Origin of the sequence: Brucella daejeonensis, from assembly GCF_014199265.1 — a bacterium.
GTDB lineage: Bacteria > Pseudomonadota > Alphaproteobacteria > Rhizobiales > Rhizobiaceae > Brucella > Brucella daejeonensis.
In genome coordinates, this window is the sequence record NZ_JACIJG010000006.1 from 1 (window position 1) to 57,671 (window position 57,671).

Consider the following 57,671-nt stretch of genomic DNA (forward strand, 5'->3'; position numbering starts at 1 on the left):
TTCACGTTCGAAAGCTCAACTCCCGAACCGTCCCCCTTAACACGGATCTTGACGTTGTAATCAACAACACGTTTCACTGCGACAAGGACTTTCATAGGTATTTCCTCAGTATTCATTCAAAGTTCGACAGCAGCCAGTTCAGGCAACGCATGAACAGGTTCAACGACCACCGTGTTGCGCAGCGGCTGGCCGAAACCTTCGGCGACGATTTCAAAAACATCACCAGGCTGGGTCCGAACTCCATCGGCAAACGACAGCGTGGCCGTGCCGAACATATGGACATGCACATCACCCGGCTGGCGGAAAAGACCGTATTTGAAATGGTGATATTCGAGATTGGCGATCGTATGGGACATATTTGCCTCGCCGGACAGGAACGGCTTTTCCCAGATAACCTTGCCATCGCGGAGGATTCGGCTGGTGCCACGAATATCCTGCGGGGCAGCACCGATGCGGATTTCCGGCCCTATAGACGCCGGACGCAGCTTGGAATGGGCGAGCCAGAGATAGTTGCCCCGCTCCGTGACGTGATCGGAAAATTCATTGGCAACAGCAAAGCCTATGCGCAGCGGACGGCCATCATCGGCGATGACATAGATGCCGGCGATTTCCGGCTCTTCGCCAAAATCCTGCGCGAAAGCCGGTGAAACGAGCGCCGCCCCCGGCGTCGCCAGCCCGTGACCGTTGCCTTTATAAAACCATTCCGGCTGCACTCCTGCTTCGCCTGCGGCGGGCTTGCCGCCTTCAAGACCCATGCGGAACATCTTCATGGAATCCGTCAGTTCAGCTTCGGCGGCCATGGCCTTGGCGTGCATGCTGTCGCGGGTTGCAGCCGAGCCCAGATGAGTCAGGCCGGTGCCGGTCAGATGCAGATGGGTCGGATCCATATGGGTGATCGGCGATAGATAACACCCTTCGGCGGCAAGCTGTTCCGCGTCATATTGCGCGCCGAAACCCTGTTCCTTGATATAATCGATAAGGGGTTTACCGCTCTTGATCGCCGCCAGCGCCAGTTCACGCACACCGGTTGCTCCGAGCACTTCGCGCGCCGGTTCTCCCTCGGCGCGTGCAAGCACACGGATTGCACCGTCTTCTCCCCTGATTTGCGATATCAGCATTTTCAAACTACCTCTGTTCGAGCGTTACATGCTCAGAATGATTTTGCCAAAATTGTCGGCGGTTTCCAGCATTCGATGCGCTTCTTCCGCCTTCCCGAAAGGCAGAACAGCATGAATGGCAGGCTCTATTTCCCCGGAGGCAAGAACCGGCAGCCAGCGCTGGCGGAAGCGTTCGACAACCGCGGCCTTTTCGTCCGCCGAATGCGGACGCAGCGTGAAGCCGCGCAATTGCAGCATCTTGGTCAGGATCGCAGGCACGTCGGCTTCCGCCTTGCCATCACTGAGCAATCCCACAAAAGTCATGCGTCCCCGCCAGCGTAAGAGCGAAATATGGCGGGCAAGATAAGCGGGACCGACGAAGTCCTCGATCACATCGATGCCATCAGGGTAAATCTCGCGAATGGCATCGGCAAAATCGACCTCGCGATAATTCAGGACGTGGTTTACGCCCCAGTCGCGCAGGCGGCGGGCCTTGTCCTCGCGCCCGACCGTTGTGATGATTTCAGCCTTTACATGCTGCGCCATGCGGATCGCCGTACTGCCGACCGCGCTGCCGCCCGCATGGATCAGCACGCGTTCACCGGCCTTGAGGCGCGACAGCTCGAACAGCGTTTCGGAAGCCGTGCAGAAAGTCTCGATGACCGCCGCTGCACGTACATCGTCCCAGTCGGAGGGAACGACAACCACATGCCGCCAGTCGGCGACGGCATATTCCGCATAACCGCCGCCGGACAAAAGGGCCGCGACCCGCTTGCCGCGCAGATGATCCGGCACGCCGCTGCCCGTTTCGATAACCTCGCCACTGCATTCGACACCCAGCACCGGATTAGCGCCCGCAGGCACAGGATAGACCCCTGCCCGCTGCATCGCATCAAGCCGGTTCACGCCCACCGCGCCAACGCGGATCAGCACCTCGCCCACAGCCGGTGTCGGGCGTTCCACCTGCATGTAACGCAGTGCTTCCGGTCCACCCGGCTCAGGCGCATGGCAAATTTGCATCATAGGCATGGATCGTTCTCCTCAATTCTGGTCGGCATGGAACCATTGTTCCTGAATAAAGCGGTATTCTCCCTGATGCCCGCGCCGGATACGCGCAAAGCCGGGAAAGTGAATATGCATACCCCCGACCAGATGATTTTCCTCGACGCACCGCTTCAGGATCTTGCGGCGCGACAGGGCGGCGGCGGGCGTATCGGTGTCGAAGATCATGCCCACATCGGGATCGGCAAGCTGCACTTCGGGCACATGGACAGTATCGCCCCAGATGATCATCGCCGCCCCACCCGAGCGCAGGATATAGCAGCTATGTCCCGGCGTATGCCCAACCGACGGCACGGCGGTGATCCCCGGCAGCACCTCGCATTCGGCGTCAAACATGCGCACGCTATCGGCAAGATAGGGTGTGATCTGGATGCGGCCCGCATCGAAATAGACACGCTTCTGGCGCTCTGTCGCACGCGCCTTGGCTTCGTCGTCGAACCAGTGCAGGATTTCCGCCTGGTGGACATGAACCGTCGCTTTCGGAAAAAGCCTTGCGCCGGTTGCCGGATCGGTAAGGCCGTTGGAATGATCCGGGTGGATATGGGTCAGAAGCACATCGGTGATATCTTCCGGCGCAAGCCCTATATGCGCCAGCAGCTCCGGCAAACGTCCGCAGGTCGGCCCCATGATATCGCCCGAACCGCAATCCACGAGGATATTGCGTACATCGTCACGGACGAGAAAAGCATTAATCGAGACAACCGGTGGCGCAATCCTGGTTTCTGCGACAAGAAACTGCTTTAGTCGCGCCGGATCGCCATTGCGAAAAATATCGAACGTATCGTAAGCGACATAACCGTCGCAGAGCGCGGTCACCAGCATATCGCCCAATGGGCGATGATAAACCGCGGGTATCTGCTTGAAATCGCTCATGTCGCACCGCCTTTTTCGACAAGCGCCAGCTGCGGCGTTTCCACAAGCTCATAGCGCTCCATGAGCTGACGTCGCAATTCGGCGCGCGACAGTTTGCCAATGGCATTGCGCGGCAATTCATCAACAGCGGCGAAAAGCCTTGGCCGCTTGTAAGAGGTCATGGCGGCCAATGCAGGCGCCAGCCGCTCCCGCCAGCCCGATGGCGGACGCGCCGCGACGAGCGTAATCACCTCGCCCCAATATTCTGACGGAAAACCGAGCACGAGCATTTCCGTGTCGGGAAAGGCTGAGGCAAGCGCTCGTTCCACCTCGTCGGGGGCAACCTTGTAGCCACCGGTTTTCATCATGTCGGACTGGCGCGCGACCAGAAAAAGACGTCCCTGCCCGTCCAGCCGCCCCAGATCGCCGGTATCGTGGAACTCGCCGGAGCCAAGCATTTTCAGGCCATTGACCGTCATATAGCCCCGGAACATATGCGGGCTGTACAGGAAAATGCGTCCCGCTTCGCCATCCCGCAGCACGTGATCGTCATCGTCGCGGATTTCGATCCGCACACCCGTCGCCGCCCAGCCGACGCACAGCCCCTCATCGGCGCTGGCGTTTCCGGCATAGGCTACAGCCGTCTCGGGAGGAGAAAGCACGGTGATCGGATTGAATATCTCGCTTTTGCCATAGGTGACGCGAACGATCTCGCCGAACCACTCCACAACCTTGCGGTAGAGCGTCGGCGAAAGCGGCGCGGTGCCGGTCAATATCGTGCGCAATCGCGGCTTAATGTTGCCCGCCTGCGCCAGCGCATCTGTCAGCTTGGCCAGAACGGTCGGCGGTGCAAACATCTCGGTGAGCGTGCCGGAGGCCAGAAGCGGCAACACGACGGACGTGTCCACGCCCTGCATCAGATGCACGCTGGCGCCTTCAGCCAGATAGGCGAAGGTCAGGAGCGAACTGCCATGCGAGAAAGGTGTCATCAGCAGGATGCGATTGTACCCGCCTTGCTTAATCGGAAGCACCGAGCGCAGCAGCAATCCCGCCGTCCAGCGTCCCAGATGCGTATGGATTGCGCCCTTGGCAGGGCCGGTGGTGCCACTGGTGAAAACGATACGGCTCGGCGCTTCCGGCTCCACATCCGGCCACTCATGCGCTGTGAAGAGACGCGGCGCGCATAAGCGCACATCTTCAGTCGGAACCGACGGTACCAGCGCCGTTTTCGCCGCGCCGTCGAGAAGCACGACCCGCGTTCCGGTGCAGGACAACGCGTGATCGAATTCTTTCTGGCTGAGAACGGGATTGACCGGAACCTCGGTCGCTCCGGTCAATGCCACGGCATAGCTTGCCGCAGCCGCCAGCATCGAGTTCTGGAAGACCGTCGCGACGAAATCGCCGGGGCCAAGACCAAGTGTCCGCAGCCGGTCCGCAATGCCTGCCGCCCGGTCTACGATTTCAGCGATTATATGACTGCCTTCAGCATCGACGATACCGATACGGTCGCCATAGCGGCCGCGCATGACCGCCAGTTCATCTCCCCAACGCATCTTGACCTGTCGCTCCCATCACATTTCTTCGGGAAAACATTCCGGCCCGAGCGGATCTTCGCCGTTTGCGGCCAGCGCGCGCGACCATTTTTCCAGCCACCAGCCATAAGGCTCCGGCCAGCTGGAAAAATCGCGTTCCACGCCCATTTCCCAAGCGACATGATGCGCCCAGAACGGATTGAACAGGATCTGGCGACCGATGCAGATCAGATCGGCCTTGCCGTCCTGAAGAATGGATTCGGCATATTGACCGGTGCGGATCATGCCAACTGCGGCGGTCGGAATCTGCGCCTCATGACGCAGACGATCGGAGAGCGCCACCTGATAGCCCGGCCCGCGCGACAGGTTCGAGTTGGTCGCGCCCGCCCGCATGTTGCCACCGGACGAACAGTCGATCAGATCGACGCCCGCCGCCTTCAGTTCACGGGCAAACACGACGCTGTCGTCTTCCGTCCAGCCGCCCTCGATCCAGTCCGTCACCGAAAGCCGCGCAAAGAGCGGCATCGATTCCGGCATGAGGGAGCGCAGCCGCGCCACCACCATCAAAGGCAGGCGCATCCGGTTTTCAAGACTGCCGCCAAAACGGTCGGTACGCTGGTTGGCCAGAGGCGACAGAAAACTCTGAAGCAGATAACCGTGCGCCAGATGCAGTTCGAGAAGATCGAAACCGGCAAGGATCGCGCGGCGCGCACCGGCCGCATAGGCGTCGATGATGCCTTCGATCTGTTCCTCGGTCATCTCAACCGGCGTCAGCCAGCTATCCGATAGCGGAATGGGCGAAGCCCCCATCGGATAAAGCTGAATGTCACCGGCCGCGAGATTACGCTGCGAAATCGGCCCGTTACCCTCATGGGCGCGCTGCTGCCCGCCCTTGCGTCCGCCATGGCTGATCTGGATCGCCGTCTTCGCGCCATAGCGCTTCATCTCGGTGACCAGACGCGCCATGGGTTCGATATGGCTGTCGGACCAGAGGCCCGGATCGCCATTGCTGACGCGGCCGTTGCGGGTCACGAAGGTCTGTTCCATGATGACAAGACCGGCGCCCCCCATCGCCATGCGCTCATAATGCGCAAACTGGAAGGGTGTCAGGCACCCGTCCTCTGCGGAATAAGTGCCCATGGGCGAAACCACGATACGGTTTTTCAGCGTCACGCCGCGTACCGTATAGGGCTGGAAGAGAAGCGGTCGGTTTGTCATCTGGAACTCCGATCCTGTCTTTTACCGGGCAAGCGCGAGCGTGTCGCGCACCACATCGGCAATCGGAAGCTTCGCGCCGCTGTCGAGAGACGCGAAGAGTTTTTCGGCATGGTCGCGTGCAACACCGGCCTTCGCGCCCAACTGGGTCAGCCGGCGCTCGAAGACCTCCAGCGAACGCTCCGGCGTCTGATAGATCAGGCTGCGCGGCATTTCCTGCGAATGCGCGGCGCGCTCGGTGCCGTCCTTCATGGTGATGGTCAGTTGCGAATCCCATGCGCCATTGACGGCGTCGGGAATAACGGTCGTCTTGACCACCAGATCGAGGACCACCGGATCGTTGCGCAGCGTGTTGCCCATGTCATAGGTGATGTCGCCCTGCGACAGCATGGTGGCAACCGCAAAGGCTGTGCTTGCCTGCGTCTGCACCATACGTTCGTATGGACCCTTATAATTGGTGCCCGGATAAGCCGTAAATGGCTCCCAGAGCGTCACCTTGATATCCGCGATCTCACGCGGATCAATTCCGTCGAGATAGACTTTCTGCGCCGCCATGGCTGCGGCCATATTGTCGCCCAGTGTCGCATAGGGCTTGGCCTGAATGGTGCTCATCATCGCCGGGTCCGGCGGCAAGGCCCAGACTTCCGGCGTGGCGTCCATACCGGCCACCGTCGAAAGAAAGCCCTTCGGCCCGTCCAGCGCCTGCGGCGCGCCGGTGACACCGGCTTCGGCCAGACAGGCCGCAATCAGCCCACCCTGCGCGGCACGGCCGTTTTGCACGCGCCATTCGTCGGCACCGGCGCGCACCGGTTCCAGCGTGCCGGCGGTGGTGGAAGCGGCAATCGAAACAGCCGAACCGGCTGCAACGGCATTCAGTCCGAGAAGGGCAGCACTACCGGCGGCGGCGGCAATAGTGCCCAAAGTCGGGCTGGTGCGGAAACCGCGCGCAATCAGCTTGCGCGCAACGACTTCGTCACGCCCCAGCCAGTTGATGACGCTATAGCCGGCGACCAGTGCGCGCAGCACGTCTTCCAGCGTCGCGCCCTTGCGTTCGCCGAGCGCAACGATAGCGGGCGGCACCAGTGAACCCGGATGCGTCCAGGATTCGTGATCCGTATCGTCCTGAAAATGCGCATGCACGGCGACACCATTGGCGAAAGCCGCCTCGGTTGCCGAAAGGCGCGTGCCGGAAACCCACGCGGTTGCCGAATTGGCTGCGCCCGTTTCCAGCGCATGCGACAAACCAAGCGCTGCGCGGGCGGTGGGTTCGGTACGCGCCGAAAGCGCCAGCCCCAATGCATCGATGAGGCAGATCAGTGCCTTTTCGCGAACGGAGCGTTCGAGCGTCAAAGTGGAATAGCTGGCAAGATAATCGCCAAGAATCTGGCTTGCAGTCTTCATGATATCCTTCTCCCGAAAGGAAAATAATGTCGTTATATCAGGCACACAGCGCCCGAATTCATCCCCGGCTGTAAAGCCATGCGCGACTGGTGCCGATACCGGCCCGGCGCAACTGCACGAGGCTCGATGCATGGCTCCAGGCGGCAGCGAAAACATCGAGCACGGTGGCCTTGTCGATCTGTTTCAGCCCTTCGCGCGCGAAAATTTCCGCCATCACGCCCTCGGCAGGCACGATGACCTCGGCACCGCGCGCAATCAGTTCGCGAGCCGTCTTCGTGAACGCCTCGATCAGTCTGGACGGCTCGTCGCGCGCCGCGATCAATTCATATTCGTCCATGCCGGGCGATACCGCCGTCACATCGAGCACGCGCGCTTCGAGATGATGCTTCGCCACCGAAAGCTTGGTCATGTAGGCGACGTTCGCCATGTTCGAGATCATGCCAATCTGACCGCCCAGCGAACAGCCGACCAGAAGGGCTGCTTCCGTCAGCGAGACGACCGGAATATCAACCGCCGTGCGCATTTCGCGCAGATAAGGTTCACTGAACGATCCCATGATAAAGGCGTCATAGCCCTGCTTCTCCGCCTCCACCGCCTGTTCGACAATGGGCGCCAGCACGCGATGATAAAGATAGGCGTTGCCCAGCGCATCGCTGGGGCTTTGATCGCCATAGGTGCCTTCCGGCAAGCCCTGAACATGCACATCGACCGCATCGCCCATGAGATTGCGGGCATGGGCCTCGATACCGCGTTTGTAGGCATCGATCCGGCTCAATTCATTGACCGACTGGTGCCAGAATTTCATAGCCATTTCATTCCTCCCTGTACTTCGGCGTTCAGGCAGACGCCTGAAAAACTTCCGGCCCCATCGGCTTTTCACCGTTGGATGAAAGCGCGCGTCCCCATTTTTCCAGCCACCAGCCATATTGCGGCGGCCAGCCGGAGAAATCGCGATTGACGCCCAGCGCCTCGGCGGCATGATGCGCCCAGAACGGATCGAACAGCGCCTGACGGCCAAGGCAGATCAGATCGGCCCTGTCTTCCTGAAGGATTTTTTCGGCAAATTCCGGCGTGCGGATCATGCCAACAGCGGCGGTTGGAATGCCGGTTTCCTTGCGAATCTGTTCGGCAAAAGGCACCTGATAGCCCGGCCCGCGACCGAGGCTGGCATTGGTCGCGCCGATGCGCAAATTGCCGCCCGAGGAACAGTCAACCAGATCGACGCCTGCATCCGACAAGGCGCGGGCAAGAACGATGCTGTCCTCCATCGTCCAGCCGCCCTCGATCCAGTCGGTGGCGGAAATGCGTGCGAGAAGCGGCATCGAATCCGGGATAACCTGCCTTATTCCGCGTACGACCTCCAGCGGAAAACGCATGCGGTTTTCGAGGCTGCCGCCATAATCGTCGGTGCGATGATTGGCGAGTGGCGACAGGAAATTTTGCAGCAGATAGCCGTGCGCCATATGCACTTCTATCAGATCGAAACCGGCCAGCATGGCGCGCTTTGCCGCCGCGACAAAAGCCTGTCGCAGGCCGTCGAGATGGCCGAGCGAAATCGGTTCCGGCGTCAGCCAGCCCTCGCCCAGTGGCAGCGCCGATGGCGCCAACGGCGTCCATTGTTCCTCGCCCATGGCCAGATCGCGATCCGTCAGCGGTCCGTTGCCGCGGATGGCGCGCTGCATGCTGCCCTTGCGTCCGCCATGGTTCAACTGGACACCGGTTTTCGCACCATAGGATTTCATATGGCTGACAAGCGACCGCATCCCGGCGATCTGACTGTCATCCCACAGGCCCGGATCGCCATTGGTCACGCGACCGCGCCGGGTGATGGAGGTCTGTTCCACCATGACCAGCCCCGCGCCGCCCATGGCGAAATTCGCGTAATGCGTATGATGAAATGGCTGAAGCTGCCCGTTTTCCGCCGTATAGGTGCCCATGGGCGAGATGACGACACGATTTTTCAGCGTCACGCCGCGCAGCTTGAATTCGGAAAACAGTCGGACGTCCGTAGGCATTGTTTACTCCTCCGCAAATTCGCGGTCCGTGCCTGTCGAAAGGCAAAGACCCTCCGTTCCGCGTCCTTGCGAACGCGGCTGCATCATCTCCAACTTGCAATTAGCCGGCTATTTCGGCGTCAGTTCCACCACCGGCGGCGACGTACAGGACGCCTGCGCGTTGAACGTGGTTGGAATGATGACGCGACGCGGCTCTTCCCTTTTTCCGTTCGCAATCAGGTCAAGCAACAAAGCCGCAGCCGTCGCCCCCACTTCGTTCTGATCCCAACTGACGACGGCAATCGGCGGCTGGTGCAGATCTGCCAGTTCGCTCTGCCCTGACCCCACCACCGAAATATCCTGCGGTATGCGCAAGCCTCTCGTGCGAACCGCTTTCAGAACGCCTGCCAGCATATCGATACCGCCCGCGATGATGGCTGTTGGCGGTTGCGACAAGCCGAGCAGCGATGACGTCACCCGATAGGCCTGATCGCGCAGGAAGCTTTCGGCAATCATCAGTTCCGGCGCAGGCTCCAGACCGCGCTCCTTGTAAGCCCGCAGAAAACCGCGCACGCGCGCGCCGCCCGGATGAAGTCTGGTCGGGCCGGTCAGGAGCGCAATGCGGCGGTGGCCCAGATCGAGCAGATGCCCGGTGGCCTGCGCAACGCCAGCCTCGTGATCGGCGTAAACGGCATTGCACCATGACGGCTGATCGCGGTCGATCATCACCAGCGGCACCGGCAATGTGCGCAACAATTCCTCGAACTCGCCTTCAATCGGCGTATAAGGCCCCATCAGGACACCATCCACCTGACCGCTCGAAAAGCTGCGCAGCAATTCGACCTCGCGCTGGCGGCGACCTTCGGAATTGGCGATCAACAGCGCATAACCGGACTCGTTGAGCATGTTATGCGCCGTGGACACAAAGCCACCGAGCTGCGCGATATTGATTTCGCGCAGGATGCAGCCGACCGTCTTCGTCCGCCCCATGCGCATCGACTTGGCGGCGGCATTGGGCACGTAACCCAGTTCCGCTATGGCGCTCTCGACCGCCTTGCGGATTTGTGGGCGCACATCGGCGGCATCGTTGACCACGCGCGAAACCGTGCCGATCGATACGTTGGCGAGCAAAGCGACGTCGCGTATGGTGGGGGTTTTGGCCATGGTCGATCCGCAGCAAAGCCTTTCAGAGTTCAAAGTTCCATTGTTCGGTGGCGACCCTGTAGCCGGTCCCCTCCCGCACGAGCCAGCCGAATCCCGGGAAATGGATATGCATGCCCGCGACAAGCATATCCTGTTCGAAAATCCGGGCCAGAAGGTTTGTACGATTACGAGCCGCCATGTCGGGGTCGTGATCGAAGCTCATTGAAACCTCCGGACGGGCCACCTGAATTTCGGGCACATGCGCCAGATCGCCCCAGACGATCATCTGCTTGCCCTCGGAATTCAGGAGCCATGTGCTATGGCCCGGTGTATGCCCGGCGCATTCCACAAGCGTGATGCCCGGCAGGACTTCTTCGCCATCCTCGGCAAGCCGCAAATGGCCCTCCCGATACGGGTCGATCTGTTCGCGCGCCCAGCCAAAATAACGCAGCCGCTTGCGCTCGTCCGCCGCTTCCATCTCGGCGTCCGAATACCAGTGTTCTATTTCCTTGCGGTTGGCGATCACCGTGGCGTTGGGGAACAGACGCTCACCCGTTGCCGGATCGGTCAGACCGCAGGAATGATCGGGGTGGCAATGCGTCAGGAGAATGGTGTCGATCTCCTCCCGGCGCACGCCCGCCGCTTCAAGATTGCCAAACAGCTTGCCCGCCGTGGGGCCGAATTTCTCGCCGGAACCGCAATCGATCAGCACGGTCCCGGCAGGACCCCGCAGGAGGAAACAGTTGATCGAGATTCTGGGCGGCGAAACCCGGTGATCCCGCGCCAGCATCATATCGACTTCGTGCGGCTCGAATTCACGGAAGATATTATACCCCATCTCGACATAGCCGTCGGAAAGGGCCGTCACGAGAAAGGAGCCGAAACGGCGGTGGTAGACACCGGGAATCTGGCGGGCGGGCAAGCTGTTCATCATCTATCGTTCCAGATCATATGAAGCTGCATTTCAAGTCAGGGCCTAGAGCGGTTCCGATTAAAACGGAGTCATTGAAACCGCTCTATCTGTTTATTTTTTCGCCTATCCCGAAAATCGCTTCGCACTTTTCGGGATAGGCTCAAGTTCATTACACCAGATCGAGTTCGCGGAGATCTTTCATCTCCTCGATCCGGTATAATTTTTCAAACAACGGTCCAACCTTTTCCTCCGGCAGGAGAATTCCGGCGCAGCCTTCGAACTTCTCCTGCAAGGCGTCACGGTCGAGCTGCATTTGCCAGCTTCCGCGCGCATGTTCCACCGGAGCATGGCGTAGCACTGTCCCGTCGCGCAAGGTGATCCAGACCAGATCGAAAGGCGCGACCGGCAGATCGGCATCGGTGGCCTTTTCCTCGTTGACCGTCACATCGACGCGTTCTAGCATCTCCTGCACATCCTTGCGGCCGACAAAATCGTCCGTCAGTTCCTGCAAGCCCACGCGACGCGCCACGGCGGCGCTTGCCATGGCGAATTCCATGGAAAACTTGGCGGCCAGCCCCGTCTGCGGGCGATGATTGCGCAACATCAGACGTTGCGTGATCCCGGTATGGACATGCACCGTCGCAATATCTTGCGGCGCCAGATCATGTTCGCTGACCAGATCGAGCATCGCATCGATGGCGCGATGAGTGGCGTAGCAGGTCGGGTAGCGCTTGATATTCACGCCAAAACGCGCCGCCATGGATTCCTCGCCGATCCTGAATGCATCGGCGGATACATCCGGCGACCCGGACGGCGAGAAAGCGCGCAGGAAGCCCGTGCGATGTTCCAACGCATCCAGACTGCCGGTATAGCCTGCCGCCGCGAGCCGAACCGCCTGAATGCCCGATTGGGCCGTGCGCCCGGCATGAAGCGACTTGGTCATGGAGCCGAAATTCGCAACCAGACCGGCGGCAAGCGAGGCCGCAATAGCAAGTGCATGGGCGGTTTGTTCCGACGACAGGCGATGCAACCGGGCAGCGGCCGCAGCACAAGCCAGAGTGCCCATTACCGCCGTCGGATGGAAACCCCGGTCGTGCAGATGGCCGGGTTCCAGTTCCGCCAGATGCGCCCATAATTCGTAACCCGCAAGATAAGCCGCAATGGCATCCTCGCCGGATGATTGCAGGATATGACCTTCCGCCAGAATGAGCGGCACCAGAACCGTGCTCGGATGACCGGCGAGCGCCACGTCATCGAAATCCAGTACATGCGCGGCAACGCCGTTGACAAGTGCCGCATCCGGCGCGCCATAGCGCTGACCATTCACGGCCACCGGCGCATCGTTGCTGCCGGTCGCGGGCGTGGCAATCGTCGCCACCAGTCCGACCGCCGGCTCGCGCGCGCCGGCAAGCATGGTGCCGACGCAATCCACGATGCCGATGCGCGCGGCATGAACCGCCTCGGTCGGAACCTTGGAAAGGTCGAAATTCGCGACGAATTCCGCCGCTTTGCGGGTGATGCTATCCATGATCGACCTCAATAGGAACGCGGCAGGCCCAGCATGTGCTGACCGACATAGGCCAGGATCATGTTGGTCGAAATCGGCGCGGTCTGATAAATGCGGCATTCGCGCCATTTGCGTTCGATGCCGTATTCCACGGCGTAACCGAAGCCGCCAAAAGTCTGGAGCGCGGTATCGGCGGCTTTCCATGTGGCCTCGGATGCGAGCAGCTTGGCGATATTGGCCTCGCCGCCGCAAGGCTGGTGCGCGTCGAACAGGGCTGCTGCCTTGCGCGCCATGAGATCGGCGGCTTCGAGCTCGGCATGGGCGCGGGCAATCGGGAACTGCACGCCCTGATTGGCACCGATCTCGCGATTGAACACGCGGCGTTCCTTGGCATATTCCACGGCGCGGCGCACCATGTAGCGCCCGTCGCCGACGCATTCCGACGCAACGAGAATGCGCTCGGCATTCATACCGTCGAGAATATAGCGGAAGCCCTTGCCTTCCTCGCCGATCAGCGCGGAAGCCGGAACACGCAGGTTTTCGATGAAAACTTCCGTCGTGTTGTGGTTGATCAGCGCATTGATCGGACGAATATCGACGCCATTTCCGCGTGCTTCGCGCAGGTCGATCAGGAACACAGAAATGCCGTCCGTCTTCTTGGCGACCTGATCCAGCGGCGTGGTGCGGGCGAGGAGTAGCATAAGATCGGAATAAAGCGCACGCGACGTCCAGACCTTCTGGCCGTTGATGACATAATGATCGCCATCGCGCACGGCGCGGGTCTTGAGCTGCGTCGTATCGGAACCGGTGGTCGGCTCCGTCACGCCGAAGGCCTGAAGGCGCAGGCGTCCGGCAGCGATTTCCGGCAAATAAGTGCGCTTCTGCTCTTCCGAGCCGTGGCGCAGAAGCGTGCCCATGATATACATCTGCGCATGGGCCGGGCTTGCCTGACAGCCGCAGGAATTGATTTCTTCCAGGATCACGGCTGCGGCGCGCAACGGTAGGCCTGCCCCGCCGTATTCTTCGGGGATGAGCGCGGCCAGAAAGCCGCCATCCGTCAATTCCTGCACGAATTCGGACGGATAACCGGATTTTTCATCCAGCTTGGCCCAGTACTCGAGCGGATATTGTTCGCAGATACGGCGGATCGATTCACGCAGTTCGGGGAAGTCTTCGCCCAGTTCCATGGTAGCGACAGTATGGGTCATAGCGCAGTCTCACTTTGCAACTGAAAATGTCTTGGGAAGTCCGGCGCGTGCAATCGCGCCGCTATAGCGTTCTTCATCGCCCAGCCACGCCTCGACGTCGCGGCGGATTTCCAACAGGGCCTGAATGTCAGCACCGGTGGAAAAGCCCATGCTTTCAAGCATATAGGCCGTATCCTCGGTATTGATGTTGCCCGTTGCTCCCGGCGCGAAAGGACAGCCGCCAAGGCCCGCCAGCGAACTGTCGAACACACGCACGCCCGCTTCCAGTGCCGCGGCGACATTGGCGAGGCCAAGGCCACGCGTATCGTGGAAATGGCAAATGATGCGGCGTCCATCGGCAATCTCGACAATCGGCGGCAGGATTTCATGCACCTGTGCCGGATTGCCGTAGCCGACCGTATCGGCGACGATCAGCTCGTCCGCGCCCATCGCCGTCACACGGCGCGCAATCTCGAAAACGCGCTCAGGATCGACATAGCCTTGCAGCGTGCAACCGAATGTGGTTGCCAGTCCGCAGGCCAGCACCATGTCGCGACCGGCTTCGGTCTGCTTCAGCGCCACGATGCGCTCGAATTCCGCGACCGCCTCTTCCGTGGAACGGCGGACATTGGCCTGACTATGGGCTTCCGAAACCGACAGCACATAGTTGATGTGGCGAAAGCCTGCGGCGAGCGCCCGCTCGGCACCCTTGAGATTGGGCACCAGCGCCGAACAGACCGCGCCCGAAAGTTTGGGCAGGCTCTTGGCCAGTTCGTCGGCATCGGCAAATTGCGGCACAATCTTCGGCGGCACGAAGGAGGTCAGTTCGATCTCGCGGACACCGGCGCCGATCAACCGCTCGGCCCATTCCCGCTTGCGTTCGGTTTCCAGAAAGCGCTTGGCCATCTGGATGCCGTCGCGCAGACCCACTTCACGTAAGATTACGTGTTCAGCCATGGCTCATACTCCCCGAAACGCTGCCGGACGCTTTTCATTGAAAGCGCGCACGCCCTCAAGACGGTCCTCGGTGGATACCATGCGGTTGTAGCATTCGATCTCAAAAGCGAGGCCATCGGCCAGCGACATCTGCAAGCCGCGATGGATGGACTGCTTGGCCTGACGCACGGAGATCGGCGCATTGCCAGCAATGCGGCGGGCAGTAGCAAGCGCTGCATCAAGCAGCTCCGCCTGCGGCAGCACGCGATTGATAAGCCCCCATTCAAAGGCATCCTGCGCGGTGAAAGGCAGGCCGGTGAGGATGACTTCCTTGGCGCGCCGTTCGCCCACGGCGCGCGGCAGGTTCTGCGTGCCGCCCGCGCCCGGCATGATGCCAAGCGTCACTTCGGTCAGTGCAAAACGCGCGGTTTCCGACGCATAGGCGAAATCGAGCGCTGCCGTGATTTCGCAACCGCCGCCATAGGCCGCGCCGTTGATCGCGCCGATCACCGGGATCGGACAGGCAATAATGGCGCGCAACATGCGCTCGAACATGGCGTGCTGGCGCAGCCATTGCGCATCGGTCATGCCGTTGCGCTCCTTGAGATCGCCGCCGGCACAAAACGCTTTTTCGCCAGAACCGGTCAGGACGAGGACACGCAGGCCCTCGGCATCGATCTGGAACCTCTCGAAGAGGTCCATCAGTTCCTCGCCCATACGGGTATTCATGGCATTGGCTGCCTGTGGCCGGTTCAGCCGGATCAGCAGCACATGATCGTCAATACGCTCCAGTTCGAGCGTTTCATAAGCGCGTTCCATCAGCTTTCCTGTCGAATTGTCTGGTTGTGGGCTCCAAGCTTGGGAGCGGATCCGCCCGAAGTCGGGCGCTCATCGTCAAGGGTGAATGGCAGTCCGACCCATTTATACCCGTCGGCTTCCGTCAGGATGCCGACAGCTTCGGTCTGCGGATGTGTCCAGACCTTGTCGATGGTCAGAAGCGGGCAATTCGGTACGCCGACCGCGTCGAGTTTCTCACTAAGATCGGCAACCGTGAGCTTCGCCACGGCGACTTCGATTTGCGGAACCAATTCATCGCGCAGCAGCACCCGGTCACGATTGAGCTTGAAGCGTTCGTCCTTGCCCAGATGCTCCAGCCCCGGCAGCGCCGCGCAAAGCTTTGCAAACAGTTTGTCATTGCCCGCAGCGATCATCACCCAGCCGTCGCTGGCCTGGAAGGCCTGATAGGGTACGATTTCGGCAAGGCCGGAGCCATAGGGCTTGCGCACCTCGCCCGCCACCGCATGAGCGGCCAGCGGAATGGTCATCCAGGCCAGTCCGGTTTCAAAAAGCGACGTGGCGACATGCGCACCTTCGCCATTTTTGCTGCGCTCGAAAAGAGCGGCCAGCAGACCGATCACGGTCCACATGCCCGATCCCATATCCACCAGCGACACGCCGACACGGACGGGAGGACGGTTCGCCTCGCCCGTCATGGACATGATGCCCGACGAAGCCTGCGCCAGCGGATCATAACCGAGCTTGCGCGACAACGGGCCGGTCTTGCCGAAAGCCCCGATATCGCACCAGATCATGCCCGGAGCCTGACGCCGCATATCATCGACATCGATCCCGAATTTGGCCAAAAGCCCCGGCCGCAAATTCTGGATCACGGCATCGGCACCGAGGATCAGTTTTTTAAGAAGAGCCAACTGTTCAGGGTCGGAAAAGTCGAGCGTGAGGCTTTCCTTGCCCCGGTTGAGTGCGTGAAACGCGGTGGCGTCTTCATTGAAGAAGGGCGGTCCCCAGCCACGCGCATAATCGCCGGTGCTGGGATTTTCGACCTTGATCACGCGTGCGCCAAGCTCGGCCAGAATGAGGCCGGCGTAGGGAGCGGCGACGCTGTGTCCCAGTTCGAGGACGGTAAGACCGTGAAGCGGTGCGGATTTACCCAAAATAAGTCTCCTGTCGAATCTCGCCTGCATGGTCCCGAAACGGCGCAAGGCGCTTCGGGCGGGATCATGCGGCTCAGATAAAGGCCGGACGGATCAGAGATATTCCTCTGCCAGAGCCGCTCCCTTGATTTCATTGGTTGTTCCCGAGCGGCGGATCAGACCGCCGCGCATGATGTGGCCGCTATGGGCAAGCTTCAGCGCGGGCCGCGCCATCTGCTCGGTCATCAGCACGGCGATACCGTCGTCCTGCATCTGACGCACGGCGGTCGAAATCTGCTGGATCCAGACCGGGGCAAGCCCCAGAAACGGTTCGTCGAGAAGCAGAAGCTTCGGCCCGCCGCACATGGCTCTGGCGATGGCCACAAGCTGTTGCTGGCCGCCCGAAAGCTGGCCGGCGGGCTGCGCCTGACGCTCGGCGAGAAAAGGAAAACTCGCCACCAGCTTGTCCCATGCTTTCGCCTGATCGCGCGAACCGAGCGAGCCTGCGCCCGACAGCACATTGTCCTTGACGCTCATGGTCGGGAAAACGCGCCGCCCCTCCGGGGAGTAGCCGATGCCAAGCCTTGCCCGCGCATCGCTGGAAAGGCCGGAAATATTGTGGCCATCGAAGGTGATCTGGCCACGCGCCGCGCGGACGAGTCCGATAACGGCATTGATCAGACTGGACTTGCCTGCTCCGTTTGCGCCAATGAGAAGGACCGTCTCACCCGGCGCGACATCGATATCGACGCCGGACAAGGCGCGCGTACCGCCATAGGTTACGTGCAGGTCACGAATGCTGAGCATCGTCGTCCTCCTCGTCGCTGCCGCCCAGATAGGCATTGATCACATCGGGATTGGCGAGCACCGTTTCCGGCTTGCCTTCGGCAATCAACCGTCCACCGTCCAGAACGATGATCGACGGGCACAGCCGCTTGATCAGTTCCATGTCGTGTTCGACCAGCAGCACGCCGCAACCAAAGGATTCCTGCGCAAAACGCACATAGGTATCGATGTTGACGCGTTCGGATTTTTCCAGACCCGCCGCCGGTTCATCGAGCAGCAATATCTTGGGCTGCGTTGCCAACGCCATGGTAAGGCCCAGCATCTTCTGAAGCCCATAGGGAAGGATTTCCGCACTGCGGGTCCAGTTTTCGGCAAGGCCAAACTGGTCAAGAAGCGGCGACAGTTGTTCGAGCACCGCACGCCCCTTCCCGGAAAAGCGAAGCGCGGAAAGAAGATTGTCCTCGACGGTATAACCGGTGAAGGTCGCCGTCTGCTGGAAGCTGCGCACCAGCCCCCGGCTGGCATTTTCATAGACCGGCTTGCCGTCGATCTGCGTATCGCCAAGGAGAACCCGGCCCGAGCTTGGCTTCAGCCGGCCCGAAATGATGTTGATCATCGTCGTCTTGCCCGCGCCGTTCGGCCCGATCACGCCGAGAAGTCCGCCGGCCGGCAAGGTGAAGCTGACATCGTTGAAGACTTTCAGACCGCCAAACGCCTTGGAGATGCGATCGGCCTTCAGGGTGCCTGTTGAATTCCCGTTCATCGGCCATTCTCCCCAGTTGCGAGATTGCCGTCATGGGCAGTCACTGTCCGGGCCTTGCCTTCATCCGTGCCGCGCAGGCGCTTGATGAGCGTGATCGCGATACCAACCAGACCGCCACGCGCAACCAGCGTCACGACAATGATCAGCAGGCCGAAGAGGCCAGGCGATATTTCGCCGGACAGTGCGAAATAATTGGTCGCATAGACCAGCACGATTGCGCCCACCAGCGAGCCCAGAATGTTCCGCTTGCCGCCGACGATCGTGTAGGTGATGTAGGTGACCGACGACATCGGCGCGAAGGACGTCGGGTGTGCGGTCAGGAGCATATTGACCAGCGCAAAGCCCGCGAAACCTGACACGCCAGCCGCAACGCAGAACGCCATGGCCTTGTATTTCCAGACCGGCAGACCGAGGCTTTCGGCCAGCACGTCATTGGTCTCGATGGATGCGAATTCATAGCGGAACCAGCGCGTGAAGGCCGCCGTGATCAGGAAGCCCGTGAAGGCAAGCGCGCAGGTGGTGAGCAGGACATGGGAATTGTCCCACAGGTCCATGCCGAACAGCGTCACCGGCGGCATGCCGACCAGTCCGTTGGCTCCGCCGGTCAGCGGTTCGGCCTCGAAAAGCACGAGCTGAACGATTTCGGTCAGCACGAAGGTGACAAGCACGAAATAGACGCCCTTGAGCCGCAGGATGAGCGAACCGAGCGGGATCGCGCACAGGACCGGCACCAGAAAGGCCGCAGCCGACAGGATGAAGATGTCGGTGATGCCCAGACGCAGGCTGAGAACCGCAACCGTATAGCCGCCGACAGCCATGAAAGCAGGCACGGCGAAGCTCATCAGGTCGAGCCGCTGCATGATATAGACGCCGAGCGCTGCCGTGGCGGCGATCAGGATCAGGTTGGTTTGCGACAGGATCTGCGGATTGGTGCTGACCAGCGGTATGATAAAGGACAGAAGCACCAGTACCAGCGCAATCCAGTCGGGAATGCTGAAGAAAGGTTGGCGTCGAACGGCGACGCCCGGAGAAACTGTGGCGCGGTTCATGAACGACGAACCTCCTTGCCGAAAAGTCCCTGTGGACGGACCACAAGCGTGATCAAGACAATTGCAAAAAGCGTGAGCGCCCCTTTGGAGCCGCCCAGATAGACGGCGGCATAGGCTTCGATCATGCCGACGACGAAAGCGGCGACGGTGGCGCCGGTGACGCTTCCCAGACCGCCCAGAATGACGGTAATGAACGAATAGGCGAGCGTTGCGTCACCGACATGCGGCGCAAGCGACAGGATGGGGGTGACAAGCGCACCTGTTACCCCGGCAAGGCCAGTGGCGAGAGCGAAAGCGAAGGGAAACAGCGCCTTGGTGCGCATGCCAAGCGCACTGGCCACGGCGCGATCCTCGGCCATTGCCCTCATGCCACGCCCGACATTCGTGCGATAAATCAACCAATAAACCAACGCTATGGCCACGAGGCAGGCAACAAGCACGATCATGTTGGCATAGGGGAAATAGATGCCGCCCAACCGCCAGACACCCGTAACCGGGAAGGAAAACTGCGGCGATTCAGCCCCAAAAATCATCAGGATTCCGGTGGCGAGGACAAGATAGAAGCCCATTGTGACCATGAGGGTTGCCTGATGGTCCTCGATCACCCTTTCAAGAATGATCGCTTCGAACAGCCAGCCAAGTGCAGCCGTGGCGGCGAATGCGATAAGCACCGCCACGGGATAAGGCAGACCGAGCATCGCGGTGCAGTAATAGGCGACGTAGCCGCCCATTACATAGAAGCCGCCATGAGCGAAATTCACCACGCCGAGGATACCGAAAATCAGCGTGAACCCGAGCGCAAGCAAAGTATATTGTGACCCGAGACTGATACCAATCAGCCCCGTCGTGATGAAGCTTTCCATGATACGACGCCTTACTTTTCGCTGACTGCGTCGGCCCGCAGCAAAGGCTGCTGCTTGCCGCCCTGGACGATGCCGATGGCGAACGGATAAGACATTTCCTGATTGATGCCGAAGAAGGCCTGACCGATCCAGTGACCCTTGCCGATATTTTCGTCCTCAACCGGCAGCTTGCGCATTTCGGCGGCAATCTTTTCGGAATCGTCAACCGTCCCGGCGGCCTGGACGGCCTTGACCATCATGCGTGCCGCAAACACCCAACGGAAGAAGTCGCTGTTTTCAGGGCGTGGTGAACCCATCAGCTTCTTATACTTGTCTTCCAGGGCACGCATGTTGTCGTCCATGTAGATCGGCTCGTACCAGAGGAAATCCTTCAGTACGTCAACGCCGCCTGCAACACGGGCGATTTCGTCAAAGCCGGGACCGCCGAGACGGAAGATCGGTCCTTCAAAACCCGCCTGACGCAATTGCTTGACGATGATGCCGGCATCGCCAGCAGGCGACGAGGCAAGGTCCAACGCGCCGGGATTGGCATTCATGATACGCGTAACGATCGGTGCGAAATTGGTGGTTCCCCGCTGATAATATTCTTCGGAGACCTTGACGCCCTTTTCCTTGAACACCTGCCCGTTCACGCTGGCGACATCCGTACCGCCCTGATCGTTCGGCGCGACAATCACCACGCTGTCGAACTTGAAGCGCTCACGCCCGGCATCGATGATCGGTCCGGCCCAACCAGAGGGTCCGGGACCGATATGGAAAATGGTCGGCCACTGCGGGCCGATGGCATTCTTGGCGAAACTATCGACCATTGCGACCATGCGGTTGCGCGTCGCGACCGGTTTCATACCCGTCACTTCCGGCGAGCCGACGCTGCCGACAATGACCTTGATGCCCTGGGCGGCAAGCTGGCTCATGGCCGACGCCGCACCTTCAGCGGTATATTTGGAATCGATCACGACAGTGGACACCGAACACGGTGTGCCGTCGATAACCAGACGCTTCTCGTCGGTTGTTTCCTTGGCGACGAAATTGACAGCGTCGCGGAGCGCTATGCCCCATTGGGCCGCAGGCCCCGACAGAACAGACGGAGAGCCGATCTTGAGCTCACAAGCCGCGGATGCTGCCCCCGTAAATGCTGTGGACGCAAGCAGGACGCCGCCCAAAAGGCGACCGTAACGCAATGACATATTTTTCTCCTCCCATTGTGCAGGCTGCGCAGCCGCTTCAACACCGTTATCCGGTGAGAAACTCCCTGCGACTGCCAGCCACGGAATGAACATAAAAGCCGAAGAGAGACCTGTCAATAAAACGTTTCATCAAAATTTTCGGAAGCCACTTCTTCTTACGAACTTCCAATCACTCCATAAATTTTCGTTATATCAATTGGTTAATAGGTTCCATTGACGTAAACTGCCGTTCGATGACATATCGTCCATCTGAAAAATTTAGATTGACCTTCATCATATGAATCGTTTTTTTAAACAAAAACCGTCGATACAAACTGCTCTCAAACAGGCTTGATCACAGGGATATTAGCCTGGCTGAGAGCACTGCCGGCAGTCTCGATGAAGAAGGTTCCGGCTCGTTCCCGGCTATGGATTTGTCGCGGATTCTGTGCCAGGCTGGTGACTGCGGCACAGGATCATGTTCACATCAGGATCCAAACCAGATTAGGTTTCGGACGCGAACGAATGTCTCAATTGAGTCTGGGCCGATCGCCATATCCCTTCGGAACGCGGCGATTGGCTCTGGACGTTAGAGAAACTTCCCCGGGAGAAGCGGGCGACGCATGAAAAGCGTCACGAGCGCGGCCAGTATGACGACTAGGCCAATCGCTGCGAACATATCACTGTAAGCCAGCACAAAAGCCTCCTGCTGAACGGTTCTGGCCAGGATGGCCGTTGCCCTGGCGGTCGCGATAGCCTGGTCACTGTTATGCGCGTCCAGCGCGGCAGCCAGACTTTCAATACGGTATTGCACATCCGCCGCACCTCGCTCCAGATGAAGGCCAAGCAGATTAGAGTGCAACTGCTCCTGCATACGGGAAAAGGTACTCACCACGGCAAGGCCGATAGCTGTGCCGACGGTGCGGACGATATGAACCAGGGAAGCGATCCACTGTATTTCTCGAATGCTGATATCTTCCGTTATCAGCACCATTAACGGCACAGCAGCAAATGGCGCGGCGATAGACTGCACGAACAGCGAGGGCAATATCTGATCCGACGTCCACAGATGCGTGAGATTGGACAGCATCAGAACGCCCGCACCGAACAGCATCAGCCCGAAAGCCGCCAGACTGCGGGGATCTATCCTGTATGCGAGCCAGGCGACCAATGGCGTCAGAACGATCTGCGGCAGAGCCGAAACCCAGAACATCGTGCCGCTCTCCAGCGCGCGATACCCCTGAATCCTGATGAGATATTGCGGCAGCAGATAAGCGGAAGTCATCAAGCCGATGCGCATGGTGAACATCAGAAAGAGGCTTAAGCCTATGTTGCGTCTGGCAATCAGGCGAAGACTGACCACGGGATCGGGGTGCATCAATGAATGAACGATGTAGACGCCCAGCAGCAACAGGGCAGATGCCGTCAGCCCGACAATCAATCCCGATCCCAGCCAGTCGAGACGATTACCCTGATCGAGCGCCGTCACCAGTGCGGCGAGCCCGAAAGACAGCGCCAGCAACCCGAACCCGTCATGCCTGCGAAACCGCAGAAACTTGATGGGATCATTCGCAAGGCCATAGGCACCCGCCAGCAGGGTAAGACTACCGGGAATGATATTGATCCAGAACAGATATTCCCATGAAAGGTGGGTGATCACCCAACCTTCGATGCCGACGGCAAGACTAGGCGTGAGCGACGAAGCCAGCGCGTAGAGGGACAGGCCGTAAAGCCGTAAGTGCTGTGGCAGATGACGCATGACGACTGCATAGGCCATGGGTATCAGGACACCTGCGCTGAGGCCGCGTATTGCCTGGATGCTGATCAACACCTGAAGATTGGAACTGAAGGGCGCTGCCATCGATGCAATCGTGAAGATGAGCGCGCCGATCATGACGCCGCGGGCAGGCGAGAGGATGGAGCGCAGCCATACGGCAGACGGTATAGCCGCCACTTCGGCAACCACATAAGCCGTTGTCAGCCAACTCGCTTCGTCCATGCCGACGCCCAGCGCCCCGCGAATATCAGCAAGCCCGATATCGGTGAGGCGAGAATTCAGTAGCGATGTTACGGTGCCAAGCAAAACGGCAACAATGCCGATCAGCGCCCGCATATCCGGTAGACTTGCGGGCTTCGGTTGAGAAGCACCTTGAACGGTGGCAGCGGTAGACATGGCTTTCCAGCTCCTGCCGCCCTCCCCGAACATGATCGCGAGGACGGGCGGCCCGATGCAGAGAGGTCCTGACGGAACCGCTCCATCTATTTGTTTTCTCGTATATTCCCGAATGAAACGCAGCTTCTCGCCTTCGCCGGAAATGCCCCGGCTACTCGATCAGGCTGGCTGTTGTCTCGATATGTCGATCGGTATGCACGGTCGCCACGACGGACATTCCCGGCCGCAGCCGACCTTCAAGTTCGCTGTTCTGCTCAAGCGCAATGCGCACGCCCACACGCTGGGCCACTTTTGTGAAGTTGCCCGTGGCGTTATCCGGCGGCAGAAGACTGAACTCCGATCCGGTTGCGGGCGACAGACGCTCCACATACCCCTGCAATTCCTTGCCTGGGAATGTGTCGACCGTAACGCTCACGACCTGCCCGGGACGGAATTTGGCCAACTGCGTTTCCTTGAAATTGGCGACCACATAAAGTTTCGATATCGGCACGACGGAAACGAGTTGCGCTCCGGCTCGTACATATTGTCCCTCGCGCGCGCCGCTCACACCTACGACGCCGTCGATCGGCGCCGTTATGTGTGTGCGATCCAGATCGATCTGCGCGAGCTTCAACGTAGCCTGCTGGCTGGACAGCTCTGCCTTTGCCTGATCCGACTGGGTGGCCAGAACGTCCAGTTTCTGACGCTGGGCTGCTATTTCGGCCTGCTGTTCGGCAATCCTGGCTTCGATGCGTTTGACATCTGCAATCGCCGCCTCAAGCTTTTGCGCCGTCGACCAGCCGTCTTTCGTCAGCGATGTCTGACGCTGGCCTTCGCTGACGATGCGCTCCCTGTCGGCGTTGAGCGCGGCCAACCCGGCTTCGGCCTGTTCGATCATGCGCTGCTGCAAGACGATATTGCTCTGCGTATTGCGGATCGCCGCCTGTGCGGCGGAGACGGCTGCCGTGGCCTGATCCACCCGTGCCTGATATTGAACCGGGTCGATCTCCATCAACAACTGTCCGGCCTTGACCTGCTGGTAGTCCTCCACGAGCAACCGCACGATACGCCCGCCAACTTCAGCGCTGACAGGTGTTGTATCGGCGCGCAGATAGGCATTGTCGGTGGTCTGGTTGGTCATACCCGCCACCCAGTTGCCCCAGCCGAGCGGGACGACAATGGCAAGGCCGATCCCGGCGACGATCACCGATGCGCGAGCGAGAGTGAGATAGGCGCGGCGGCGGGGCCTTTTGGCTACCTTGGCTGTTTCTGCCGGCTTCTCTTCAGCCGACCGCTGGAACAACACAACTGGCTTGTTCATGACACGCAGTTCCTGAATTGATTGTCTCGAAAAAATACCGGCTTCGGCGCGCCCTGACCGGACAGCAAAGATGCTCTGTCCCGTGCAACCACAGCTTCCGGCTGGCTCACAAACGGATTTTCGGACAGCGCAGCGCCTGCATTGAGAGCAATCGCAGCGACAGCAAGAACGATCTTTTTCATTTTCTGTCTCCTTGGATCTTCGTCTGCGGCTCATGGATTCCAAAGGCGTTTGATCGGCCTAATATGATGACGCACCTTCCATGATTGAAATGATTTGTTATAATTAGGACCATGAACACTATTCATAATATCGATCTGAATCTGATCCGGGTCTTCAATGCCCTCATGGAAGAACGGAACGTGACGAAGGCCGGGGAGAGACTGAACCTCACCCAGTCGGCGGTCAGTCATGCGCTTGGAAAATTGCGTTATATGCTGTCGGACGAGCTATTCGTGCGTGGCCCCAAGGGTATGCACCCAACGCCCCGCGCCGAGGAATTGTCCCAACCGCTGCGAACCGCTTTGGCGGACATATCGGCTGCGCTTTCCCCTGACCGGTTCGACCCCGCCACCGCAGATATGAGCTTCGTGGTGGCCACGTCCGATTTTTACATAGGCACCCTGTTCCCGGCCGTCCTGCAACGGCTCGAACGGGAAGCGCCCGGCATAAGAATATGGCTCCGCCTGTTTAACGATCTCAATCTGGTCGAAGAACTGGATCGCGGTACGCTCCATCTGGTTGTCGGGGCTTTCGGGCGAGTTCCCGGCCGCTTCAGACGCGAGCCGCTCGTATCGGTCGACAATGTCTGGATCATGCGCAAGGACCATCCCGCAGCGTCCAGGCCGCTGACGATCGAGACCCTGGGACTTTATCCCCATGTCGATGTCTTGCTGTCCGGGCGCGCAGCAATGGAAGCCGTTGGTATGCAGGAACATGAGGGGCTGGAACGTGCGTTCGTGACCAGCAATCCGCCTTTTCTCGAAGGATTGCTGCGGGAAGCCGGGCTATCGCGTCGCATCGGTGCGACCGTTTCCCTTATCCTTGCCGTGCCGCCCCTCGTGGCGGCGACGGACATGATTGCGCTCGTGCCGCGCAGCGTCGCCGAGACCTACAAGGATACTTATGGCCTCGTTCTTCACGAGGCGCCCTATCATCTGCCGGGCACACCGATCGATATGCTTTCACACAACACGTTTGGAGCGCATCCCGCAGTTACGTGGCTGCGCTCCATTCTGGTCGAGGCTATAAAAGCAATTTAGCCAGATCAAACGATGTGTCTGAGCAAGTGAACGGCTTCTCGACGTTCGACATTTTTCTCGCCATGGGCATGGAAATGAGCAATATGGGCCGAATGATTGTGATGCTGCTGCGCCTCTGCATCGCGCCACTGTTCGACCAGCACAAACCTCCGACTGTCATTTGCGTCGGCAAACAGTTCATATCGTATATTACCGTCCTCCTGTGCCGACTTCCGTGTGACGGTTGTCAGATCGGCCCGCAAGGCATCCTCACAGCCTTCTTTTGCGTAAAGAATAGCCACGAGATGAATTTCCTTCATGATCGTCTCCTTTGCTTACCGGAGCATCTCTCCTTCAAACAGATAAGGCAGGTGCTGTTCCGAAAGTTCGTGCAGGGCGGCAACCGAAGAGAATCCGGTTGCCGCCCTGCATTCAGACAAGCCTATTCACCCCGATCATAAGAGAACTGGATGCCTGCCGTGCCACCGGTCTCAATGAAAAGTTTCATGAAATCCGGGACAGTTTTGCTACGCGACCAATCGCGCTGAAGTTCACAGAACAGCTGCGCAACGCTGATCATTTTTCCTCCAGCCTGCTCGATGCGGCGCAGGGCGGCATCGTGCGCCGCGACCGACGTTCCCCCGACAGCATCGACGACGACATACACCTCGTAACCTTCAGCCAGCGCATCGATTGCAGGAAATGTCAGACATGCTTCTGTCCATAAGGCGGTCATGATCAGTTTCTTGCGTCCCGTCGCTTCCACAGCCTTGCGGAATTCGACATCTTCCCATGAATTGATCGTCGTGCGGTCATAAGTCGGAGGACCCGCCAGGATTTGATGAGCAATTCCGCTCTTCTATTTCAATTGGAAAATCCGCGCTTAAAAATATATATAAGTAACAATAAATAATAAATACAAAAAACTGTATATATATGCAATCATCGATATGGGAAGAATATAACTCTGTATTATTTCATATATATAGATGGCATAAATAAAAATATATTTTTTATATAATTTATATTTAGATTTGCGGTTTATCTCTTTTTATCCATATTTTTTCGTTGACCATCCAGGGTCGATTCGGTACGCCCAACACACGATACTTTAACAGGGCGAGGATATACAGAATGATATTATACGGAAAAGGTCCACTTATCGGGGCCGCCCTCACTGTTGCAGCATTTTTTTCCCAGCCGGCTCTGGCTCAGGATAACGCTTGTGGCACGGACAGGACGATCGACATCGCGGAAATGACGTGGCCTTCGGCTGCCGCGCTTGCACATATCCATGCGACGATCCTTGAAAAGGGGTTCGGCTGTACGGTCGAGATTGTCGCCGGTGACACTGTACCCACATCGTCATCGATGCTTACGCGCGGTCGCCCGGCAATTGCGCCCGAGCTTTGGACCAGCACCATTCAAGATGCATGGGAGCAAGGCATCAAGGATGGCAAAACCGTCGAACTCGGGGATGCCATCACCGACGGCACGGTGGAAGGCTGGTTCATTCCCCGTTATGTGCAGGAGGCCAATCCGGAGCTGAAGACGGCACAGGATGTCATCGCACGGCCGGACCTCTTTCCGGACCCGGAAAGCTCGGGCAAGGGCCGCCTCTATTCATGCCCTCCGGGCTGGGCCTGTGAACTTTCGACCACGGCCTTGTTCAAGGCTTTCAACATGGGTGAAAAATGGAACCTCTTTTCGGCTGGTTCCGGCGGCGCTCTCGATGCTTCCATCGCCCGGGCCTTTTTGCGTAAGGACCCCATTCTTTTCTACTATTGGGGGCCTACCGCGATCCTGGGCAAGTTCGATGCCGTGCAACTCGATCTCGGTGAAAGCAAGCCGGAAGTCTACGCTTGCAACACCAATCCCGACTGCAAGAACCCGCCCGCTGTAACCGCCTATCCGTCATCTCCCGCCGTCATCGGTGCCGCCGCCTGGATAAAAGAAGAGGCCCCGACGATTGCAGACTATTTCTCCAAAGTCGGGCTGACGAATGCCCAGATCAGCGAATTGCTGGTTTATGGGGATGAAAACAAGGCGGATGCAAAGGCCACGGCACTCAATTTCCTGAAAACCAAGCAGGATGTCTGGCGGAAGTGGGTTCCCGCAGACGTGGCGCAGAAGGTTGAGGCCGGCCTGCGCTAAACCGCAGGCCTGTCGTCTCTGTAAAGCAGGAGTAGACAATGCAATTGAAATGGAAGGCGCCGCTTATTGCGGCGCTCTTTGTCGGCGGGGTAATGCAGGCTTTTCCGGCCAGCGCGGCAGATACCGCCTGTGGCACGGACAAGAAGTTCGATATCGTTGAAATGAGCTGGCCTTCAGCGGCAGCTCTGGCACATATCCATGCAACAATTCTGCGCGATGGCTATGGCTGCAATGTCGAGATTGTCGCTGGCGAAACACTACCGAGCGTATCGTCGATGATTACGCGCGGACATCCGGCCCTTGCGCCCGAATTATGGACAGGCGCCATATTGGAGCTTTGGAACAAAGGGCTCTCGGAAGGCAAGACCGTCAAATTCGGAGATGCGATCAGTGACGGAACCCTGGAGGGCTGGTTCATACCCAAATACGTTCAGGAAGAACATCCCGAACTGGCCAAGGTAGAAGACGTCATCGCACGTCCCGACCTTTTCCCCGATCCTGAAGCGACCGACAAGGGACGTTTTTACTCCTGTCCGCCGGGATGGAGCTGTGAGCGCGCCAATGCATCGCTGTTCAAAGCCCTGGGAATGGACGAGAAATGGAACCTTTTTTCCCCGGGATCAGGCGGCGCGCTGGATGCTTCCGTCGCACGTGCTTTCATCCGTAAGGAGCCAGTCCTGTTCTATTATTGGGGTCCCTCGGCGATCCTTGGAAAATACGAAACCGTCCAACTGGATCTCGGCAAGGTCGATCCCGATGTCTATGCCTGTAACGTGGATGTGCATTGCGACAAGCAGCCGGGCAAAACGGCTTTTCCGTCTTCGCCCGCTCTCGTAGGCGGTGCTGTCTGGATCAAGGACGAAGCGCCCGTCATTGCCGATTATCTGTCGAAAGTGGGCATGACCAACAACGAGATCAGCAAGTTGCTGGTGTATGGCGACGAGAATAAAGCGGATGCGGCCGCCACCGCAATGAACTTTCTCAAGACGGAATCCGCCGTCTGGAAGAAATGGGTTCAGCCTGATGTCGCCGAACGTGTCGAAGCCGCTCTGAAGTAGGAGCGAAATCCAAGAGTATAATCCGGCCGGAGTGGAACCAGTGTCGGTAAGATTATGCTTGCAGGAATAGGGATTGGAGTGCCGATCCGGTTGAATCGGGTCGGCACTCCAGAGCATTTCCAGTAAAAGTGGAAACCGGTTTTGCGGCCGGAAATGCGTAAGAACAGACAGATAGAGCGGTTCCACGTTTCCATTTGAACAGGAACCGCTCTAACCGCCTTTCCGATCCGGCATCTGCCGGGAATAAGAAATCAGGCTGGACATATGTTTCCAAGTTTTATCGATACCAACCCATGGCGTCGCGCTGTAGACGATGGCCTCAACTGGGTTGTCAGCAATTGGGGCCAGGGTTTCGAAACGGCGGCACGACCGCTCCTTTTGTTACTTAACGCGATCGAAGGTTTGCTGATAGCCATACCGTGGTGGGCAATAATCCTGTTTCTGGTCGGCGTTTCCTGGCTTGCCACCAGACGCTGGCAACTGCCGCTCGTGGTTTTCATTGCTCTGGTTTTCCTCGGAATTATGGGGCTGTGGCAGGATGCGATGGCGACCACTGCCTTGATGCTGGCAGCAACCATCACCACGCTCATTCTTTCGATCCCGGTCGGCGTGTGGATGTCGCGTTCGTCCGTGGTACGGCAGGTCATCACGCCGATACTCGACCTGATGCAGACCCTGCCGAGTTTTGTCTATCTGATCCCGACGGTAATGATTTTCGGGCCGGGCAAGATTCCGGCCCTGATCGCCACGATCGTCTATGCAGCGCCGCCCCTTGCCCGCCTGACCAATCTGGGATTGCGCTCCGTCGATCCTGCGATCATGGAGGCCAGCCGCGCCTTTGGAACGACGCCGGTTCAGCGGCTTTTCGGCGTACAGATACCTCTTGCATTACCCACCATCCTCGCGGGCATCAACCAGACCACGATGATGGCGCTGGCCATGGTGGTTATTGCCTCGATGATCGGCGCCGGTGGCCTGGGCTATCAGGTATTGCAGGGCATTGGTCGGCTGGAAATCAGCCGGGGACTTTTTGCCGGGCTGGGCATCGTGGCCCTTGCCGTTGTCTTCGATCGCATTACCCAGGCGTTTGGCCGTCGCCTGCAAAAAAGAATTGGTGTTGGGGAGACACGTTGATGAACCAACAGGCAGAACGGGAAATTGCCATTGAAATCCGCGGAGTAACCAAGATATTCGGCGATGCGCCCGCGCGCGCGCTGGAGTTGTTGCGGGACGGTAAATCCAAAACCGAAGTACAGGCCGAAACCGGCCATGTCGTCGGGCTGGACAATGTATCGCTTGAGGTTGCCCGAGGTGAGATTTTTGTCGTCATGGGTCTATCGGGATCGGGAAAATCGACCCTGATCCGGCATGTAAATCGCCTTATCGACCCGACGGCGGGCGAGATATTCGTCAATGGCACCGATGTGCTGAAGATGAGTAACCTCGAACTGAGGGCATTGCGCCGCCAAACGGTAACCATGGTGTTCCAGAAATTCGGGCTTCTTCCCCATCGGTCGGTACTGGACAATGTGGCGTATGGTCTGGCCGTACGCGGTACAGATCGCAAAGAACGCCGCGAAGAGGCTGATCGATGGATTGAAACGGTCGGTCTGGCCGGATACCAGAATGCAAGACCGCACCAGCTTTCGGGCGGACAGCAGCAGCGGGTCGGCCTAGCCCGCGCATTGGCAATGAACACCGATATCGTGCTCATGGATGAGGCGTTTTCCGCTCTCGACCCGCTCATTCGGTCCGGGATGCAGGACGAACTGATGTCCCTTCAGAAAACGCTTAACAAGACCATCCTTTTTATCACTCATGATTTCGATGAGGCCCTTAAAATCGGAGATCGGATAGCGGTTCTGAAAGATGGCGTTGTGCAGCAGGTTGGGAAGCCGGAAGACATCGTTCTCAGACCAGCCAACGAGCATATCGAGGAATTTGTGCGTGAGGTGAACAAGGCGCGTGCCATTCACGTACGTGCAATCATGGAGAAGGGCAATTTCGAACCCTGCGACCATACAGTTCCAGCAGATGCGCGTTGCGAAGATGTACTGCCATTGTTTGCCCAGCATGATTGGGTGGGCATTACGGATGAGGCCGGAGTACAGATTGGTCGTATTACGGCCAAGCAGGTCATTCATGCGCTTGCGCGATATTCACAATCGCCAGACTGAAATTTGCCCTTCCTTGCCTCCGTTCATACCGGGGCGCTGAGATGCCAGCGCTAACCAAGCCTTGAAAAGGCTCACTGCCGCACGGGGCTTAACCAAAGCTCGGTGAGTTCCACTCATCGAGCTTTGCTATTATAGAGAACAAGACGCAACGTCATATTGCTATGCTGCCAGCGATTGGCGCGACATAACCCGGTTCTCCTTTATTATAGAAAATTCCCCAACAACCGTTAGTCTGCCGCAAACATCTGCGACTAAACGCGGGTTCCATCGATGATAAATGGTTGGAAATACTGAACTGATGTGTTACCGCCTAGATGGGTGTCAGTTGTGTGCTGCAACATGGCAGGTCTTTTAGTGTGGTCGGGCCGCCGCGCGGAAAGGGTGCTATCCATGGCTTCCTCCGCGCCACGGCGAAAGATTTACCGGGCTCAGGCTCTTACTGAACGCGCTTTCGCCTCTCTCGAACATTTCATGCATATCGAGGCTGTCAGCAGCATCGTCTTGCTTGTGGCGACTGCTATCGCCCTCGTCTGGGCCAATTCTCCACTGTCGGAAAGCTACCATCATCTCTGGGACCTATCCTTTTCCGTCGGCTTAGGTGATTTCGTCTTCGATCGCCCCTTACATTTCTGGATCAACGACGTGTTGATGACCGTATTCTTCCTCGTCGTAGGCATGGAAATCAGGCGGGAAATACACGAAGGAGCGTTAAGCGATCGACGACAGGCCCTGCTCCCCATCGCAGCCGCCATTGGCGGCGTGATAGCGCCTGCACTCATTTATGTAAGCCTGAACGTTTCTTCGCCCCGATTTCAGGGATGGGCCGTACCCACGGCAACGGATATTGTATTTGCATTGGGTGCGCTGGCACTGCTCGGCAAAGCCATTCCGGGCAATGTCCGTGTTTTTTTGTTGGCGCTTGCAATCATTGATGACGTTGTCGCCGTTCTCATCATTGCCTTTTTTTACTCCGGCGGGCTGGATTATAGTGGATTTGCCACAGCGGCGCTCGGCATTGTCATGGTGTTGGCCCTTCAACACATGGGTATCGGATCGGCTTATGCCTATATCGTGCCCGGGGCTGTGATCTGGGGCGGTTTGCTGATTACCGGCGCTCACCCGACACTTGCCGGTGTAGTGCTCGGACTGATGACACCGGTAACGCCGATATTCATGCGCGAGCATCCTCTGGAGACACTATCGCGTATTGGCTCCGAGCTTCCAGGGCTTGCGCCGTACCGGGACAAGGATCGCGTGGTAGGCAAGTTGAAAAAATTACGTCGTGCCCAACGCGAAATGCTGCCTCCCGTCATAAGGGTGGAAACAGCCCTGCATCCGTGGGTCGCCTACGGAGTAGTGCCGTTGTTCGCCCTGGCGAATGCAGGTGTCAGCCTCGGTGAGGTTGATCTTTTCAGCGAGGGGCCGCAATGGGTCATGACAGGCGTAATCGCCGCCCTTGTCTTGGGAAAACCCGTTGGCGTCATTTTGGTAAGCTGGCTGATGGTTCAACTGAAGCTTTGCCGCCTGCCGTCAGACGTAAATTGGGGTGGAATATGCCTGATTGGACTGCTGGCAGGGATAGGGTTCACCATGTCCATTTTTGTTGCGACGTTGGCATTTACGGAGGCGAGCCTTCTTGGCTCGGCCAAACTGGGAGTACTCATAGGGTCAGCGACGTCCGCAACACTTGGACTTGGCTGGGGGCTTGTCTACGCTCACAAGCTGCGCCCGAGCGTAGACGAATAACGCCCTTAGAAACCGATAGGCGGTTCCGTCAAAACAGGACCGTTCTAGCAGATCAATATACAGCGGAAATCATTGACATTCACACCGGTCGGGCCGGTTACGACCAGATCACCCACAGCATGAAATGCCGACCAGCTATCCTTGCTCGCAAGCACCTGTTTCGGATCAACGCCGACGGAAAGCATGCGCGTTACCGAGCCACCATCCACATAGGCTCCGGCATTGTTTTCCGAACCGTCGATACCATCGGTGTCCACTGCGATACATTGAACGTCCAGCCCCTGGATATTCAGTGCAAAGGAAAGCGCAAACTCCGTATTCCGCCCGCCACGGCCAGTGTGTGACGGCGGCAGCGACACGGTCGTTTCGCCTCCCGAAAGAACGACCACCGGACGCTGGAAAGGCTGGTTGTTCTGCACAACTTCTCTGGAGATTGCCGCGTGCATTGCGGCCACATCCTTTGCCTCGCCCTCTATGCTGTCGGAGAGAATAACTGCCGCAACACCGGCCTCCTTTGCCTGTTCCGCCGCTGCCAGCAGCGATCTGCGCGCCGATGCAACCAGATGGATTTCATTGCGTGCGAATGCCGGATCATCTGGCAACGGCGCATCCGCAGCCGGTGAATTCAGATGTTCCAGCGCTCTGTCGGGTAATGTCATACCATATTGCGCGACATATTTCAGGGCGTCCTGCCGGGTCGATGAATCGGCGATCGTGGGCCCGGACGCCACAAAGGCGGCTTGGTCCCCAGGGATATCCGAAGCCACGAAAGTGACCACTTTCGCTTTGGTAAGACTGGCCAGTCGTCCGCCCTTGATACCCGAGAGGTGCTTGCGAATGGTGTTCATTACCGAAATTGGGGCACCGGATTCGAGCAAGGCGCGGTTCACCGCAATCTCGTCGTCAAGATTCATCTTTCCCGGCGGATCAGGCAACAATGCGGAGCCACCGCCCGAGATGAGTGCAATGACAAGGTCGTCCGGCCCCAGATCGCGGATCGCGGCCTTAAGCCGGCGCGAGGCTTCGATGCCGGCGGCATCCGGTACCGGATGCGCCGCCTCCATGATCTCGATGCGGTTCGTACGGCAACCGAATCCATAGCGGGTTACGACCACACCGCTCAGCGGGCCCGACCAATGCTTTTCCAGTGCGCGAGCCATTTGAGCGCTGCCCTTGCCAGCGCCAATGACCACCGTCCGGCCCGAAGGCCGGGCCGGAAGGTTATTCCGGATACTCTCTTCCGGATCTGCCGCCCTGATTGCGGTCTGCATGAGGCTTTCCAGAAAGGGCCTCACATTCCCGGTATTGATTGCCATATCGCAGATCGTCGCAATCAGCCGCGAACCCAGGGCGTCCGTTCGCCCATGTCGACGATGATGGACTTGACTTCGGTATATTCCGCGACGCCTGAGAGACCTGTCTCACGACCAAGGCCCGACTGCTTGAAGCCGCCGATCGGCATTTCCGGTCCGCCCGTTATCGTGGTGTTGACCCAGATCCGGCCAGCACGAACCCGGCGCACAAGATCGAGGCTCTCGTGAAGCTTCGTTGACCAGATCGTACCCGACAAACCATATTCGGTATCGTTGGCCATCGCTACGGCTTCATCGACGGTATCGAAAGTTGAAACCGCCAGAACCGGACCGAAGACTTCCTCACGCGCTATATTCATCGTCTGGTTTACATTTGTGACCAGAGTCGGCTGCATGAAATAGCCTTTCGACGGCGCTATGGCTTCACCACCGAGCCGGATCGTTCCGCCTTCCTCACGTGCCTTATCGACGAGGCCGCAGATACGCGATAGCTGGCTGTCGGTGACAATCGGCCCGACCTGCGTTTTGGGATCAAGCGGATCGCCGACGACAACCTTTACCATCAACGCCTGAACACGTGCGGCAAGATCTTCGGAAACGGACTTATGGACAATCAGGCGGCTTGGCGAAACGCAGCATTGGCCCGCATTGAACAGGATACCGTACACAATCCCGTCTGCGGCCTTGTCGAGGTCCGCATCCGGCAGCACAATAACCGGGTTCTTGCCACCGAGTTCAAGCGCCAGTTTCTTGATGTTTCCGGCTGAAGCCATCAGGGCGGAGCGTCCCACACGGGTCGACCCCGTAAAGGAAACCATGTCGATGTCCCTGTGCTCGACAATCGCCTGCCCCACCGGATCGCCATATCCCGTTACGACATTGACCACACCGGCGGGCAATCCCGCTTCGGCGAGGATTCCGGCCATCATCAACGTCGTGCTGGATGTGTGCTCGCTTGGCTTGACCACGCATGTGCAGCCCGCAGCCAGAATGAATGGCAGACGTTCGGAGAGGATCAGGAAAGGAAAATTCCAGGGCGTGATCAGGCCAACCACGCCGACCGGTTCACGCAACACGAAACCAAGCGACCCCGATCCGAAATTATTAAAACTTTCTCCGTGCAGCGCCTGTGCCTGTCCTGCCGCATAGTGCCATAGCCCCGCGGACCCCTCGATCTCAGAACGGGCCTGCATATATGGCTTTCCGCTCTCAAGCGTTTCGCAGAGTGCGAGTTCGTCCAGACGGTCGAGGATCATATCGGCCGCCTTGCGGATAATCGCGGCACGATAGGAAGCAGGCTTGTCCGCCCAACCCCCGGCTTCAAAACGACGGCGCGCGGCGGCGGCGGCTCGTTCTACGTCCTCATGAGTCCCTTTTGGCACGATGGTCACCACCTCACCGTGCGCGGGGCTGGTGCGCTCGATCACATCCCCCTTACCGGAAACCCAGTCGCCATCGATAAAGTGTCCAAAGTGGAAAGGCTTGGACGGCATCTTGGGAAACTGAAGCGTCATGAGGTTCCTCCTTCAGGGAATTCGCCGGAAAATCAAACCGGGAGGCTTGCATCCGGCAATGTTCGTAATTAAACAGAATTGTTACTTATAATGTTCGGCCGAAGAGCGCAAGACGCTCTCGCTACGATTGCTGCGACAATCGCGCAGGGAAGGTTTCAGGGAGTTTGTAAGTGAAAAAGACGGTCATGGAGCTTGATGATCTGCCACAATATCTGTCGTCTCTCCGGGATGGCGCAGTGGTGGTGACGACGGGATCAGGCGGTGGCTTGCTCGAGCCGGATGGCGTTCTGGCCGGGCTGGAAGCCGCTTTCAAAGAGACCGGCCACCCGCGAGACCTGACCCTTGTACATGCACTGGGCATCGGCGACAAAGGCGAGCGCGGCACAAACCGTTTCGCGCATGAAGGCATGGTCAAGCGAGTAATCGGCGGTCACTGGACCTGGTCGCCGCGTATGCTGGACATGGCGCGCAACGGCGACATCGAGGCCTACTGCCTGCCGAGTGGTGTCATTATCAATCTGATGCGCGAAATCGGCGCGGGCCGTCCAGGACTGATCACCAGAGTCGGCCTCGGCACATTCGTGGATCCGCGCAATGGCGGCGGGCGCTCGAATTCCCGCACGGACGAAGAGATCGTCGAATTGATGACGATCGATGGCGAAGAATATCTGCGCTACAAGCCGTTCCCTGTCGACCTCGGCGTCATTCGCGGTACTTTTGCCGATGAGGACGGCAATATTTGCGCCATCGAAGAACCCGCCGATCTCGACATCTATAATATCGCGCTGGCAGCGCGCAATTCCGGCGGACGCGTTATCGCCCAGGTGCGGGAAATCCGACCTCGGGGCAGCTTCCTGCCACGTGAAGTTGCAGTACCGGGCAATCTTGTAGACGTCGTAGCCCTCGCCCCGGAACAGCCGCAGACCTATTTCGGCCCTTACAATCTCAGTCTTTCGGGGCAAAACAGGGAGGTGGCCGATGTCACCCCACCGAATTTCGCTGACGCGGCGCGGCGCATCATTGCACATCGGGCCGCTGCGGAACTCGTAACGGGTTCAACGATCAACTTCGGGTTTGGCATGTCCGCCGATGTGGCCGGCATTGTCGAAACATCGGGGCGAAAGTCGGATTTCTGGATAACCATCGAGCAAGGGCTGCACAACGGCACCTTGATGACGGGCGACCTGTTCGGCATCGCTTCCAACCCGTCCGCAATCGTCTCTTCTGCCGCGCAGTTCGATCTCTACTCCGGCGGCGGTCTCGACCAGACCTATCTCGGCATGGCCGAGATGGATGCCGAAGGCAATGTCAACGTTTCCCATATCGGCGGCAGGATGAGCGGCCCCGGTGGCTTCGTGGATATTTCGCAGGGAGCGGAAACCGTGGTTTTCTGCGGTACTTTTGCAGCCAAAGGGCTGGATATCGAAGCCACGGATGGAAAACTGGAAATTCGCCAGCACGGCAAAATCCACAAGCTTGTTTCCCGTGTTGCCGGTATCACTTTCAGTGGCAGCGAAGCGGCCCGCCGTGGCCAGAAAGTCGTTTATGTCACGGAGCGCGCAGTCTTTGAACTCACCTCCGAAGGTGTCGAATTGGTCGAAGTAGCCCCCGGCATCGATATACAGGCCGACATTCTCGACCATATGGAATTCTCCCCCATCATCCGTGAACCTCGATTGATGCGAACGGATCTGTTTACCCTTACGCCGCAGACAGGCGCACAATTCTGGAAGGAAAAACAGTCATGAGCGATTTTTATGTCGAAATCGGCCAGACTTTTACGTTCTCTAAAACGGTATCGGAATCGGACGTCTATCTGTTCGCGGGCATTACCGGCGACCTGTCGCCCAACCATGTCGATGAAGAGGAAATGAAAAATACGCCCTATGGCGGGCGTATCGCTCACGGCGCGCTTCTGGTCGGCTATATGTCCTCATGCTCCACCAAGGCCGGTGAAGCAACACGCGCCGACGCGCCGGAAGTTCCCGTCTCTGTTGGATATGACAAGGTTCGTTTTCTCAAGGGTGTAAGAATTGGCGATACGATCACCATTACTTACAAGATTGCCAAAATTGACCTTGCCAAAAGACGATCCTATGCTGACATTGAGGTCAGGACACAAACGGGCGATCTGGCTGCTGTAGCAACTCATATCCAGCAATGGGTGGCTCGCTAACCCGCCTCCATGCCGATCAAAAAAGGTAATCTCGTGGAACAGGCGCAGCGTCAGCCTCGCAAACTCCAGGGGCCGAACCGGCGTGATCCGGTTGCGAGCCGACAGAAGATTCTCGAAGCGGGTATGCGCCATTTCGCGCGTGCCGGCCTCGATGGGGCGCGGGTGGTAGACATTATCCGCGAAGCGGAATTCTCACACCGGATGCTCTATCATTATTTCAAGAGCAAGGAAGAACTCTACGAAGCCACCCTGGAATTTGCCTATCAACAGATACGCGATGCGGAACGCAAACTGCATCTGGAGAAGATGGAACCGGTGGAGGGCATATCGCTGCTGGTTGCCTTTACCTTCGACTATTATGTTCAGCATCCCGAATTCATGGCGCTCCTGTCCCAGGAAAACCTGAACGGCGGTCGTTACGTCCACCGTTCCGGGCATATGGGCGACATTCAGAAACCTCTGATATCATCATTGGAAGGCTTGATGAAACGCGGCGTCGAAAAGGGCGTATTCGGCCGTATGTTCGATCCCGTGCAATTCTATATCGATATTGCAGGCCTGTGCTATTTCGGTTTCGCCAACCGCCATACGCTGTCAGCGACATTCGATGCGTCAATTGGCAAGGACTCTTATCTGGCAGAACGCCGCCAGCATGTTATCGATTTCACCATTGCCGCCCTGACCGGGCCTGAGAGAAAGTAACCGGGTCGCTACTTCCCACCTCAGCACACAGAACGAAAACGTTCCACGATCCGGTCGAGCACTTCTTCCGGCGCGCGTTTCCACCAGTTCTGTGAGGAAAATATCTCGACTTCACACGGGCCGTTATATCCCGCCTTTTCGATGGACGACCGAAGGCCCCGTATGTCGGCAACACCGTCTCCCATCATGCCGCGATCAAGCAATATGTCGCGCGTATCGGCCAGCCAATCGCAGAGATGGAAACCATAGAGCCGATCCTTGCCGGCACGCTCGAGCTGTACATCGATATCCGTATCCCACCAGACATGATAGACATCGACCGCAAGGCCGAGATTGTCGGCCCCTACCGCATCACATATGTCGACGGCATCCCGCAACGTTGTCAGACAGGAACGATTGCCGGCATAGACAGGATTCAAAGGTTCCAGGGCCAGCTTGACATGACGATCCCTTGCATATGACGCCAGGTCGGCGATACGATCGGCAACGATCCTGAGGCTCTCATCAACACCCTTTGTTCCCGGATGCACTCCGCCAACAACGATCGTCAGCACATCGGCACCAAGTGCAGCAGCCATATCAATCGACGACATCGCGTCGTCCATGAGCTTCTGTCTGTCCAGAGCATCTGTGCCGACGAGAAATGGCGTTCGGCAAAGGCCGACGACCGAAAGCCCCGCCGCACGTGTACGCTCGCCGATTTCCACGGCACGAGAACCGATCTCGCGACGCCAGTAGACTATCGATCCAAAGCCTCGAGCCGCACAGGCGTCGATCACCTGTTCCGGCGACCAGCCCGCACCATAGCCTTCAAGATTATGGCCAAGAGTGGCAGTGTTCAGTGCCAGAGGCGTGTGATCTTGTGAAAAGTCCCGCATTACCTGTCTTTCTGCGTGCACCATACCGAGGCTCGATGAGTTCTGCTCATCGAGCCTCGTTTCGCTCCGGTCGGATTAGGCTCTAAAACCGTGGCACCAGCATTCCGGCATCGGCAGGGATTGTCATGCCGGTCGTATACGGTAAACGTCCAGACGCAAGTGAAGCGATCAGCCGACCGATTTCCCCCGGCTCGCCGACCCGCGGCAGCAAGGTCAGGCCAGCGGCTGCACGATCACGATAGCTGTCGATGACAGGAGCCGTCATTTCCGTGGCGATCAAGCCGGGCTGAACGTCGTAAACCGAGATTTCCTCGCGCCCCAACCGGACGGCCAGCGCCTTGGAAACCATCGATGCGGCGGCCTTGGATGCGCAATATTCCGCGCGCTGCTCGGCCACCGCCACGGCATTGGAAGACGTTATATTGACGATCGAATGAAACAAGGCTGGCCGCTCTCTCGACAAAAGCTGCCTGGCGAAAGCCTGACTGAGAAAAAACATGGCCTTGCTGTTTACGGCCATGCATCGATCCCAGCTTTCCTCGGAAACATCGAGCATATCGCCGCGCTGAAGCACACCGACACCGGCATTATTGACCAGGGTGGTCAAGGGACCGAGTTTCGCTTCGACAGCCTCCAGCGCAGCCCGGTGTGCGTCGATACGGGTCACATCGAAAGGCGCGGCGACGACTGGAACTCCATAAGCTTCGATCCGGCGCACCGCCATGCGCAATTCTTCATCGTCAACGGGGCCATTGACGGCAATGGAAAAGCCTTCAGCAGCCAGCGCTTCCGCCGCAGCCAGTCCTATTCCCCGCGCCGAGCCGGTAATGAGCACTACCGGCCTGTTATTTACCGCATCCATTTCGTTTCTCTCTCAATTAGTCTTCTGTCCGGCGCAATCAGGCATTTCCACGGATCATATCCGCCGCCTTTTCACCGATCATGATCGTTGCTGCATTGGTGTTGGAACCGATAAGGCTCGGCATTGTCGAGCTGTCGCAGATGCGAATGCCATCCAGACCGTGAACGCGCAATTGCGGGTCGACCACCGACAGATCGTCCCGTCCCATCTTGCAGGTGCAAGCCGGATGATAGGCTGTTCGGCCATATTTCCGGATATAGGCAGTCAGATCGGCATCGCTCCGCACGCCCTTTTCCGGGAACCGCATCGTCTTGATATATTTTTGCAAAGACGGCTGTGCGAAGATTTCCCGGCTGATCTTGACGCCTTCGAGCGCGATTTTCAGATCGTAGGGGTCGGACAGGAAATTCGGGTCGATCACCGGTCGCGCCGACGGATCGGCGGAGCGCAAGGTCACCGAGCCACGCGATTTTGGCCGCAAGGCATATGAGTTGAGCGTCACCCCCGACGCGCCTTTCGGCACACCGGGCACTCCCGCTTCCGCACCGGCGCCAGCCAGGAAATGAAACTGCAAATCCGGGCAGGAACTGTTCTTGTCTCCATACCAGAAGGCACCGCCTTCGACGACATTGGAGGTAACCGGACCGGAGTTAAACAGGGAATATTGGATACCGGCCCATAACATCCAGTGCAGCCGGTTATATTTGTCCAGGCTGACGTGACTGCTCAGTTCGGCAACGATATCCGTATTGAAGTGATCCTGCAGATTCTGCCCGACGCCAGCCATGTCCTGCACAATCTCGATACCGTGCTGGCGCAGCATATCCGCTGGCCCGACACCCGACAGCATCATCAGTTTCGGCGTGCCTATCGCTCCGGCAGTGAGCAGGACTTCACTTCCGGCCCGAACAGAAGCCCTTTTGCCGCCGATCCGGTAGTCAACGCCAACCGCGCGCCGCCCCTCAAAAACCACACGCAGAACCAGCGCGCCTGTGATGACCGTCAGGTTCTTGCGCCCCAAAGCCGGACGCAGATAGCCGACGGCCGCCGAACAACGGCGATTATTGCGCGTCGTGGTTTGATAAACGCCTGTTCCTTCCTGCCTCTCCCCATTGAAATCCGGATTATATGGCATTCCGGTTTCCTGACAGCTCTGGACGAAGGCCCGCGTCATTTCCTGCGGCGCGGGTATATTCGAAACGCCTAGCGGCCCATCCGTTCCATGCCAGTCCCCCGACAGGATCGTATTGCCTTCAGAACGAAGAAAATATTTTTGAATGTCCTGAAAACCCCAGCCTTCGGCCCCCTCCTCGACCCAGCGATCATAGTCGCTGGGATGTCCACGCGTGAAAACCTCCGCGTTGATTGAGGACCCGCCGCCCAGAACTTTCGCCTGGGCATAGGGAATTTCGCGGTCGTTCAGGTTCTTCTGTGGCGCGGTTGTCAGCCCCCATGTATGCGGCCCCGTGGTCATTTTGGCGAAGCCGACCGGCATGTGTATCAAGGGATGATTATCGCGTCCGCCTGCCTCGATCAGGCAAACGCGAACAGCCGGGTTCTCGGTCAGCCGCGCGGCCAGCACACAACCGGAAGAACCGCCACCAACAATCACATAATCAAAGGCTTGTGCCATTGTGTCGTTCACTTTGCAGCCTGGGCCATTACCTGTGGCTGGTTGAGCAGGGCAGCCTGCGATTTCTGCGCATTCTGCCGGCTAAGGCGCGCATAATAACGATCGAGGCCAACGGCGAGCATCAAGACTGCACCCTTGATAACAAGCTGCCAATAATCCTGCACGTTGAGAAGGATCATGCCATTCGAGAGCACGCCGATGATCAGTATGCCGAAGATCACGCCCGAAAACCGGCCCTCGCCGCCCGATATGCTGATACCACCCAGAACAACTGCGGTGATGACATCCATTTCAAAACCGGTAGCCACGTTCGGCTGCGCCGAGTTAAGTCGCGAAAGCATGATGATGCCTGCGATTGCAGAGAAAATGCCAGCCAGCACATAAGTGATGATCAGGTTGAAATTCACTGAAATACCGGAAAGACGCGCCGCTTCCTGATTGCCGCCGATAGCATAGAGGTAGCGACCGTAACGCGTGCGATTAAGCAGAATCCAGCCGATGGCCAGGACCGCGATCATTGTAAGAACCGACACCGGAATAAAGCCGACCATGCCGCGGCCAAAGACGGAAAACTCCGGCGGAAAGCCAAAGATGGGAAGCCCACCCGACAGAATATAGACGACACCGCGAACGGCCGTCAGCATCGCCAGCGTGGCGATAAGCGGGGGAATGGCAAATGCCGTCACGGCCAAACCATTGATAAGTCCAACGAATGCGCCGGTTGCAATGCCAAGCAGGCACGCGGCATAGACGTTAAGACCAAGTGCCGTCATGGCAAGCGCCACCACGACACCGACAAGGGCAATGACGGAACCGACCGAAAGATCGATGCCTCCCGTCAGCACCACCAGCGCCATGCCGACAGACGCGATGCCAAGCATGGCGACCTGCCGCAATACGTTGGTGATGTTCTGCTGCGACAGAAACGCATCCGTCGCGAACGAGAAGAACACGAGGAGAAACAGCAGAACCACCGCCATACCGTATCTCGAAATGATGCTGCGAATATTGGTCATATCTTGAAACCTTCCGTGCTCTCCCAGCCGAGAGCGCTTGTTTTCTGGCCGGGGGTCAGCCCGCGGCGAGTTCCATGATCCTGTCCTGGCTTATGTTTTCGCACAGTTCACCGGCAATACGGCCGCGCGACATGACCAGAATGCGATCTGAAATCCCTATGAGTTCCGGCATGTCGGACGAAATGACGATAATCGACATGCCTTGTTGCGTCAGCGTGCGGATGAGCTTGTAGATTTCCTGTTTGGCACCGACATCGATACCGCGTGTAGGCTCATCGAGGATAAGTATCCGCGCTCCGGTTTCCAGCCATTTGGCGATCACGACCTTCTGCTGGTTACCGCCGCTGAGATTGCCCACTTTCTGTTCCAGCGAGGGCGTCTTAATTTTCAGCGTCTCAACGTGCTTGCGCATCGCCTCCTGCTCCCGGCCAAGGGCGATAAGGCCATTGGACGTGAACTTCGAGAGGGCGGCAAGGGAAGCATTTTCCCCCACGCTCATGGAAAGCAGCAAACCCTGTTGCTTACGGTCTTCCGGAATGAGCGCGATGCCCAGCTCCGTCGCGTGACGGGGATTGCGCACCGCCACCGGACAATCGTGAACCACGATTTCTCCCGAGGCGACCGGATCCGCGCCAAATATGGCGCGCGCAACCTCGGTGCGACCGGATCCGATCAGTCCGCCGATACCGAGCACTTCTCCCTGTTTGAGGGTGAAGGAAATATCCCGGAACTTCTGGCCGCATAGATCCTTGACCTCAAGCGCTGTCGCCTCCTGGCCGAAACCGCCTTCGGGATAGGTTTCGCTGATCTCGCGCCCCACCATCATGGAAATCAGCTTTTCACGCGTGATATTTTCGGTCGGCGAAGACCCGACATGGACACCGTCACGAAGAACCGTGACATTGTTCGTCAAATGGAAAATCTCTTCCAGACGATGCGAAATATAAATGATCGCTATGCCCTGCGCGCGCAAACGGTCGATCAGCTCATAAAGGCGGGCAACTTCCTGATTGGAAAGAGGCGCGCTCGGCTCGTCCATGATGAGAAGTCGAACATTTCTGGAAACCGCCTTGGCGATCTCGACCATCTGCTGGTAAGCGACGGTCAGTTCGCTGACCTGCACGGAAGGATCGATATCGATCCCCAGCGAATCGAGCACCGACTGCGCCGCCTTGACCGCCCTTCCGGGCAAAGTGAACGGTCCCCGACTGAACTCGTTACCCAAAAAGATGTTATCGGCCACCGACATATAGGGAACGAGGTTGAATTCCTGGTAGATCACCCCAATGCCGAGATCCATGGCCGTACGCGGGTCGAGCCCGTTAAACGGCCTGCCTTCGAATATGATCTGTCCGCTATCCGGCTTGATTGCGCCCGCAAGTACCTTGATCAGCGTTGACTTGCCCGCACCATTTTCACCCATCAGGCCATGCACTTCACCGCGCTGAACCTTCAGATTGACATTGGAAAGCGCGAGCACACCCGGATAGGCTTTGCGAATATCGCGCATTTCCAGGAGAACTTCACTCATCATTTCCTCCCGGCATTTTCTGCCGTATCACTGGAGCCGCATCCCGATCCGTACGAAGCAGATCGGGATGCGTGCCAGAACAGACAGATAGAGTGCCGTCCGTATCAATCAGATCGAAAAGCACCCTAACGCCACGGCAAGTTTTGCTTTATTTTCCAGAATACGCCTTGACCTTGATGACCTGGCGATATTCGATTTTCTCCCCGGCAATCAGCTTCATGGCGAAATCGACATCCTGACGGCCATTATCGAATGGCACGTTGTCGACGCTGGCGCGGAACGCCGTCTTGCCGTCAATCTTTTCACGTGCTTCCGGGGTCGCATCCACACCGCCGATAAACATGTTCGTCGTGTCGATGCCGGCCGATTCCGCTGCCGCCAAAGCGCCGAGCGCGCTCGCGTCATTGTTGGCGACGACAACATTCAACCCCGGGTTAGCCTGAAGAACAGACTCCGTCACCGTCATGCCCGTGGCCGTGTCAGGAGCGGTTTGATCCGCGACGATCTTCGCGTCAGGTGCCTTTTCGGCAATCCCGTCGAGAATACCCTGCTTGCGGGCGATCATCTGCGGCTGACGATCATCGTTGAGAACCAGGACCGATGCCTTGCCGTCGAGCTTTTCGGCAATCCACTTGCCCGCTTCCACGCCGATCGTGTGCCCCATGTCGTGCTCATCGGCCGAAGCCCACACATCCGCGACCGGAGTTTCCATCGACTGCGCGATGATCTTTACACCGGCGGCGCGAGCATCTGCCAGAGGCTGCTCGGTCGATGCCGGATCGATCGCCGCAATGATGATGGCCTTACAGCCAAGAGTAACGAAGTTTTCGATCGATGCGATCTGGCGGCTATTGTCATTGGACGGATCATTGACAACAATTTCCGCACCGACTTCAGCCCCGCGCTCCTTGGCGCCATTGACCACATTCACCCAATAAGGATTGGTCAGATTCCACGTGCTGACGCAAATTTTCGGTGCTTCCGCATGTGCAGCGGCAGCGAACATGGAAACGCCTGCGGCCAAAAACAACTGACGATAGATTTTCACTGATATTCCTCCCTTTCGAACAACGGCCATCCAACAACCGTCTTTTGCAACTCGCTTCGCAGCAAGCCGATTGGACTACACCAACCACTGCTCCCCTCCGAGCCGTGGTTTCGAGATTTATTTAAGTAACCATCTTGTTCACTTAGTGTCAACGGTATATGCATGTCAAGCGGAAGGTTGGAGAATTTGGCGATACCGCCGGGAGGAGCAACGCAGGGTGATCGTCAGTGTCGGAACGGATGCATATGCCCGGACACCATCGAACATGCGTTGATTGAGGACTTGCATTTCAGCGAGCAACGCCAGCCAAAGGTTCGTCAAATAGCTGATCGCATGTGTGGATGAGCGCGACCGGCTTCGCAACAGGTCGATCCGAATGACGCGCTCCCAAAGGACAAGAAAGAAGGAACGTTCAATGACGAGGATTCTGCTTCCGACAACTGGAGGAAAGAGCGAAATCTATGAAATGCGGGACCCGAGTCCCTTTGCCTCGGTCAACGACAGGCCGCTGGCTCGCACGGCCTTCGCCGCGGCCCATGTCGTCTGCAGCGCCTTCGACACGGGCGCGCCCTGGGAGACGGCCAGGATCGATATGGAAAGCACCATGAGCTTCCGCCGTCACCTCTGGTCGCTTGGCTTTGGAGTAGCCGAAGTGATGGATACCGCCCAGCGCGGCATGGGCCTCGACTGGGAAGGTGCGAAGGAAATCGTCCGCAACACCATGGCCGAGGCAAAGCGTGTGGACAACGCCGAGGTTGCCTGCGGCGTCGGAACGGATCAGCTTGGCGCCGGGGCGCATTCGCTCGATGATATTCTCCGCGCTTATGAAGAGCAGCTGGAATTCATTGAAGGCGCGGGAGCCACGCCAATCCTGATGGCGAGCCGCGCCATGGTCGCCTGCAACGCGCGCCCCGACGATTATGCGCGCATCTATAGCCGACTGATCTCGGCGAGCCGCCGCAAGGTAATCCTGCATTGGCTGGGAGAGATGTTCGATCCGGCACTCGCGGGATACTGGGGCTTTGGTGACCACGATCAGGCAATGGATTTTCTGATCGATTTCATCGGAGCCCATGCCGACAAGATCGACGGCATCAAAATCTCACTGCTCGACAAGTCCAAGGAAATCGCCATGCGCAGGCGCCTTCCCGTTTCGGTCAAGATGTATACGGGGGATGATTTCAACTATCCGGAACTGATAGCCGGAGATGAAACAGGCTATTCGCACGCTTTGCTTGGTATTTTTGATCCGATTGCGCCTGCGGCCGCGACAGCGCTCGCCGCGTTGGCGGATGGCGATCGGACCCGCTATTTTGACATCATGAATCCGACGCTCCCCCTTGCCAGGCTGATCTTTGAAGCGCCAACGCAGTTCTACAAGGCCGGCGTCGTGTTCCTGGCCTGGCTGAATGGCCACCAGAAGCATTTCGGTATGCTTGGCGGAATGCAATCCTCGCGAAGTGTGATGCATTATGCGGAACTGTTCCGCCTTGCCGACCAGGCGGGCCTGTTCCGCGATCCCGACACCGCCGCCGGGAAAATGAAGGTCTTCCTGCAAACACACGGAATGGAAGCTGTCAGTTGACCACGGCAGATTAAAACACCGATCCGATGCAATCGGATCGGTGCCCGATGCAGGCGAATTATATAGGGAGGAGTTTTATGCAGCCGTCGGATAGACGTAAATTTGGCCGTAGCGGTCTCGATGTAACAGCCTTCGCCTTCGGCACTGCGCCGATCGGCAATTTCCAGCGTGAAATCGACGAACACACCGCCGATTCAATGGTGCAGAAGGCGTGGGACAGCGGCATCCGCTTTTACGACACCGCGCCGATGTATGGGCATGGGCTTTCCGAGCTGCGGCTGGGGCATTCACTACGCTGGAAGAAGCGTGACGATTTCGTGGTCGCTTCAAAAGTTGGCCGCGTGTTGAAAGCCGCTCCCCGTTCCGAGATCGATTTTTCCCCCTGGAGAAATGCGGCCCCCAACAGCATGACCTTCGACTATAGCTATGATGGCACCATGCGTTCCTTTGAGGATTCGCTGCAACGACTGGCGCTCGAACGCATCGATATGCTTTTCATTCACGATATCGACCGATACACACGCGGTGAGGACCAGCCAGAAGTCTTTGAACAGGCCATGGATGGATGCTGGCGCGCGCTCGAACAATTGCGTTCGCAAGGTGCTATCAAGGCAATCGGCGTCGGCGTCAATGAATGGGAAGTCTGTCATGAGGCGCTGAAACGGCGCGATTTCGACTGCTTCCTGCTCGCCGGGCGGTATACGCTGCTTGAGCAGGAAGCTCTCGACGACTTCCTCCCCCTTTGCGAAAAACGTGGCGCCGCCGTTCTTGTTGGCGGCGGCTTCAATTCCGGTATTCTGGCAACCGGCGCGATTCCCGGCGCCAAATACAATTATTCACCCGCTCCCAAACCCATTATGGACAAGGTGGCGAAAATCGAGGCTGTCTGCCGCGATTACAATGTGCCACTGCCAGCGGCCGCGCTTCAATTCGTCGTCGCTCATCCCGCGATTCCTTCTTTTTGCGCCGGAACGCGGACCGTCGAACAATTGGAGCAAAACCTGAAATGGTTCTGCCACCCGATTCCAACGGACTTCTGGGCAGAACTGAAGAACCGAAAACTGCTTCGCGATGATGCGCCTGTTCCTGGGTGAACAAACCGTCGCGTTGTATGAATATCTGGACGAGGGGAGATCTCTGGCCGGATCTCCTCTCTGCCGGCGGAAAGCATCTTAAAAGATGACAAGGCAGGCAAAACAAACTATTGATAGATAAGCTAATTTTATTCCTGTCTGTATATCCCGCTCCTCGCTGCCGGACGAAATGCGCATGAATGGAAAAAGGAACCCGCAGGCCGCCAAGCCGCAGAGTCCTGCGAAACCGTTCCTTGAGAATGAACGGCCGACGTTGAAGACAATCGCATTCATGACCGGCCTTGGCGTAACCACGGTTTCACGGGCACTGAAGGATGCGCCCGAAATCGGCCCTGAAACACGCAAGCGCGTACAGCTTATCGCACGTCAGATCGGCTATCGCCCCAACCGTGCGGGTGTGCGTCTTCGAACCGGCAAGACGAACGTCATCGCACTCGTTCTGAACACGCAGGACGAGATCATGGGCTTCACGAGTCAGGTCATTCACGGCGTCGCGGATGTTCTGGCCGAAACGCAATATCATCTCATTCTCACGCCCTATTTTCACTCGCGCGCGCCGATAGAGCCGATCCGTTACATAGTGGAGACCGGCTCGGCCGACGGCATCATTTTTTCACGCACGGAGCCGGACGATCAGCGTGTCCATTACCTGACCGAGCACAATTTCCCGTTCGCTACCCATGGACGTACAGACATGGGCATTGAACACCCCTATCACGACTTCGATAATTTCACTTTCGCGCTGGACATGGCCGGTAAACTGGCGTCACGCGGACGCAGGCGGCTTGCCTTGCTTGCACCGCCGGCGCATCTCACCTACTACCGGCACATGGTGGGCGGCTTTTATGAGGGGCTGCGCACCTTCAATTGCAGCGGATCGCCGTTCGAAAGCGTCGATCTCGATACGCCGCTTGAGGACTTGCGGGAACATATTGCGGAATTGATGAAAAGGCCTAACCGGCCGGACGGCATCATCTGCTCCGGCAGTGCTGCGGCCCTGGCAGTCGTTGCCGGTGTCGAGGACGCCGGGTTGAGCATCGGCAATGAACTGGATGTCGCGGCGAAGCAGTCCACGCAGATCCTGCACTGGTTTCGTCCGGGGCTGATTGTTGTCGAAGAAAACTTCAAGCTTGCCGGACAACAACTCGGCAAGGCCATTCTGGGCCGCATCAGCGGTGCCGACATAAAGTCCTTGCAAACGATAGGCTGAAAAAAGGGCGGAGGCTACTCCGGCACCGTAGTGTCAAAATAGCCTCCTGTCGCTCGGGAGGAGCGAGGCAAAGTCAGTTTGCCGCCCGCTTTTTCGTGTTCCCGGCCTGCCGGAGCAAGGCCTCGGCTGCGGCCACATCAAGCGCTTCCGGGCGAGTGCAGCGCGTTTCGATATCGATGAAGCGCTTTTCCTCGCCGGAGCGGAGGACTGCCAGCATGACATCGACCCCATGCAAAGCGCGTTCAAGCGAACAACGCATGTCGCGACCGTCGAGGATCGCTGCAGCCATGTCCGCCAGACCTGCTGTTCTATAGTTGGCCATCATTCCGTTGGAATGTTCTTCGTTCGCGATACCGAACGGATGATCCCAGTTTTCGACAGGCTTCGCGGCCTGTCCCGGTTTCGCCAGTTGAACTTCGCCCCCGAAGAAATTCGGATCCGGCAGGTAAAGCGAGCCGTCCGTGCCGTAGAGTTCCATATTTGCATGGCGATGCGCCCAAACATCCCAACTTGCAGAAAGCGTGATTGTTGCCCCCTGTTCGAATTCGAGCAGGGCGTGAATCGTCGTGGGTGTCTCGACCGGTATGGTCTCGCCCCTGCGTAGCTCGGAACTGATGGTTCGTGTCGGCGTTGCCGCCGAGGTCAAGGCGGCAACCCGCTTCACCGGCCCGATCAGATTGACGAGATTGGCGATATAATATGGCCCCAGATCGAGGATCGGCCCGCCGCCCGGCTTGAAAAAGAAGTCCGGGTTCGGATGCCAATGCTCCATGCCGTGGCTCATCACATGGCATGTGCCCGATGTGATGCGTCCAACAGTGCCGCTATCGATTTCACGCCGCGCAAGCTGATGCGCGCCGCCGAGAAACGTATCCGGCGCGCATCCAACTTTCAGGTTCCTGCGATCGGCCAGCGCTTTCAGTTCGAGACCCTGCGCCATCGACAGGACAAGCGGCTTTTCCGAATAGGCGTGTTTTCCGGCCGCCAAAATCTGCTTCGTCACGGCATAATGAGCGTCCGGAACCGTCAGATTGACGACGATATCGATATCGTCATTCCGCAACAGTTCATCGATGGTCTGCGCCTTTATGCCGAACTCCTGCGCGCGCGCTTCCGAAGCCGCGGAATTGAGATCGGCACATGCCCGTATTTCGATGCCACGAAACATCGGGGAAAGCCGCAGATAGGCGGCGGAGATGTTTCCGCAGCCGATGATACCGACACCGAGTGTCTTCGTCATTTGTCTCTCCAGATCAGAAAGCTTTTACGGTTTCGATGGAACGGCTTGCGAACCTGACATCGTCCGACGGATTGTCATGTTCCATGATGAAATATTGGACCGGCGTTTTGCGCAGGGCCGCGAACAGGGAAGCCCAGTCTACCGTCCCGTGGCCGACATCCGCCCAGCCGTCTTCGTCGCCCTTTTCGCCGTTGGCCGCGATGTCCTTGACATGAACGGCAAGAATGCGGTCCCCGTACCGGTCGATCCACTCGATCGGATCACCGCCGCCCTTTATGATCCATGCAATATCGGCCTCCCACGCAAGATCAGGCGACGCGTCGAGAATATGTTGCAGCGGCACCGATCCATCTGTCAGGGGACGGAACTCGAAATCATGATTGTGCCAGCCAAATGCATAACCCGCTTTGCGGTAAGGTTCGCCTGCCGCCGCAAGGCGCTTTCCAAGTTCCTGCCAGCCCGCGACCGTGTCAGGGCGCCGATCTGCGTCAAGATAGGGACAGAAAATCGCCTTCATGTCGGCGACCCTGGCGATTTCCAGAACGCGATCGACCTCATTTTCCAGCATATCCAGTCCAAAATGCCCGGTAGGCATGGAAAGGCCCAGCGTATCCAGGTCTTTCTTCAATTGCACCGGATCGCCATAGACACCGCCATAGCCTTCGACCCTCCGATAACCGAGATCGTGCAACATGGAGAGCGTGCGTTCCAGGGGCTGGAAGTTGCGCGAGCTGTAAAGTTGATAGGAATAACCGTTCATGTCTTTCGTCCTTCGATCTAAATCCTGAACCGGCAAGGCTTTTGCCGGGCAAAAAAAACCTCCGTCACAGCGGAAGTTTCCTTCGCGCCATGGCATGAAAACCAATGATTTCGCCTGTATCGGAAGCGCTTACGGGAAGCGCATATCTCGTTTCATCTAAAGCCTCTCCTCCGTTTGGGCGTCGAAAAGTGAAAGCGTATCTGCCTTGAATCCGATCCTCACCTTATCGCCGGCCCGATAGCGTTTGCCGGCTTCCACCCGCGCCGACAGGGGATGTCCGTTCAGGCGAAGCCAGACCAGACTGTCCGCGCCCATTGGCTCGTCAAGATCGACAGTGGCTTCGAACCCACCCTCCACATCGAGCCTGACATGCTCGGGTCGGACCCCGAGCGTAGCTTTCCGCCCGGACGCCAGCGCACCGTCGTAGCCATCAAGCCGCACGGCCGCATTCCCGATATGAAAGACAGGCCCGTTATCCGTGGCGATTTCTCCTGAAAAGAAATTCATCGAGGGCGAACCAAGGAAGCCCGCAACGAAGCGGTTCCGGGGACGATTATAAATCGTAAGCGGGTCGGCAAGCTGCTGCACGATACCGCCCTTCATCACCGCGATGCGGTCCGCCAGCGTCAATGCCTCGATCTGGTCATGAGTGACATAGATCATCGTATTGCCGAGCTTCTGGTGCAGGCGCTTGATTTCTACCCGCAGTTCCGAACGCAGCTTGGCATCGAGATTGGAAAGCGGTTCGTCGAACAGAAAAACGTCAACATCGCGCACGAGCGCACGACCAATGGCGACACGCTGGCGCTGCCCACCGGACAGAGCGGAGGGCTTGCGCTGCAAAAGTGGCTCGATCTGGAGAATTTCCGCGGCGCGCTTGATGCGCTTGTCGATCTCCGTCCTCGACAAGCCTGCAACGCGCAAGCCGAATGAGAGGTTTTTCTCGACGGTCATCTGCGGATACAGCGCATAGGACTGGAACACCATGCCGATGCCGCGGTCCTTCGGTTCGTCCCAGGTGACATTACGCCCCTTTATGAAGATGCTGCCTTCGGAAATGTCGAGGAGCCCGGCAACACAGTTGAGCAGCGTGGACTTGCCGCAACCCGAAGGCCCCAGAAGCACAAGAAACTCGCCTTCATCGATCTCCAGATTGAGATTTTGCAGCACATTGACCGAACCGAAATCGAGCGACAGGTCCTGGATGGAAACACTGGAATTCATGAGGTTCATCCCTTCACTGCGCCAGCGGCTATACCGCGAACGAAATAGCGGCCGGAAAGGAAGTAAACGAGCAGCGGCACGGCACCTGTGAGAATGGTAGCGGCCATATTGACGTTATATTCCTTCACGCCCTGCATGGAGTTGACGATATTGTTGAGCTGGACGGTCATCGGAAAATTCTGCGTTCCCGCAAACACCACCCCGAAAAGAAAGTCGTTCCAGATGCCGGTTACCTGCAGGATGATCGCGACGACGAAAATCGGCAGTGACATCGGCAGCATGATCTGGAAAAAGATACGCCAGAACCCCGCCCCATCCACGCGCGCGGCCTTGAACAGTTCTGGCGGCAAGCCGGCAAAATAATTGCGGAACAGCAACGTCAGAATCGGCATACCGAAGATCGTATGGATGAACACGACCCCCGTCAGCGTACCGAAGATGCGAAGCTCACGGGTGATGATGACAAGCGGATAGAGCATGACCTGATAGGGTATGAATGCTCCAAAAAGCAGGATCGAGAAGAACACTTCCGATCCCTTGAATTTCCAATTCGCCAGCGCATAGCCGTTGACCGAAGCAATCGCTATTGACACGATCACGCTCGGTACGGTGATCTTGACCGAATTCCAGAAGCCCGCGCTGATCCCTTCACAATAAAGGCCCGTGCAAGCCTCGCTCCATGCCTTGACCCAGGGCTCGAAAGTGACCTCGACCGGCGGCGCGAAGATATTGCCAAGCCGGATCTCCGGCATACCCTTCAGGGAGGTGACCACCATCACATAGAGCGGCAACAGGTAATAGACGGCGGCGACGAACAGCACACAGTAAAGCATGATGGTTGCCGGAGCAAAACGTCGTTTCGGTTTGTGTCCCCATGGCTGCGAAGCCTGCTTCCCTTGAGCTTCAGCGGCCGGAATTTGCGCGTCGTCCGACATCTTCCGGTTCAGGACTGCTTCTGTCATCTTGGCTTCCTCCGGCTATATTCGAGCATCGTCCACGGAACCAGAATGATGAGAACCGTGGTCAGCATGACCGTGGAAGCGGCAAGCCCCTGACCGAGATTGGCCCATCCGAACATGAAGTCGTAGACATATTTTGCCGGCACTTCGGAAGCGATGCCCGGACCGCCATTGGTCATCGCCACGACCAGATCGTACAGTTTCACGATACCTGTAGCGATAAGCACCACCGTGGTTACCAGAACCGGACGCATCATCGGCAAGACGATGAAAACATATGCTTTCCACTTCGGAATGCCGTCGACCCGCGCGGCTTTCCATATCTCGTCATCGATGTTGCGCAATCCGGCCAGCATGAGAACCATGACCAGACCCGTCATCTGCCATAGCCCGGCAATCACAATGGCATAAATGACATAAGTACGGCTCGACAGGACCGCCATCTGGAAATTATCGAAACCGATATCGCGAACGACCTTCTCCAGCCCGAGTTGCGGATTGAATATCCATTGCCAAACCAGTCCGGTTACGATGAAGGACAGGGCATAGGGATAGAGAAAGATCGTGCGGAACGTATTCTCGAAGCGGATCTTCTGATCCATCAAGGCAGCAAGCACAAAACCGACGATCAGCGAAAAACCCATGCACAGCACACCATAGATCGCCAGATTGCGAACGGATACATGCCAGCGCGTCGCGGAAAACAGCCGGGCATATTGATCGAAGCCGACAAAATTCCACATCGGCAATGATTTGGAGGACGTAAAGGAATATGCGACCGTCCAGAGCGTGCAGCCTATGAAGACGACCAGAACCGTCGCTATCATCGGGAGCGCGGCAATCTTCGCATTCAAATTGCGAAACAAGCCCAAGGGCTTTCTTTGGCGGTTATCGTCAAGGACGGTCATGTTCTCCTCCCTCTCCCGATCTGCGGATATCCCGCACCACCTTCCTCCTGACGGTGCGAGATACGAATGATTATTGAGCCTGTTCGATGATCTCCGCAAAACGTTCCTGAATGTCATCGACCGTCATGTCTGGATTGGAAAAGAACTCGGCCGCGAGGCTCTCGATCTGTCCCTGTGTATCCGGTGCCCGCAACTGCTCCATCGACGGGATGATGTTGTCCGGGTTCTTGAGGATTTCAATACCGGCCCGCATACAGCTCGATGCAGAATCGAGATCGACATCATCGCGGATCGGCAACGAACCCTTGGCCAGATTGAACGCGACCTGCGTATCCTTGGAAACGAGCATACTGGCCAGCTTGAGTTGCGCCTTGGTGACGTCCGGGTCCGCGTTTTTCGGAAAGTAGATCGCATCGCCACCCGTTTCGAGATATGGATGCATACCAAGCCCCGGCAGGCAGTCGTAATCCTTCCCGGCCATCTTGCCGGCGGTGCCGAACTCACCCTGGGCCCAGTCGCCCATGATCTGCGCACCCGCCCGCCCGGTCAGAACCATATTGGTCGCCTCGTTCCATGAGCGGCCGACATAACCGGGGTCGGCCAGCGCACGCGCCTCGGCAAGCGCCTCAAAGACCTTCTTCATTTCAGGCCCGCGCGCGGCGTCGGCATCCTTGTCCTTGTTGACCTTGAGATAAAGTTCCTTGCCGCCGATCGCCGTCATCAAGACGGTGAGCATACCATTCACCTGCCAGCCGTCGCCGGTCGCAAGGGGAACGATGTTCTTTTCCTTCAGTTTGGGGGCCGCGGCAACGAGATCGCTCCAGTTCTTCGGTGGTTCGGCACCGGCATCCCGGAAGGACTGCGGATTGATCCACATCCATTCCCACGAATGGATATTCAGCGGAACGCAATAAAGGCGGCCTTCAAAAGTACATGACTCGAGAAGGCTTCCGGGGCGGATGAAATCGGCCCAGCCTTCCTTTTCGGCAAGCTCCGTCAGATCTGTCATCAAGCCGGCCTGAACCAGTTCTTCGGCCTGTCGTCCGTGATTGAGCTGCGTGGCTCCCATCGGATTGCCGCCGAGGATACGGCTTATGATAATCGGACGAGCGGTCGAGCCGCTACCGGCAATAGCCCCGTCAACCCACTTGTCGCCGCCAAGCGCATCGAACTTTTCAGCCAGCACCTTGACGGCGGCGGCTTCACCGCCCGAGGTCCACCAGTGGGTAACTTCAAGATCGGCCGCCGACGATGTCCCGGTCATCGCCAGTGTTGTCGTTGCCAAACAGATCGACGCGGCGAAAACCGCCGTTCTCCCGTACGACATTTCATCTCCTCCCAAATCTGAAACGTTACAGGTATGGTATCCGAAACGGCCCCGCTTGCAAGCTTTTAATTTGCTTCATCATGAACAGCCCCGGTGGAATTCAGTCAACACGTTGAAAATAAACAAAAAATAGTTCGGCATGTATTGGAGTGATTGGAATTTTCATGCCATACCTGCACCCCTCATCTAAACTGGAAACATGAGAATAAATGAAATCTGTAACGTTACAGATTTGCGTTCAGCACTAGCCATGAAAACAAAAAGGCGAGACATACTCTGAAACCGCAATGCTGTTCATCAGCTCAAATAACGCGCACTGGCTTGAATGTCGCTTCGCCGATGATCGACCTTTTCCGGTTTTTGATATATATTAATACATGGCACAAAACAAACTAGAGAAGTTTGCTCTGCTTAAACGACGAACAGTATGGATATTTCTTATGCTGTTTTTCGTCACCGTTTCTTATTTGCAGCCCGCCGCTTCGGATGTGACCGGAAGCGCGATTGTTTTAAAGTTAAATGGAACGGTCAACCCTGCGACAGCAGACTATATCTCACGCGGTTTGCAAAAGGCAGCGCAGCGCAAAGCAAACATTATTGTGTTGCAGATCGACACGCCCGGAGGACTCGACAGTTCCACGCGTGACATCGTTCGTTCAATTCTGGCCTCGCCCATAGCGGTGATCGCTTTCGTAGCTCCAAGTGGAGCGAGGGCTGCGAGTGCGGGAACCTACATTCTTTATGCCAGCCATTTGGCCGCGATGTCGCCTGGCACACATCTGGGGGCTGCGACCCCTGTCGCCATCGGTGGCGGATCGCCCTTCAATAGCGAACCCGAAGATGGCGGGAATGCTTCAAAGGAAGCAAACAAGGATAACTCGAACAAACCTGTTCAGTTTCCGAAAACCGCCAGTGAAGCGAAGGCAATCAACGATTCGGTAGCCTATATTCGCGGACTTGCCGAACTGCGCAATCGCAATGCGGATTGGGCTGAAAAAGCCGTGCGCGAGGCAGCCGCACTTTCGTCCGACGCCGCCATGCGCGAGAATGTTATCGACTTCATGGCCGCCACGATCGACGACTTGCTGAAACAGGCGGATGGCCGCACCGTGCGAGTGGGCCAGGAAAATATCAAACTCAGCACAACCGACCTCGTAGTTGAAGCCCTTGAGCCGGACTGGCGTGCGCGCTTTCTTTCCACGATCACCGATCCCAATATCGCTCTTATTCTCATGATGATCGGCATTTACGGACTGATCTTCGAGTTCATCAACCCCGGAGCTCTGGTTCCCGGCACGGTCGGGGCTATCAGCCTGATTATCGGACTGTATGCATTAGCCGTTCTCCCGGTAAACTATGCTGGATTGGGCCTGATTGCGCTCGGAAGTGTGTTGCTCGTCGCAGAGGCACTGGCCCCATCGTTCGGGATTCTCGGCATTGGCGGC

Annotated in this window: 51 protein-coding genes and 2 pseudogenes (1 of these 53 running past the window's edge); 13 read left to right on the forward strand and 40 right to left on the reverse strand. The window is 57.8% G+C overall.

The genetic code is table 11. The features are described 5' to 3' along the window. From FHS76_RS08910 to FHS76_RS09025, 24 genes and pseudogenes are all read right to left on the reverse strand, one after another. A pseudogene (locus tag FHS76_RS08910) lies at positions 1-95 on the reverse strand (electron transfer flavoprotein subunit beta/FixA family protein); the annotation flags it as partial. A gap of 21 nt (positions 96-116) precedes the next feature. Then, positions 117-1,118: an AraD1 family protein gene (gene araD1, locus FHS76_RS08915; protein WP_183650974.1), complete on the reverse strand. Its 1,002-nt coding sequence runs from the start codon at positions 1,116-1,118 to the stop codon at positions 117-119. A 24-nt stretch (positions 1,119-1,142) separates the two neighbouring features. Then, positions 1,143-2,126: an NAD(P)H-quinone oxidoreductase gene (locus tag FHS76_RS08920; protein ID WP_183650977.1), complete on the reverse strand. Its 984-nt coding sequence runs from the start codon at positions 2,124-2,126 to the stop codon at positions 1,143-1,145. Positions 2,127-2,138: 12 nt separating this feature from the next. Next, complete coding sequence (locus tag FHS76_RS08925) at positions 2,139-3,032, reverse strand: MBL fold metallo-hydrolase (RefSeq protein ID WP_183650980.1); 894 nt, start codon at positions 3,030-3,032, stop codon at positions 2,139-2,141. Beyond that, positions 3,029-4,564, reverse strand: a complete 1,536-nt coding sequence (locus FHS76_RS08930; RefSeq protein ID WP_183650983.1) for a class I adenylate-forming enzyme family protein — start codon at positions 4,562-4,564, stop codon at positions 3,029-3,031. Before FHS76_RS08930 ends, FHS76_RS08925 begins: the two co-directional genes overlap by 4 nt. A gap of 18 nt (positions 4,565-4,582) precedes the next feature. Then, positions 4,583-5,761, reverse strand: coding sequence for an NADH:flavin oxidoreductase/NADH oxidase (locus tag FHS76_RS08935; RefSeq protein ID WP_183650986.1), 1,179 nt, complete (start codon positions 5,759-5,761; stop codon positions 4,583-4,585). Positions 5,762-5,782: 21 nt separating this feature from the next. Beyond that, the gene (locus FHS76_RS08940; protein WP_183650989.1) at positions 5,783-7,159 is read right to left on the reverse strand and encodes an MmgE/PrpD family protein; all 1,377 of its coding nucleotides are present in this window, start codon (positions 7,157-7,159) and stop codon (positions 5,783-5,785) included. Positions 7,160-7,217: 58 nt separating this feature from the next. Beyond that, positions 7,218-7,970 (reverse strand): aspartate/glutamate racemase family protein, encoded by a 753-nt coding sequence (locus FHS76_RS08945; protein ID WP_183650992.1) that lies wholly within the window; start codon positions 7,968-7,970, stop codon positions 7,218-7,220. A gap of 25 nt (positions 7,971-7,995) precedes the next feature. Further along, on the reverse strand, positions 7,996-9,174 hold the full coding sequence (locus FHS76_RS08950; protein WP_183650995.1) for an NADH:flavin oxidoreductase/NADH oxidase: 1,179 nt from the start codon (positions 9,172-9,174) through the stop codon (positions 7,996-7,998). A gap of 108 nt (positions 9,175-9,282) precedes the next feature. Beyond that, a complete protein-coding gene (locus FHS76_RS08955) occupies positions 9,283-10,317 on the reverse strand; it encodes a LacI family DNA-binding transcriptional regulator (protein ID WP_183650998.1) in 1,035 nt (344 codons plus the stop codon). Positions 10,318-10,339: 22 nt separating this feature from the next. Then, entirely contained in the window at positions 10,340-11,230 is an 891-nt protein-coding gene (locus FHS76_RS08960) for an MBL fold metallo-hydrolase (RefSeq protein ID WP_235992618.1), read from the reverse strand. 148 nt (positions 11,231-11,378) lie between these two features. Further along, positions 11,379-12,737, reverse strand: a complete 1,359-nt coding sequence (locus tag FHS76_RS08965) for an MmgE/PrpD family protein (protein ID WP_183651001.1) — start codon at positions 12,735-12,737, stop codon at positions 11,379-11,381. A gap of 8 nt (positions 12,738-12,745) precedes the next feature. After that, positions 12,746-13,924, reverse strand: coding sequence for an acyl-CoA dehydrogenase family protein (locus tag FHS76_RS08970; RefSeq protein ID WP_183651002.1), 1,179 nt, complete (start codon positions 13,922-13,924; stop codon positions 12,746-12,748). Between the two features lie 9 nt (positions 13,925-13,933). Next, on the reverse strand, positions 13,934-14,860 hold the full coding sequence (locus tag FHS76_RS08975) for a hydroxymethylglutaryl-CoA lyase (protein WP_183651004.1): 927 nt from the start codon (positions 14,858-14,860) through the stop codon (positions 13,934-13,936). Between the two features lie 3 nt (positions 14,861-14,863). Continuing rightward, entirely contained in the window at positions 14,864-15,658 is a 795-nt protein-coding gene (locus FHS76_RS08980) for an enoyl-CoA hydratase/isomerase family protein (RefSeq protein WP_183651006.1), read from the reverse strand. Further along, on the reverse strand, positions 15,658-16,791 hold the full coding sequence (locus FHS76_RS08985) for a CaiB/BaiF CoA transferase family protein (protein WP_235992619.1): 1,134 nt from the start codon (positions 16,789-16,791) through the stop codon (positions 15,658-15,660). Before FHS76_RS08985 ends, FHS76_RS08980 begins: the two co-directional genes overlap by 1 nt. A gap of 93 nt (positions 16,792-16,884) precedes the next feature. Continuing rightward, positions 16,885-17,577, reverse strand: coding sequence for an ABC transporter ATP-binding protein (locus FHS76_RS08990; protein WP_183651010.1), 693 nt, complete (start codon positions 17,575-17,577; stop codon positions 16,885-16,887). Beyond that, positions 17,561-18,319, reverse strand: coding sequence for an ABC transporter ATP-binding protein (locus FHS76_RS08995; protein WP_183651012.1), 759 nt, complete (start codon positions 18,317-18,319; stop codon positions 17,561-17,563). Before FHS76_RS08995 ends, FHS76_RS08990 begins: the two co-directional genes overlap by 17 nt. Beyond that, positions 18,316-19,368, reverse strand: coding sequence for a branched-chain amino acid ABC transporter permease (locus tag FHS76_RS09000; protein WP_183651015.1), 1,053 nt, complete (start codon positions 19,366-19,368; stop codon positions 18,316-18,318). The genes FHS76_RS08995 and FHS76_RS09000 overlap by 4 nt, the downstream gene beginning before the upstream one ends. Further along, complete coding sequence (locus FHS76_RS09005; RefSeq protein WP_183651018.1) at positions 19,365-20,231, reverse strand: branched-chain amino acid ABC transporter permease; 867 nt, start codon at positions 20,229-20,231, stop codon at positions 19,365-19,367. Before FHS76_RS09005 ends, FHS76_RS09000 begins: the two co-directional genes overlap by 4 nt. Positions 20,232-20,242: 11 nt before the next feature. Then, positions 20,243-21,418: an ABC transporter substrate-binding protein gene (locus FHS76_RS09010; protein WP_183651020.1), complete on the reverse strand. Its 1,176-nt coding sequence runs from the start codon at positions 21,416-21,418 to the stop codon at positions 20,243-20,245. Between the two features lie 568 nt (positions 21,419-21,986). Next, the gene (locus FHS76_RS09015) at positions 21,987-23,570 is read right to left on the reverse strand and encodes a DHA2 family efflux MFS transporter permease subunit (RefSeq protein ID WP_183651023.1); all 1,584 of its coding nucleotides are present in this window, start codon (positions 23,568-23,570) and stop codon (positions 21,987-21,989) included. A 151-nt stretch (positions 23,571-23,721) separates the two neighbouring features. Then, positions 23,722-24,870: an HlyD family secretion protein gene (locus tag FHS76_RS09020; protein ID WP_183651026.1), complete on the reverse strand. Its 1,149-nt coding sequence runs from the start codon at positions 24,868-24,870 to the stop codon at positions 23,722-23,724. Further along, positions 24,867-25,052 carry a hypothetical protein gene (locus FHS76_RS09025; RefSeq protein WP_183651029.1) on the reverse strand — a complete coding sequence of 62 codons (186 nt, stop codon included), beginning with the start codon at positions 25,050-25,052 and terminating at the stop codon, positions 24,867-24,869. Before FHS76_RS09025 ends, FHS76_RS09020 begins: the two co-directional genes overlap by 4 nt. 111 nt (positions 25,053-25,163) lie before the next feature. Here FHS76_RS09025 and FHS76_RS09030 point away from each other — a divergent pair, with 111 nt between their 5' ends. Next, a complete protein-coding gene (locus FHS76_RS09030; RefSeq protein ID WP_183651032.1) occupies positions 25,164-26,132 on the forward strand; it encodes a LysR substrate-binding domain-containing protein in 969 nt (322 codons plus the stop codon). 5 nt (positions 26,133-26,137) lie between these two features. Here the strand turns inward: FHS76_RS09030 and FHS76_RS09035 are convergent, their stop codons facing one another. After that, complete coding sequence (locus FHS76_RS09035; protein ID WP_183651035.1) at positions 26,138-26,431, reverse strand: putative quinol monooxygenase; 294 nt, start codon at positions 26,429-26,431, stop codon at positions 26,138-26,140. A gap of 122 nt (positions 26,432-26,553) precedes the next feature. After that, positions 26,554-26,946: pseudogene (locus FHS76_RS09040) on the reverse strand (isochorismatase family protein); the annotation flags it as partial. A 299-nt stretch (positions 26,947-27,245) separates the two neighbouring features. Between FHS76_RS09040 and FHS76_RS09045 the strand changes: the two are divergent. The 5 genes from FHS76_RS09045 to nhaA all read left to right on the forward strand — a co-directional run bounded on the left by FHS76_RS09045 (position 27,246) and on the right by nhaA (position 33,246). Continuing rightward, positions 27,246-28,265 carry an ABC transporter substrate-binding protein gene (locus tag FHS76_RS09045; protein ID WP_210306054.1) on the forward strand — a complete coding sequence of 340 codons (1,020 nt, stop codon included), beginning with the start codon at positions 27,246-27,248 and terminating at the stop codon, positions 28,263-28,265. A gap of 38 nt (positions 28,266-28,303) precedes the next feature. Beyond that, complete coding sequence (locus FHS76_RS09050) at positions 28,304-29,323, forward strand: glycine betaine ABC transporter substrate-binding protein (RefSeq protein WP_183651038.1); 1,020 nt, start codon at positions 28,304-28,306, stop codon at positions 29,321-29,323. 264 nt (positions 29,324-29,587) lie between these two features. Next, complete coding sequence (locus tag FHS76_RS09055; protein ID WP_183651042.1) at positions 29,588-30,457, forward strand: ABC transporter permease; 870 nt, start codon at positions 29,588-29,590, stop codon at positions 30,455-30,457. Further along, the gene (locus FHS76_RS09060) at positions 30,457-31,500 is read left to right on the forward strand and encodes a quaternary amine ABC transporter ATP-binding protein (RefSeq protein ID WP_183651045.1); all 1,044 of its coding nucleotides are present in this window, start codon (positions 30,457-30,459) and stop codon (positions 31,498-31,500) included. Before FHS76_RS09055 ends, FHS76_RS09060 begins: the two co-directional genes overlap by 1 nt. A 390-nt stretch (positions 31,501-31,890) precedes the next feature. Continuing rightward, positions 31,891-33,246 (forward strand): Na+/H+ antiporter NhaA, encoded by a 1,356-nt coding sequence (gene nhaA / locus FHS76_RS09065; RefSeq protein ID WP_183651048.1) that lies wholly within the window; start codon positions 31,891-31,893, stop codon positions 33,244-33,246. A gap of 44 nt (positions 33,247-33,290) precedes the next feature. On the opposite strand, the gene FHS76_RS09070 is transcribed toward nhaA, so the two are convergent. Together FHS76_RS09070 and FHS76_RS09075 are read right to left on the reverse strand one after the other, a co-directional pair. Beyond that, positions 33,291-34,562, reverse strand: coding sequence for a glycerate kinase type-2 family protein (locus FHS76_RS09070; RefSeq protein WP_183651050.1), 1,272 nt, complete (start codon positions 34,560-34,562; stop codon positions 33,291-33,293). A 17-nt stretch (positions 34,563-34,579) separates the two neighbouring features. Beyond that, entirely contained in the window at positions 34,580-36,073 is a 1,494-nt protein-coding gene (locus FHS76_RS09075; RefSeq protein WP_183651052.1) for an aldehyde dehydrogenase family protein, read from the reverse strand. Positions 36,074-36,243: 170 nt separating this feature from the next. Here FHS76_RS09075 and FHS76_RS09080 point away from each other — a divergent pair, with 170 nt between their 5' ends. From FHS76_RS09080 to FHS76_RS09090, 3 genes are read left to right on the forward strand one after another with little or no spacing between them, the layout of a single operon-like run. Further along, the gene (locus FHS76_RS09080; RefSeq protein ID WP_328700463.1) at positions 36,244-37,821 is read left to right on the forward strand and encodes an acyl CoA:acetate/3-ketoacid CoA transferase; all 1,578 of its coding nucleotides are present in this window, start codon (positions 36,244-36,246) and stop codon (positions 37,819-37,821) included. Then, positions 37,818-38,249 carry a MaoC family dehydratase gene (locus tag FHS76_RS09085; protein WP_183651054.1) on the forward strand — a complete coding sequence of 144 codons (432 nt, stop codon included), beginning with the start codon at positions 37,818-37,820 and terminating at the stop codon, positions 38,247-38,249. Before FHS76_RS09080 ends, FHS76_RS09085 begins: the two co-directional genes overlap by 4 nt. Positions 38,250-38,258: 9 nt before the next feature. Next, positions 38,259-38,951 (forward strand): TetR/AcrR family transcriptional regulator, encoded by a 693-nt coding sequence (locus FHS76_RS09090; protein WP_183651056.1) that lies wholly within the window; start codon positions 38,259-38,261, stop codon positions 38,949-38,951. A 20-nt stretch (positions 38,952-38,971) separates the two neighbouring features. Here the strand turns inward: FHS76_RS09090 and FHS76_RS09095 are convergent, their stop codons facing one another. The 6 genes from FHS76_RS09095 to FHS76_RS09120 all read right to left on the reverse strand — a co-directional run bounded on the left by FHS76_RS09095 (position 38,972) and on the right by FHS76_RS09120 (position 45,919). Next, on the reverse strand, positions 38,972-39,829 hold the full coding sequence (locus FHS76_RS09095) for a sugar phosphate isomerase/epimerase family protein (RefSeq protein ID WP_183651058.1): 858 nt from the start codon (positions 39,827-39,829) through the stop codon (positions 38,972-38,974). Between the two features lie 82 nt (positions 39,830-39,911). Then, the gene (locus FHS76_RS09100) at positions 39,912-40,691 is read right to left on the reverse strand and encodes a 3-ketoacyl-ACP reductase (protein ID WP_183651060.1); all 780 of its coding nucleotides are present in this window, start codon (positions 40,689-40,691) and stop codon (positions 39,912-39,914) included. 37 nt (positions 40,692-40,728) lie between these two features. Next, entirely contained in the window at positions 40,729-42,324 is a 1,596-nt protein-coding gene (locus FHS76_RS09105) for a GMC family oxidoreductase (RefSeq protein WP_183651062.1), read from the reverse strand. A gap of 8 nt (positions 42,325-42,332) precedes the next feature. Continuing rightward, positions 42,333-43,340 (reverse strand): ABC transporter permease, encoded by a 1,008-nt coding sequence (locus FHS76_RS09110; RefSeq protein WP_183651064.1) that lies wholly within the window; start codon positions 43,338-43,340, stop codon positions 42,333-42,335. A 55-nt stretch (positions 43,341-43,395) separates the two neighbouring features. After that, complete coding sequence (locus FHS76_RS09115; protein WP_210306055.1) at positions 43,396-44,871, reverse strand: sugar ABC transporter ATP-binding protein; 1,476 nt, start codon at positions 44,869-44,871, stop codon at positions 43,396-43,398. A gap of 148 nt (positions 44,872-45,019) precedes the next feature. Next, the gene (locus FHS76_RS09120; RefSeq protein ID WP_183651070.1) at positions 45,020-45,919 is read right to left on the reverse strand and encodes a sugar ABC transporter substrate-binding protein; all 900 of its coding nucleotides are present in this window, start codon (positions 45,917-45,919) and stop codon (positions 45,020-45,022) included. Between the two features lie 415 nt (positions 45,920-46,334). On the opposite strand from FHS76_RS09120, the gene FHS76_RS09125 reads away from it, so the two are divergent. From FHS76_RS09125 to FHS76_RS09135, 3 genes are all read left to right on the forward strand, one after another. Then, positions 46,335-47,504, forward strand: a complete 1,170-nt coding sequence (locus FHS76_RS09125) for a dihydrodipicolinate synthase family protein (RefSeq protein ID WP_183651073.1) — start codon at positions 46,335-46,337, stop codon at positions 47,502-47,504. Between the two features lie 77 nt (positions 47,505-47,581). Then, a complete protein-coding gene (locus FHS76_RS09130) occupies positions 47,582-48,598 on the forward strand; it encodes an aldo/keto reductase (RefSeq protein WP_183651076.1) in 1,017 nt (338 codons plus the stop codon). Positions 48,599-48,773: 175 nt separating this feature from the next. Next, entirely contained in the window at positions 48,774-49,808 is a 1,035-nt protein-coding gene (locus FHS76_RS09135) for a LacI family transcriptional regulator (protein WP_183651079.1), read from the forward strand. Between the two features lie 73 nt (positions 49,809-49,881). On the opposite strand, the gene FHS76_RS09140 is transcribed toward FHS76_RS09135, so the two are convergent. From FHS76_RS09140 to FHS76_RS09165, 6 genes are all read right to left on the reverse strand, one after another. Next, on the reverse strand, positions 49,882-51,048 hold the full coding sequence (locus tag FHS76_RS09140) for a Gfo/Idh/MocA family protein (protein WP_183651082.1): 1,167 nt from the start codon (positions 51,046-51,048) through the stop codon (positions 49,882-49,884). A 13-nt stretch (positions 51,049-51,061) separates the two neighbouring features. Then, entirely contained in the window at positions 51,062-51,808 is a 747-nt protein-coding gene (locus FHS76_RS09145) for a sugar phosphate isomerase/epimerase family protein (RefSeq protein WP_183651085.1), read from the reverse strand. Between the two features lie 156 nt (positions 51,809-51,964). Continuing rightward, a complete protein-coding gene (locus FHS76_RS09150; RefSeq protein ID WP_183651088.1) occupies positions 51,965-53,032 on the reverse strand; it encodes an ABC transporter ATP-binding protein in 1,068 nt (355 codons plus the stop codon). A 5-nt stretch (positions 53,033-53,037) separates the two neighbouring features. Next, a complete protein-coding gene (locus tag FHS76_RS09155; RefSeq protein ID WP_235992631.1) occupies positions 53,038-53,967 on the reverse strand; it encodes a carbohydrate ABC transporter permease in 930 nt (309 codons plus the stop codon). Positions 53,968-53,990: 23 nt separating this feature from the next. Next, positions 53,991-54,899: a carbohydrate ABC transporter permease gene (locus tag FHS76_RS09160; protein ID WP_183651093.1), complete on the reverse strand. Its 909-nt coding sequence runs from the start codon at positions 54,897-54,899 to the stop codon at positions 53,991-53,993. Positions 54,900-54,969: 70 nt separating this feature from the next. Continuing rightward, a complete protein-coding gene (locus FHS76_RS09165) occupies positions 54,970-56,226 on the reverse strand; it encodes an ABC transporter substrate-binding protein (RefSeq protein WP_374828583.1) in 1,257 nt (418 codons plus the stop codon). A gap of 377 nt (positions 56,227-56,603) precedes the next feature. Between FHS76_RS09165 and FHS76_RS09170 the strand changes: the two genes are divergently transcribed. After that, positions 56,604-57,671: the 5' portion of an NfeD family protein gene (locus FHS76_RS09170; RefSeq protein WP_374828582.1), read on the forward strand. 354 nt of this gene lie beyond the right edge of the window; 1,068 of the gene's 1,422 nt are visible here — the first part of the coding sequence; it begins with the start codon at positions 56,604-56,606; its stop codon lies beyond the right edge, outside the window.

Coding starts and splice junctions, on each gene's coding strand:
- araD1 (WP_183650974.1), bottom strand. CDS start 1,118: ATGCTGATATCGCAAATCAGGGGAGAAGACGGTGCAATCCGTGTGCTT.
- FHS76_RS08920 (WP_183650977.1), bottom strand. CDS start 2,126: ATGCCTATGATGCAAATTTGCCATGCGCCTGAGCCGGGTGGACCGGAA.
- FHS76_RS08925 (WP_183650980.1), bottom strand. CDS start 3,032: ATGAGCGATTTCAAGCAGATACCCGCGGTTTATCATCGCCCATTGGGC.
- FHS76_RS08930 (WP_183650983.1), bottom strand. CDS start 4,564: ATGCGTTGGGGAGATGAACTGGCGGTCATGCGCGGCCGCTATGGCGAC.
- FHS76_RS08935 (WP_183650986.1), bottom strand. CDS start 5,761: ATGACAAACCGACCGCTTCTCTTCCAGCCCTATACGGTACGCGGCGTG.
- FHS76_RS08940 (WP_183650989.1), bottom strand. CDS start 7,159: ATGAAGACTGCAAGCCAGATTCTTGGCGATTATCTTGCCAGCTATTCC.
- FHS76_RS08945 (WP_183650992.1), bottom strand. CDS start 7,970: ATGGCTATGAAATTCTGGCACCAGTCGGTCAATGAATTGAGCCGGATC.
- FHS76_RS08950 (WP_183650995.1), bottom strand. CDS start 9,174: ATGCCTACGGACGTCCGACTGTTTTCCGAATTCAAGCTGCGCGGCGTG.
- FHS76_RS08955 (WP_183650998.1), bottom strand. CDS start 10,317: ATGGCCAAAACCCCCACCATACGCGACGTCGCTTTGCTCGCCAACGTA.
- FHS76_RS08960 (WP_235992618.1), bottom strand. CDS start 11,230: ATGATGAACAGCTTGCCCGCCCGCCAGATTCCCGGTGTCTACCACCGC.
- FHS76_RS08965 (WP_183651001.1), bottom strand. CDS start 12,737: ATGGATAGCATCACCCGCAAAGCGGCGGAATTCGTCGCGAATTTCGAC.
- FHS76_RS08970 (WP_183651002.1), bottom strand. CDS start 13,924: ATGACCCATACTGTCGCTACCATGGAACTGGGCGAAGACTTCCCCGAA.
- FHS76_RS08975 (WP_183651004.1), bottom strand. CDS start 14,860: ATGGCTGAACACGTAATCTTACGTGAAGTGGGTCTGCGCGACGGCATC.
- FHS76_RS08980 (WP_183651006.1), bottom strand. CDS start 15,658: ATGGAACGCGCTTATGAAACGCTCGAACTGGAGCGTATTGACGATCAT.
- FHS76_RS08990 (WP_183651010.1), bottom strand. CDS start 17,577: ATGCTCAGCATTCGTGACCTGCACGTAACCTATGGCGGTACGCGCGCC.
- FHS76_RS08995 (WP_183651012.1), bottom strand. CDS start 18,319: ATGAACGGGAATTCAACAGGCACCCTGAAGGCCGATCGCATCTCCAAG.
- FHS76_RS09000 (WP_183651015.1), bottom strand. CDS start 19,368: ATGAACCGCGCCACAGTTTCTCCGGGCGTCGCCGTTCGACGCCAACCT.
- FHS76_RS09005 (WP_183651018.1), bottom strand. CDS start 20,231: ATGGAAAGCTTCATCACGACGGGGCTGATTGGTATCAGTCTCGGGTCA.
- FHS76_RS09010 (WP_183651020.1), bottom strand. CDS start 21,418: ATGTCATTGCGTTACGGTCGCCTTTTGGGCGGCGTCCTGCTTGCGTCC.
- FHS76_RS09015 (WP_183651023.1), bottom strand. CDS start 23,570: ATGTCTACCGCTGCCACCGTTCAAGGTGCTTCTCAACCGAAGCCCGCA.
- FHS76_RS09020 (WP_183651026.1), bottom strand. CDS start 24,870: ATGAACAAGCCAGTTGTGTTGTTCCAGCGGTCGGCTGAAGAGAAGCCG.
- FHS76_RS09025 (WP_183651029.1), bottom strand. CDS start 25,052: ATGAAAAAGATCGTTCTTGCTGTCGCTGCGATTGCTCTCAATGCAGGC.
- FHS76_RS09030 (WP_183651032.1), top strand. CDS start 25,164: ATGAACACTATTCATAATATCGATCTGAATCTGATCCGGGTCTTCAAT.
- FHS76_RS09035 (WP_183651035.1), bottom strand. CDS start 26,431: ATGAAGGAAATTCATCTCGTGGCTATTCTTTACGCAAAAGAAGGCTGT.
- FHS76_RS09045 (WP_210306054.1), top strand. CDS start 27,246: ATGATATTATACGGAAAAGGTCCACTTATCGGGGCCGCCCTCACTGTT.
- FHS76_RS09050 (WP_183651038.1), top strand. CDS start 28,304: ATGCAATTGAAATGGAAGGCGCCGCTTATTGCGGCGCTCTTTGTCGGC.
- FHS76_RS09055 (WP_183651042.1), top strand. CDS start 29,588: ATGTTTCCAAGTTTTATCGATACCAACCCATGGCGTCGCGCTGTAGAC.
- FHS76_RS09060 (WP_183651045.1), top strand. CDS start 30,457: ATGAACCAACAGGCAGAACGGGAAATTGCCATTGAAATCCGCGGAGTA.
- nhaA (WP_183651048.1), top strand. CDS start 31,891: ATGGCTTCCTCCGCGCCACGGCGAAAGATTTACCGGGCTCAGGCTCTT.
- FHS76_RS09070 (WP_183651050.1), bottom strand. CDS start 34,562: ATGGCAATCAATACCGGGAATGTGAGGCCCTTTCTGGAAAGCCTCATG.
- FHS76_RS09075 (WP_183651052.1), bottom strand. CDS start 36,073: ATGACGCTTCAGTTTCCCAAGATGCCGTCCAAGCCTTTCCACTTTGGA.
- FHS76_RS09085 (WP_183651054.1), top strand. CDS start 37,818: ATGAGCGATTTTTATGTCGAAATCGGCCAGACTTTTACGTTCTCTAAA.
- FHS76_RS09090 (WP_183651056.1), top strand. CDS start 38,259: ATGCCGATCAAAAAAGGTAATCTCGTGGAACAGGCGCAGCGTCAGCCT.
- FHS76_RS09095 (WP_183651058.1), bottom strand. CDS start 39,829: ATGCGGGACTTTTCACAAGATCACACGCCTCTGGCACTGAACACTGCC.
- FHS76_RS09100 (WP_183651060.1), bottom strand. CDS start 40,691: ATGGATGCGGTAAATAACAGGCCGGTAGTGCTCATTACCGGCTCGGCG.
- FHS76_RS09105 (WP_183651062.1), bottom strand. CDS start 42,324: ATGGCACAAGCCTTTGATTATGTGATTGTTGGTGGCGGTTCTTCCGGT.
- FHS76_RS09110 (WP_183651064.1), bottom strand. CDS start 43,340: ATGACCAATATTCGCAGCATCATTTCGAGATACGGTATGGCGGTGGTT.
- FHS76_RS09115 (WP_210306055.1), bottom strand. CDS start 44,871: ATGAGTGAAGTTCTCCTGGAAATGCGCGATATTCGCAAAGCCTATCCG.
- FHS76_RS09125 (WP_183651073.1), top strand. CDS start 46,335: ATGACGAGGATTCTGCTTCCGACAACTGGAGGAAAGAGCGAAATCTAT.
- FHS76_RS09130 (WP_183651076.1), top strand. CDS start 47,582: ATGCAGCCGTCGGATAGACGTAAATTTGGCCGTAGCGGTCTCGATGTA.
- FHS76_RS09135 (WP_183651079.1), top strand. CDS start 48,774: ATGAATGGAAAAAGGAACCCGCAGGCCGCCAAGCCGCAGAGTCCTGCG.
- FHS76_RS09140 (WP_183651082.1), bottom strand. CDS start 51,048: ATGACGAAGACACTCGGTGTCGGTATCATCGGCTGCGGAAACATCTCC.
- FHS76_RS09145 (WP_183651085.1), bottom strand. CDS start 51,808: ATGAACGGTTATTCCTATCAACTTTACAGCTCGCGCAACTTCCAGCCC.
- FHS76_RS09150 (WP_183651088.1), bottom strand. CDS start 53,032: ATGAATTCCAGTGTTTCCATCCAGGACCTGTCGCTCGATTTCGGTTCG.
- FHS76_RS09155 (WP_235992631.1), bottom strand. CDS start 53,967: ATGTCGGACGACGCGCAAATTCCGGCCGCTGAAGCTCAAGGGAAGCAG.
- FHS76_RS09160 (WP_183651093.1), bottom strand. CDS start 54,899: ATGACCGTCCTTGACGATAACCGCCAAAGAAAGCCCTTGGGCTTGTTT.
- FHS76_RS09165 (WP_374828583.1), bottom strand. CDS start 56,226: ATGTCGTACGGGAGAACGGCGGTTTTCGCCGCGTCGATCTGTTTGGCA.